Raw genomic sequence first — 54976 nt, 5'->3', positions numbered from 1 at the left:
GGGCCCCCACCAGGTCTCCGGCCGGCTCGGTGGCGGAGGGATGCAGGATCGGCCCGTCGGCGAAGGTGTGCCGGCCGACGATGGCCTGGGCCAGGGCCGCGACGTCGCCGTCGGCCGACAGCACGGTCGTGAAGCCCGCCTCCTGCGCGGCCAGCGCCGTCGCCCCGCCCACCGCATAGACCTTGAGGTCGCGCCGCCCGCACCCTTGCGCGAAGGCGCGCACGGCGTTGGCGCTGGTGAAGGCGAGCGCGGCGATGTCGTCCACGTCCGGCGTCACGCCGGCCAGGCGCCGGACCTCCAGCAGCGGAAGCACGAACGGCTCGTGGCCGAGGGCGCGGACGCGGCCGGCGGTGGCGTCGGCGCCGGGGCGGGCGCGGGTGATCCAGACCTGCCGCTTGCGCCTTCGCCTCATTCGAAGACGATGGCCTCGCCCGCCTCTTCCCGGATGGCGACGCCGAGCGAGGTCCCCAGGTCGCGGGCCGCCTCGATCGGCGAGGCCAGGGCCGAGAGCTCCGCCGAGCCTTCGCGGCGGAAGCGGGCGGAGCCGTCGGGGGTCAGCGCCTCGACGACCAGCTGCAGCTGCCCGCCGGCCAGCCAGGCGTGGGCCCCGATGGGCGTGCGGCAGGAGCCTTCCAGCGCCCGCAGCGCGCCCCGCTCGGCCGCGACCGCCACCGTGGTGGCCGCATCGCGCACGGCCTCCAGCCAGGGAGCGTCCTGGTCCTTCACCCGGGTCTCGATCGCCAGCGCCCCCTGCCCGGGCGCCGGCGGCGAGTCGTAGGGGTCGATGAGGCTGCGGGCGTGAGCCTCCAGGCCCAGCCGCTTCAGGCCCGCCAGCGCCAGCAGGATGGCGTCGGCCTCGCCGTCGGCCAGCTTGCGGATTCGGGTGTCGATGTTGCCGCGCAGCAGCTGGACGTCCAGGTCCGGCCGCCGGTGCAGCGACTGCGCCTGCCGCCGCAGCGAGGCGGTGCCCAGGCGCGCGCCCTGGGGCAGGTCCTCGATGCGGTCGGCCTGGTGGCTCAGGAAGGCGTCGCGCGGGTCCTCACGCTCGGGGATGGCGGCGATGGTCAGGCCCTCGGGGCAGTCGGCCGGGACGTCCTTCATGGAGTGGATGGCGCAGTCGATGCGGCCCTCCAGCAGCGCCTCCTCGATCTCCTTGGTGAACAGCGCCTTGCCGCCGATCTCCAGCAGCCGGCGGTCCTGCACCCGGTCGCCGGTGGTGGTGATGACCACCAGCGGGGCCACGGCGTCGGCCTCGTCGGGGCCGTACCCCAGGGCGGCGGCGATGCGGCGCTGGATGTGTCCGGCCTGGGCCAGGGAAAGCTTGGAGCCGCGCGCCCCAATCCGGACGAGTGGTTGCGTAGCCACGATGGGGCGTCTACCTCGCAGGCTGAAGGAGCCCCGTCAGCTACAGGAGCCGGGGGCAGGCCGCAACGGATGACCGACCTCACCGTCCTGGGACTGGAGACCAGCTGCGACGAGACCGCCGCCGCCGTCGTGCGGCGCGCGGCCGACGGGCGCGTGCAGGTGCTCTCGTCGGTGATCGCCAGCCAGATCGCCGAGCACGCCCCCTACGGCGGCGTGGTGCCGGAGATCGCCGCGCGGGCGCACGTGGAATCCATCGACGCGATCGCCGCCCAGGCGATAGCCGAGGCGGGCGTGACCTACGCCGACCTCACCGGCGTCGCCGCCACCGCCGGCCCCGGGCTGGTGGGCGGGGTGATGGTGGGCCTGTCGTTCGGCAAGGCGGTGGCGCTGGCGCGGGGGATCCCGATGATCGCGGTCAACCACCTGGAGGGCCATGCGGTGTCGGCCAGGCTCGCGGCCGACCTGCCCTACCCCTTCCTGCTGCTGCTGGTCTCCGGCGGCCATTGCCAGCTGCTGGCGGTGGAGGGGATCGGCCAGGCGCGGCGGCTCGGCTCGACCATCGACGATGCGGCCGGCGAGGCCTTCGACAAGATCGCCAAGACCCTGGGCCTGCCCTACCCCGGGGGACCTGCGCTGGAGAAGCTGGCGCAGGGCGGCGATCCTGAGCGCTTCCCCCTGCCCCGCGCCCTGCTGGGCCGCAAGGACTGCGACTTCTCCTTCTCCGGCCTGAAGACCGCGGCGGCGCGGATCGCCGAGACCCTGACCACCGAGGACGAGCGGCGGGACCTCGCCGCCTCGGTCCAGACGGCGATCGCCCGTCAGCTGGCGGAGCGCAGCGACCGGGCCATGGCGGCTTACGCCCAGGCCCACCACGGGTTCGGCCTGCGGTTCGTGGTGGCCGGCGGGGTCGCGGCCAACAAGGCCGTGCGGGCCAGGCTCGAGGAGACGGCGTCTGCGCGCGGCTTCTCCTTCACCGCCCCGCCGCTGGCCTACTGCACCGACAACGCCGCGATGATCGCCCTGGCCGGCGCCGAGCGGCTGGCGCTGGGCGAGGCCCATCCGATGGACGCCCCGGCGCGCCCACGCTGGCCGCTGGACGAGGCCGCCGCGCTCGCGAGCCCGACCCACGTTCCCGGCCGCAAGGGCGCCAAGGCGTGAGGCGGGCGGGGATCATCGGCGGCGGCGCCTGGGGCACGGCGCTCGCCCAGGTCTGCGCCCGGGCCGGCCTGTCCGTGCGCATCTGGGCCCTGGAGGCCGAGGCGGTCGCCGCCATCAACGAGACCCAGGAGAACAGCCTGTGGCTCCCCGGCGTGCCGCTGGAGCCGGAGATCGTCGCCACCACCAGCCTCTCGGATTTGGCGGACGCCGACCTGATCCTGGCCGTGCCGCCGGCCCAGCACATGCGCGGCACGCTGCAGAGGTTCGCGCCGGACGCCAAGCCGGGCCTGCCGGTGGTGCTCTGCTCCAAGGGCTTCGAGCAGGGCTCGCTGAAGATGATGACCGAGGTGCTGGCCGAGACGCTGCCGCAGGCGCGTCCGGCGGTGCTGTCGGGCCCCAGCTTCGCCGCCGAGGTGGCCCGCGGTCTGCCCACCGCCGTCACTCTGGCCTGCCCCGACGAGGCGCTCGGCCGGGCGTTGGCCGAGGCCATCGCGACGCCGACCTTCCGGCCCTACCTGGCCGACGACGTGATCGGCGCCGAGGTCGGCGGAGCGGCCAAGAACGTGCTGGCCCTGGCCTGCGGCATCGTCGAGGGCAAGGCCCTGGGCCGCAGCGCCCACGCGGCCCTCATCACCCGCGGCTTCGCCGAGATGACCCGGCTGGGCGTGGCGCTCGGCGCCAAGGCCGAGACCCTGGCCGGCCTTTGCGGCCTGGGCGATCTGGTGCTGACCTGCTCCAGTCCGATGAGCCGCAACATGTCGACCGGCATCGCGCTCGGACAGGGCAAGCCGCTGGCCGAGATCCTCGCCAGCCGCGCGGCCGTGGTGGAGGGCGTCGCCTCCGCGCCGCCCGTCCGCGAGCTGGCCCGCAAGCTCGGGGTGGACGCGCCGATCTGCCAGGCGGTGGCGGCCATCGTCGCCGGCGAGGTCAGCGTCGACCAGGCCATCGAGGGGCTGCTCTCCCGGCCACTGCGGCCCGAGCGGTCCGACGCCTTCAACTGACAGGAACCCCCATGCCCCTCTTCGTCGCCATCTGCATCGACAAGCCGAATTCGCTCGACCTGCGCATGGCCACCCGCGAGGCCCACTTCGCCTACGTCCGCGGCAAGCCCGGGATGATGAAGCTGGGCGGGCCCTTCCTGGACGAGAAGGGCGAGATGGCCGGCTCGCTGATCATCTTCGAGGCCGAGGACCAGGCCGCCGCCCAGGCCTTCAGCGACGAGGACCCCTACACCAAGGCCGGCCTGTTCGAGCGGGTGGAGGTGCGGCCCTGGAAGGCGACCTTCGGATCGGTGGGGTGAGCGAAAATCCCGCCCGGCCGCCGCCGGGAACGCGCCTGTGCGCCCTGGCCGACCTGCCCGACCCGGGCTCCAAGGGCTTCCGCTTCCGGCACGAGCGCACCCTGTTCGCCGGCTTCCTGATCCGCATCGGCGAGGAGGTGCGCGGCTACGTCGACTCCTGCCCGCACGCCGGCTGGCCGCTGTCGGCCCTGCCCGACCGCTACCTGACGCGCGAGGCCGACGCCATCCTCTGCACCGGCCATGCGGCCCTGTTCCGGCCGCTGGACGGAGTGTGCGTGGCCGGCCCCTGCGCGGGCATGAGCCTCACCCGCTGGCCCATCGCCATCGAAAGCGGCGAGGTTTTCACGGCCTGATAACGGCTCGCCGCTAGGCTCCCCGGCTCATCTGGAGAGGGGACGCCAGAATGGCCGACGCCCTGCGCGCGCTTGCGAACATCAACGGCCGGTTCGCCCCGAGCCTGGCCCAGACCATGCTCGTGCGGCCCAAGGCCGAGGGCGACGGCGCCGCCTTCGCCGAGCACTGCGAGGCCCGCGGCTTCGAGTTCACCACCGCCTGGGCGGACAACAACATCCCCTACGTCGCCCCGCTGCTGCGCGACTTCGCGGCCCAGCGCGGCTCCATCCGCTACCTGGAGATCGGCGCCTACGAGGGGCGGAACCTGGCGCTTATGGACTGGCTGCTGCCGGCCAAGCTGGAGGTCACGGTGATCGACCCCTGGTTCGATCCCGACCTCAATCCGGAAGAGAAGTACCACGCGGTCGAGCCGCGCTTCTTCCGCAACGTCGCCAAGCTGCGCTTCCCGAAGTTCCAGGCGCGCAAGGGCTTCTCCACCTACGAACTGCCGAAGATGCTCGAGGCCGGGGAGCGGTACGACCTGATCTACGTCGACGGCTCGCACACCGCCTGGGCGGTGACCGTCGACCTCGCCTACTGCGCCGCCCTGCTGAGCGTCGGCGGGATGATGGTGCTGGACGACTACTGGCACCAGGAGAGCGAGATCGGCGGCCCCGGCGTGAAGCAGGCCGTCGACCGCTTCCACGGCGTGTTCAAGGACTACTTCGACGTCGCCGCCGTCTACCGGCAGGTGGCGCTGGTCAAGACGGCCGAGATCCCGCGCTGAGCTTAAAGACCTCTCCCCGCAAGGCGGGGAGAGGGTTGGGTGAGGGGCGCGCGGCGAAGCCGCGCCCGGCGCGAAGCGACGGAAACCTGCGCTCGCCGAGAGTCCCCCCTCACCCTACCCTCTCCCCCCGCCGGGCGGGGGGAGAGGTCTTTAGGTTGGCGCGACCTCGGCGCTGAACGCCGCCACGTCCTCGATCAGGCCGCGCGCGGCCTCGGCGACCAGTTCGCCGCCTTTCTCGGGCGTGGCCTGGATCGGGTCGGAGCCCATGCGGCCGTCGGGATACCGGGCGCGGAAGTCCGCGGCCTCGCGGATCGGGCCGGTGGGGGCGATCTGGGGCGCGTACTCAGCGGTCTTGATGTGGTCCGGGTAGGCCCACTGGGTGACGGCGATCTCGGACGGCGTGGCGTGGCTGCCGTGGCCGGTCGGGAACTGGCGGGTGGCCAGGCCCATCACGCCCTTCAGCTCCCACCAGTTCTTCAGCTTCAGCGCAAAGCCGCGCGGGCGGCCGCCGAAGCTCGCCTCGGCGTAGAGCTCGGAGAAGGCCGCCTCGATGGTCGGGACGTTCCCGCCGTGGCCGTTCAGGAAGTAGATCTTCGTGAAGCCGTGCGCCCCCAGCGAGCGGCACCAGTCGCCGATCGCGGCCATGAAGGTCGAGGGCCTAAGGCTGATGGTGCCGGGAAAGCCCAGGTGGTGCTGGGCCATGCCGATGTTGAAGGTCGGCCCCACCAGCAGGTTCGGCTCGGCCTTCTGCGCCTCGTGGGCGATGATCTCGGGGCAGAGCCAGTCGGTGCCGAGGAGGCCCGTCGGCCCGTGCTGCTCGTTGGAGCCGATCGGCACGACGATCGTCTGGCTGGTCTTCAGGTAGGCCTCGATCTCGGGCCAGGTGGAGAGGTGCAGGAGCATGGGTCAGGGATAGCGGCTCACAGAACTTCGCGCGACCTCTTCCTCCCCTGCGAAGCGGGGGAGGGGGACCACCTGCTCTGCGGCGGGTGGGTCCCCCTCTCCCACGAATGGGAGAGGAAAGATCCTTACCCCGTCTCGCCGGGCCTAAGCTCCAGCCGGCTGGTCTGCACGCCGATCAGCTTCCAGCGCTCGCCCTGCTTCTCGAAGGTGAGGGCGCAGCCGGCGTCGGCGCCGGCCGGGCGCAGGCAGGCGCGGGTGTTGTCCTGGACCTCGAGGATCTGGGCGATCTCGGCGGCGGTGGGGGTGGCGGCGGCGGGATCGGGGCGGGCGACGCGGACGGCGTCGGGGCCGATCATCCGGTCGAGGGCCGCATCGCTCGGCCCGCCGATGTCGATGCCCTGCTCGCGGGCGGCCTCGCGGACCTGGACCCTGAGGTCCGCCTTCAGCTTCTCACGGTCGATGCCGGCCTCGAAGGCCTCCGCGTCGCCCTCGTCGGCGGCCACCAGCAGCTGGCGGACGTCCTCCGCGGCCTCGACCTTGGCGTCCTTGCCGCAGGCGCCGAGCGCCAGCGCCACGCCCACAGCCAACGCGATCGTCTTACGCATGCTCACCCCTGCCGAAGCGCTCGACGCGACCACCCTGCATAGGTCATGGCGAATCTGGGCGGGAATTCGGCGTAGGCGCAGCCGAACAGCCCGCTGTCGCTGTCCATCCGCAGGCGGATCATTTCACCCGGCCGGGCCAGCTCGGGCCCCAGCCGGAAGCGCCATCCGATGGGCGTGTTCGCCGCCTTGGGGAAGTGCGTCAGGACGTCCGGCCGCTCGCAATCAGGCGCGACCTCCAGGCGGGTCTCGCCGCCGAGCTGGACCGACAGCCTGGTGAGCCGGCGGCCGGGGGTCCGCTCGAGCGCCCAGCCGGAGAACTCGACGGTCCCGTTGGTCAGGTGGGTGGCGGTCTCGAAGCCGCCCATCGGGGTGCTGGCGACGAAGACGTTCGAGACGTCCTTGCCCGGCGCGCCGACGACGTAGAGGTCCTGGTTCTCGTAGGCGCCCTTGTGGAAGCGCCGCCAGGCCGGCCGGCCGGGCAGCCGCCCGATCGCCTCGCCGACGAAGGCTTCCGAGACGTAGCTCATCCCGTAGATGTCGGCGTCCAGCGAGCCGCTCTCGGAGAAGCGGAAGTAGCGGATGCCGCTGGCGTCCATCGCCTCGCCCTGCGGCAGGAAGCTCTCGTCGTGCACCGAGAAGGCCAGCACCCCGCCGGGGGTCAACAGCCCGTACAGCGCAGCCAGCCAGCGGTGGAAGAGCTCGGCCGGCAGGTGGGAGAAGAGCGAGCCGACGAAGATCAGGTCGTGGCGGTCGGCGTGCTGCAGGTGCGCCGGGTCGGGCGTCGAATAGGTCCCGGCGACGCCGAAGGCCTGCCGCTGCCAGTCCACCGCGTCCTTGTAGATGTCGGCCACGTGGATCTGATCGGGACGCAGCTTCTGCAGCATGATCCGGGTGAGGCGCCCGTACCCCGAGGCGAAGTCGAGGAAGGAGCCCAGCTTCTCGAATCCGCCGAACGCGCCGTCCACGATCTGGCGCACCGTGTCGAAGTGGCGGAGCGTGGCCTCGGTGAACTTGAAGGCGGCGATGGAGGCGTCCTGCTCGTAGTTCGGCAGGATGGCCTTGAAGAACATCTCATCCGCGCGGGGGAGCGGACGGCAGAAGGCGGCCGCGTCCAGGCCGTAGAGCCCGATGTAGTCCTCGATGAAGGCCCGGTAGCGGGGATCGATGTCGTCGAACGACAGGTCCGGCGCACGGGCTTGCTCGACGGCCATGGATGATCCGCTTCAGGCGTGGGGAGACGGCCCTGGAATGGCCGAGCGACTCCTCGCCCGCAAGCCAAAATGCGCCCGCCACGCCCGCCGGTCGGTTGCGCCTGGGCCGCGCGGGGGGATACTGCTCGCAAGACCAAGAACGAGGAGGCCGCCCAGGTGAGCGAAGGCGAGTTGGTGATCCCGGTCCCGCAAGAGTGGGCGTCGCGGGCCAAGATGAACGCCGCCGCCTACGAGGCGGCCGTCCAGCGGGTCGAGGCCGATCCGGAGGGCTACTGGACCGAGCTCGCCCAGCGCCTCGACTGGATCAAGTTCCCCACCAAGATCAAGGATGTGTCCTTCAACCGCGAGGACTTCCACATCCGCTGGTACGAGGACGGGATCCTCAATGTCTCGGTCAACTGCCTTGACCGGCACCTGGCGGAACGCGGCGACCAGACGGCGATCATCTGGGAGAGCGACGACCCGCACATCCACACCTTCATGACCTACCGCGAGCTGCACGCGGAGGTCTGCCGGATGGCCAACGTGCTGAAGGCCAAGGGTGTGAAGAAGGGCGATAGGGTCACCATCTACCTGCCGATGATCCCGCAGGCGGCGGTGGCCATGCTGGCCTGCGCGCGGATCGGGGCGGTGCATTCGGTGGTGTTCGGCGGCTTCTCGCCCGACAGCCTGGCCGGCCGCATCCAGGACTGCGACTCCAAGATCGTCATCACCGCCGACGAGGGCCTGCGCGGCGGCCGCGTGGTGCCGCTGAAGGCCAACGTAGATGAGGCGCTGAAGGAGTGCCCGGGCGTCACCGACGTGATCGTCGTGCGCCGCACCAAGGCCGAGGTGAACATGGTGCCCGGCCGGGACGCCTACTATGGCGACCTGAAGCAGGGGGTCTCGGACCAGTGCGATCCCGAGCCGATGAACGCGGAGGACCCGCTGTTCATCCTCTACACCTCCGGCTCCACCGGCAAACCCAAGGGCGTGCTGCACACCACCGGCGGCTATCTGGTCTGGGCCAGCTGGACCCACGAGGTGGTGTTCGACTACCGGCCCGGCGAGGTCTTCTGGTGCACCGCCGACATCGGCTGGGTCACCGGCCACAGCTATGTGGTCTACGGCCCGCTGGCCAACGCGGCGACCACGGTGATCTTCGAAGGCGTGCCCAACTACCCGACCAACTCCCGCTTCTGGGAGGTGGTGGACACCCACAAGGTGGAGATCTTCTACACCGCCCCCACGGCCATCCGGGCGCTGATGCGCGACGGCGACGAGCCGGTGAAGAAGACTTCGCGCAAGTCGATCCGCCTGCTGGGCACCGTGGGCGAACCGATCAATCCCGAGGCCTGGCTCTGGTACTACAAGGTGGTCGGCGAGGAGCGCTGCCCGATCGTCGACACCTGGTGGCAGACCGAGACGGGCGCCTGCCTGATCTCGCCGCTGCCGGGCTGCACGCCTCTGAAGCCGGGCTCGGCGACCCGGCCGCTGCCGGGGGTGAAGTGCCAGCTGGTCGACGCGGACGGCAAGGTGCTGGACGGGGCGACCAGCGGCAACCTGTGCCTCACCGACTCCTGGCCCGGGCAGATGCGCACCGTCTACGGCGACCACGAGCGGTTCATCTCGACCTACTTCACCACCTATCCCGGCAAGTACTTCACCGGCGACGGGGCCCGGCGCGACGCCGACGGCTACTACTGGATCACCGGCCGGGTGGACGACGTGATCAATGTCTCCGGCCACCGGCTCGGCACGGCTGAGATCGAAAGCGCCCTCGTGGGCCACGAGGCGGTGGCGGAGGCCGCGGTGGTGGGCTTCCCGCACGACATCAAGGGCCAGGGCATCTACGCCTTCGTCACCCTGAAGGCGGACGTCGCGCCCTCTGACATCCTGCAGGCCGACCTGAAGGGCTGGGTCCGCCGCGAGATCGGCCCGTTCGCCGCCCCCGAAGCGGTGCAGTTCGCCGCCGGCCTGCCCAAGACCCGCTCGGGCAAGATCATGCGCCGCATCCTGCGCAAGATCGCCGAGAACGACACGAGCAACCTCGGCGACACCTCGACGCTGGCCGATCCGGCGGTGGTCGACGACCTGGTGCAGAACCGGGTGGGGTGACTCCCACCTTCGTCATCGCCGGGCTCGTCCCGGCGACCCAGCCCGTTGCAGCGGGCCGGCCTCATCAGGATGGGTGGCCGGCATAAAGCCGGCCACGGAATGAAGGGTGGCGCTACTCCGTCCCGCCCGCCGCCTTCGGCAGGTCCTGCACCACCACGCTCTTGATGTTGACGAACTCGCGGATGCCGAAGGCCGACAGCTCGCGGCCGTAGCCGGAGTGCTTCACGCCGCCGAACGGCAGGCGCACGTCGGAGCGGACGTTCTGGTTCACGAACGAGACGCCCGCCTCCAGCTCGTCGGCGGCGATCCGCTCGCCGCGCGAGACGTCGCCGGTCAGCACGCCAGAGCCCAGGCCGAACGGGGAGTCGTTGGCCAGCCGGATGGCCTCGGCCTCGTCGGCGGCCTCGATGATCGCGGCGACTGGGCCGAACACCTCCTCGTCGTAGGCGGCCATGCCCGGGCGCACGCCGGTCAGCACCGTCGCCGGATACCAGGCGCCCGGCCGGTCCGGGACCTGCCCGCCGCACAGCAGGCGCGCGCCGGCCTCGAGGCTGCGGCGGACCTGGTCGTGGATCCCGTCGCGGGCCTCGAGGCTCTGCATCGGCCCGAGCTTGGTCGCCTCGTCCCGCGGATCGCCCATGGCGTACCCGGCCATCTTCCGCGCCAGCGCCTGCTCGAAGGCCTCGCGCACGGACCCAAGCACGATGAACCGCTTGCCGGCGATGCAGCTCTGGCCGCCGTTGACCATGCGGGCTGCGGCGGCGACCTCGGCGGCGGCCTCCGGATCGGCGTCGTCCAGCACCAGGTAGGCGTCGCTGCCGCCGAGCTCGAGGACGCACTTCTTCAGGACCGCTCCGGCCTGGGTCGCGACCTTGCGGCCCGCCTCGACGCTGCCGGTCAGGCTGACGGCGGCGATGGCGGGATCCTCGATCAGCGCCTGCACGCCGGACGATCCGATCAGCACGGTGCGGAAGATGTCGGGCGGGAAGCCCGCGTCGCGGAACACCGCCTCGATGGCCAGCGCGCAGCCGGGCACGTTGCTCGCGTGCTTGAGCACGCCCGTGTTCCCGGCCATCAGCGCCGGCGCGGCGAAGCGGAAGACCTGCCAGAAGGGGAAGTTCCAGGGCATCACCGCCAGCACGGTCCCGAGCGGGCGGAACACGACGGACGCCTTGGGCCCGCCCATCTCCACCGGCTGGGCGGCGAGCATCGCCTGGGCGTGCTCGGCGTAGTGGTCGCAGGCGCCCGCGCACTTGTCGATCTCGGCCCGGCCCTCGGTCAGGGTCTTGCCCATCTCGGCGGTCATCAGGGCGCAGAGCTCCTCGCGCCGCTCGCGCAGGACCTCGCCGGCCCGGCGCAACAGCCGGGCCCGATCGGGGAAGCCTGTCCGCCGCCAGCCGTCGAAGGCGGCGCGCGCCGCGCGGGCGATCCCCAGCGCCTCATCCGGGGTGACGCCGTCGTAGATGCGCCCCGGCGTTCCGGTGGCGGGATCGACCGCCGTGAAGGTGGGCCGCCGAGCGGCGCTTGCATCGTCCATGATCGCCTCCGTCCCTTGCCGAACCGGCCGCGCGCGTCTGCGGTTTCGCACCGGACCGTGCGGCGCGCGAGGGCTATCATGGGGCCATGCGCCTGGCCCTCGCCTGCCTCGCCCTGACGAGCCTCTCCGCCCCGGCCTGGGCCTGGGCGCCCGACGCGGCCGCGGTGAAGCGGCTCGAGAGCGGCCGGCCCTATGTGGACGTGCGGCCCGACCCGTCAGGCTCGGCCGGCGTGATCCGGGCCGCCATCGACATCGCCGCCCCGCGGGAGGTGGTCTGGAGCGTGGTCACCGACTGCGGCCTCGCCCCCAGGATGGTCGCCAGCCTGAGGAGCTGCCGCGTCCTGGAGCGCGACCCGGCCGGCCGCTGGGACGTGCGCGAGCACGTGTCGCGCCCGCGCATCCTGCCGCCGGTTCGCAGCGTCTTCCGTTCGGAGTATCAGCGTCCTGCGCGGATCACCTTCCGCAAGGCCGGAGGCGAACTGCGGATGCTCGAGGGGGAGTGGCGGCTGGAGCCGCTGAACAGGGGTCAGGCGACCCGGGTGCTCTACGAGCAGCGGGCGGCCTTCCCCTATCGCGCCCCGGACGCCCTGATCCGCATGGGCATGCGCCGCGACGTGCCGCAGGCGCTGCTGGCGCTGCGCCGCGAAGCCCTGGCGCGGGCCGGCCGTTGACCCCCGAGCTGCCCCAGGCCCTGCGCGCCGCCATCGAGCGGCGGCTGGAGGGCGTCTCGCGCCGCGACCTCGGCGCGCGGGCGCAGAAGGTCTCGGCCCACTATCGCCAGGGCGGCGCCTCCGCCCGGGTGGTGCAGGGCGAGGCCGACGCCCTGGCCTACGCCCTGACCCGCCTGCCCGCCACCTACGCCGCCGACCTCGCGGTGCTGGCCGAGGCGGCGCGCCTGGCGCCCGGCTTCGCGCCCGGAAGCCTGCTGGACGCCGGCGCCGGCCCGGGCGGCGGCGGCTGGGCCGCGCTGGCGGTCTGGCCGACCATCGCCCACGCGACGCTGGTCGACTCCAGCCGGCCGTTCCTCGCCCTGGCGGCCGAACTGGCGACGGACGGGCCGGCGGCCCTCGCGGGCGCCGAGCGGCTGACGGCGGACCTCGCCCGCGCCCCGGCTCTGCCCACCTCCGACCTCGTGCTGTTGAGCTACGCCCTGGCGGAGCTGCCGGCGGTCGCGCAGGACGGCGTCGTCGACGCCCTCTGGGCTGCGACGGCCGGGCTGCTGGCCATCGTCGAGCCCGGCACGCCGGCCGGGTTCGCGCGCCTGCGCCAGGCCCGCAGCCGGCTGATCGCGGCCGGCGCGCGGATGCTCGCCCCCTGCCCGCACGAGGCCGCCTGCCCGCTGCTGGAGGGCGACTGGTGCCACTTCGTCCAACGCCTGCCCCGCAGCCGCGACCACCGCCTGGCCAAGGCCGCAGACGCCCCCTTCGAGGACGAGAAGTTCGCCTACCTGGTCGTGGCGCGGGAGAGCGTGGAGATCGCCCCGCGCGGCGCCCGCGTCCTCGCCCCGCCCCGCGCCGGCAAGCCGGGGATCGAGCTCAAGCTCTGTACGCCGGAGGGCGCGGTGGAGACCCGCTTCGCCGCCCGGCGCGACAAGCCCGCCTTTGCCATCGCCCGCCGGCTGGACTGGGGCGACGCGCTCGACTGACCCCTCCCTCCCGGCCAGCCCGACCCCAAGCCTCATCTAGATGGGTGGCCGGCATGAAGCCGGCCATGACGGAGATTGGCGGCGGAAGGTGCTTGCCGATCCCCGTTTGGCTGTAGAGGTTGCGCGCAACGAAAGACGAGGGAGCCCCACATGCCCAAGAGCCGCGAAGTCCACCTGATCCAGCGCCCGACCGGCGAGCCCAAGCCCGAGGACTTCGCCCTCATCGAACGCGACGTGCCGGACGCCGCCGACGGCCAGGTGCTGGTGCAGAACCTCCTGATGAGCGTCGACCCGGCCATGCGGCCGAGGCTCACCGCCGGGCAGGCGCTGAACGAGGCGATGGGCGGCGGGGCGCTGGGCCGGGTGGTGCAATCCAAGCACCCGGACTTTTCGGTGGGCGACCTGGTCTCCAACCGGCTGGGCTTTCGCGAGTACTTCGTCTCCGACGAGAAGGGGCTCTCCAAGCTGACGCCTCAGCCGGACCTGCCGCTGACCGTCCACATGCACGCCCTGGGCGGCACCGGCTTCACCGCCTACGGCGGCATCCTGCACATCGGCCAGCTCAAGGAGGGCGAGCAGGTGTTCGTCTCCACCGCGGCCGGGGCGGTGGGCTCGGTGGCGGCCCAGATCGCCAAGATCAAGAACTGCTATGTGGTCGGCTCCACCGGCTCGGACGACAAGGTCGCCTGGCTGAAGGACGAGGTCGGGCTGGACGCGGTGATCAACTACAAGAAGGAGCCGATCCGCAAAGCCGTCGAGGCGGCCACGCCCAAGGGCATCGACGTCTACTTCGACAACGTCGGCGGCGAGCACCTGGAGGCGGCGCTGCGGCGGATGAACACGCTCGGCCGGATCCCGGTCTGCGGCTTCATCTCCGGCTACAACTCCGGCCATTCCACGGTCAGCAACCTCTCCAACATCATCTACAGCCGGGTGATGCTGCGCGGCTTCGTGGCCACCGACTTCCTGCACATGCGGGCAGACTTCGAGCGCGACATGGCGGGATGGCTGCGCGAGGGGAAGATGAAGTACCAGGAGACCGTCCGCGACGGCATCGAGAACGCCGCCGGCGCGCTCATCGGCCTGATGCGCGGCGAAAACACCGGCAAGATGCTGGTCCGCCTGGCGGAGTAGGCGCTGCCGGCAGGGGCGTGGGTGACAGGTAGCGCCGGCCTAACGGCCGCCGCAACCAGTCACCGAGCGGCGCGGTGACTGACTGCCGGAACGGCTACCTGTCACCCTGATCAGGACAGCTCGGGCTGGGGCATGGGGGCCGCGGCGGCGGCCATGGCCTCGGCCTGGGCCTTGCGCACGGCCCGGCCCTTGGCCTCCATGTCGCGCGCCAGCGTGTGCACGTAGGGCGTCACGAAATCGATGAAGGCGCGGATGCGGGGCACGTTGCGCAGCTCGGCGCGGGTGACCAGCCACATGCTGCCCTTCGGCACAGGGTCGGGGATCATGCAGCGGACCATGTCCGGGTCCTGATCGGCCATGATGGTCACCATCGGCCCCAGGCCCAGCCCCGCCTTGATGGCCGACGACAGGCTGGTCATCGTGTTGGCGCGGCAGCTCACCTCGGCGTCGGGCGCCTGCTCGAACATCCACGCCATGCCCGGCATCTGGACCATCAACGGCCCGTCCGGACCGATCAGGGTGTGGTCCTTCAGCTCCTCGGGCCGGGTCGGCCGGCCGCGCGACAGGGCGTACTCGCGGCTGCAGTAGATCCCGAAGACGAACTCGTTGAGCTTGCGCGCGACCAGGGCGTCGGAGTCCGGCAGCCCGGCGCCGGCGCGCAAGGCCACGTCCGCCTCTCCGTCCTCCAGGGAAAGGGTGGCGTCGGTCATCACCAGCTCGATGGTCACCTCCGGGTAGAGGCGGCGGAACTCGGAGAGGGCCGGGATCAAGGCGATGTTGGCGACGGACTCCGAGGCGGTGACGCGGATCGTCCCTGCCAGGCCCCGCTGGTGGGCGGCCGCGCGGCTGGCGAGCGCCTCGGCCGCCTTCTCCACCTTCTCCGCCTCGGCCACCAGGTCCTCGCCGGCCTCGGTCAGGCGCGAGCCGCTCTGGCCCCGCTCGAAGAGCTTCAGCTGAAGGTCCTCCTCCAGCGCCTCGAGGCGCCGGGCGACCGTGGTCTGGTTGATCTTCAGCACCTTGCTGGCCGCCAGCGTGCTGCCGTTCCTGGCCACCGCGAGGAAGACGCGCAGATCGTTCCAGTCGTACATCCCGCCTCCCCGTTCTGCAGCTTTGCAGAACAAGCCTGCAATACCGCTGATTTACGAGCAAGGCCCCGGCACATTAATTCGCCGCCACTTCCGAGCGGCGCGGCCGTTCGCCAAGACGACGAACGGACGGCCTCAGATGAAGCTCTACTGCGACCCGATCTCGACCACCTCCCGGCCGGTGATGCTGTTCATCGCCGAGACCAAGCTGCCGGTGGAACTGGTCCACATCGACCTGATGAATGGCGGCAACCTCGCGCCCGAGTATCTGGCGATCAATCCGAACGGCTGCGTGCCCTTTCTGGTGGACGGCGACTTCGTCCTCGGCGAGTCCTCGGCGATCCTGAAGTACCTGGCCGAGGTCGCAGGCTCGCCGGCCTACCCGGGCGAGCTGAAGGCCCGGGCCCAGGTCAATGCGGCCATGGATTGGTTCTACACCAACTTCCACGAGTACTACTGCCTGATGGCCGTCTACCCGAACTTCGGCATCCCGCACGGGATCGACGAGGTGCTGGCTCAGGGCCTGGTCGCTTACGGCGAAGAGCACGCCCACCGGTGGCTGAAGGTGCTCGACGAGCACATGCTGGGCGCCCGCCCTTTCGTGTGCGGCGATCAGATCACGCTGGCGGACTACGTCGGTTCCGCCTTCGTCACCCTCGGCGAGGCTTCGGCGTTCGACCTCTCCGCCTACCCGAACATCACGGCCTGGGTCGCCCGGATGAAGGCCCGCCCCCACTGGGACGCGGTCTACGCCGGCTTCTACGGCATGGTCAGCGCCATCCGCCTCCAGGCCCGAGTGACCGCGTAAACCTCCCCCCTTTCCTCCCCCAAGAAAAAGACCCGCGCGCCTTCGCAGCGTCGCGGGCGGAGCCTCCCCGATGACCTATTTGTCTCCCCGGCCCCTGGCCACCCACGACTTCTACGGCCCGATCCACAAGGGTCTGCGTTTCGCCATGACCCAGCTCCTCGTGCGTCTCGGCTGCGCCGACACCCGCGACGGCGCGGGCCTGGCCCAGCTGATGGCCGACGTGCGCGCGCTGCTGGACCTCTCGGCCCACCACCTGGAGAACGAGGACCTGCACGTCCACGCCGCCCTGGAGGCGCGCGCCCCGGGGGCGAGCCTTCGGCTGATGCAGGCCCATGACCACCACCGACTCTCCTTCGAGGAGATCGAGGTCCTGACCCGGCAGGTGGACCGCGCCCACCCCGACGACCGGCCGCAGATGCTGCGGCGGCTGTACCTGCGGTTCTCCGAGTTCGTGGCCGACGACCTGGCCCACATGGCCGAGGAGGAGCAGGTGATCCTGCCGGTGCTGCAGAGCCTGTTCACCGACGCCGAACTGCAGCGGATCGAGGACCGGATCATGAGCGGCCTGACGCCGGAGGACATGATCGGCTTCGGCCGCATCCTGATCCCCGCCGCCAACCGCGAGGAGCGGATCGCGCTGCTGTCGGCGGTGCGCGCCAACGCCCCGGCCCCGGCCTTCGAGGCCATCCTCACCCTCTCGGCCAAGCCCACCCTGTCGGACGCCGACTGGTCCCACCTGGCCGCCGGCCTCGGCGTCGCGGCGTGAGGGAGGGTGCGATGAAGTGGCGTCTCCTGGACTGGGCGGTGGCCGCGTTCGTGGCCGTGGCGCTCGCGGCGACCGTGGCGGACACGGTGGGCGAGAGGGGTGAGCACATTGCGGCGGCGCCGGCCGCCGCGACGAGCTAACCCCTCCCTGCGCGACACCGATATTGACATGAGACGCTAGTCTCATTAGAACACCCCCATCGCACTCACGATGGGGGTTACGGACATGGCTATCAGCCCGGCGGACATGGACCGGATGCTGGACGAGCACTTCGGCTACGAGGTGCGCGACGACGTGGAGGGGGTGCTGGCCACCCTCACCGAGGACGTGGAGCACGACATCGTCGGCTCGCCCACCGGCCCGACCCGCGGCCCCGCGGCGGCCCGCGGCTTCTACGAGAACCTGTTCGCGGACCTGGCCGACGGCGAGGTGAAGAGCCTGCGCCGGCTGTACGGCGAGGACTTCATGGTCGACGATTCCGTCTGGCGGGGCCGTGCGCCCGGCCGGCCGTTCGGGCTCGAGGGCCGCGACCGGCCCCTGGAGTTCCGGCTTCTGCACGTCCTGGAGTTCGCCGAGGGCGGCAAGATCAAGCGCGAGAACGTCTGGCTGGACCTGGCCAGCATCATCCGCCAGCTGCCGCAGGACTAGGTATGGACGCCAAGTCCCCGGGGCGGGCGAACCAGCGCCGCCGCACCCGCAAGGACCTCCTGGAGGCCGCGGGCCGCCTGCTCAAGGAGGGCCGCACGCCGAGCCTGGAGGAGGTGGCGGAGGCGGCGCTGGTCTCCCGGGCCACCGCGTACCGGTATTTTCCGAGCATGGAGGCGCTCCTCCGCGAGGCGGCGCTCGACGTGCAGACGCCGGACGCGGCGACGCTGTTCGCCGAGGATCCGAGCACCGATCCCGTCGCCCGCCTCGAGAAGGTCGACGCCATCCTCGACGAGACGCTGCAGGCCAACGAGCCGGCGTTCCGGATGATGCTGGCCCACGCCATGGAACGGGTCGTGCGCGGCGAGGCGGGGCACGGCGCGCCGGTGCGTCAGAACCGGCGTACGCCGCTGATCGAGGCGGCCCTGGAGCCCGCCGGCAGCCAGCTCGACCCCAAGGCCGCCAAGCTGCTGAGAGACGCCCTGGCCATCCTCATCGGCACGGAGTCCATGGTGGTCACCAAGGACGTCCTGCAGCTCTCCGACGCGGAAGCGCTGAAGGTCCGGCGCTGGGCGATCCGGGCGCTGGTCGCCGCCGCCCGGAAGGCGCCCTAGAACTCGATCATCGACTGGAAGCCCCCGAAGATCATCCGCTGGCTGTCGAACGGCGACTCGTCGGGCCCCTTCAGGCGCGGGTCGGCCATGACCTTGGCGTTGATCGCATCGCGCTGCTCGCGGGAGTCGTAGGTGATCCAGGAGAAGACCACGACCTCGTCGTCCCGCGCCTGGACCGCACGCGGGAACGAGGTCAGCTGGCCGTAGGGGACGTCGTCGGCGATGCACTCCACGTACGAGCGGGCGCCGTGCTCTTTCCAGATCTCGCCGGCCGTCCGCGCCATCTCCTTGTAGGCCTCGAGATTGGCCTTCGGCACCGCCAGCACAAACCCGTCCACATAAGGCATCAGAGCCTCCTCTCGCTTCGTACGACCGAAGGACGTTCCGGACGGCGCGAATCCGACAGCCGGCGGACGCGGCGAGTCAAGCCAGGGGCAAGGCGCCCATGCGGCGCTGGAGGGCGGTGAGCTTGGCCGCGGTGCGCAGCCGGCGTTGCTCGGCGATGGAGCTGGCGGTGATCTTGTCGATGACCGCGGCGAGCTTGGCGATCTGCACCGGCTTGGCCAGGAAGGCCTGGAACCCCAGGTCCAGATAGGCGTCCGGGCGGCGGGTCAGCACGTCGGCGGTGACGCAGGCCGCGGGGGTCTCGCGGTTCGGCCCGCGCGCCGCGCGGAACCGGCGCAGAACCTCAAGCCCGCTCATCAGCGGCATATGCAGGTCCAGCAGCACGGCGTCGAAACGCGACCGCGCCAGCAGTTCGAGGGCGACGGGCCCGTCCTCTGCGACAGCGGCCCGATGGCCGAAGGCCGTCAGGGCCTGCTCAAGGACCTGCCGGTTGGCCGGCTCGTCGTCGACGATGAGGATGCGCAGGTCCATCGGGTTCACGGGCGATTACCCGTCTTGTGTCCGCCCGCCGACATTGCCGGAGTATGAAAATCGCTCCCGCCGGGCCGGCGGCGCTACCCATACGGAGGGTCGAGCCGCTGCAGCGTCAGCGGATCGGGCGCACGGTCGAAGAACGCCTCCAGCGCCGCCCGGAACAGCGGCTCGCCGGGCGCGGCCGCCGCGAACAGGGTCACCGATGAGCGGAATTTCAGGTCGTCGGGGGATCCGAAGATCTCCCGCGCCGAGCGCCCCGCATGGGCCATCGCCGCCTCGACGCAGGCCTTGAGCCTTGGCCCCAGCACCGGGTGTGCGAGGTAGGCCCGCGCCTCCTCGATTGACCGGATGGCGTAGAACTGGCTCGTCGCGCTGGAGCCCAGGCCGGCGATCTGGGGGAAGACGAACCAGATCCAGTGGCTCGTCTTGCGCCCGCGCCGCAGCTCGTCGAGGGCGGCCTCGTAGGCGCCCGCCTGGGCCTCGACGAACCGGGCGAGGCGGAACGGGTCCTCGCTCACACCCGCCGCGCGGTCTGGATGCGGACCGGCGCCTTCAGGATCTCGCCCTTCATCGCGCCGGTCCCCTTTTCGGGGTCGACCGGCATGGCCAGGATCTTCTTCACGACGTCCATGCCCTCGACCACCTTGCCGAAGGCGGCGAAGCCCAGGTTGTCGCCGCTCGCCTTGGGATCGGCGTCCAGGTAGCTCTGGTCGCCCACGCAGATGAAGAAGTCCGACTTGGCCGTGCCCGGCGCGAAGCGGCCGAGCGCGATGGTCCCGTCGGTGTGGGAAAGGCCCGTCTTGGTGGTCGGCTCGTGCGCGATGGCGGCGAACTGGGCGACCTCCGGATTGCGGATGCCGCCCTGCAGCAGGCCATAGTCGGCGTCGGTCGCCCCGGGCGGGCGCGAAGCACGGTAGAACTCCGCGCCGTCGTACTTCTTGGCGTCCACATAGCGCAGGAAGTTCGCGACGGTGATCGGCGCCTTGTCCGGGTAGAGCTCCAGGACGATCACCCCTTCGGCGGTGGTCAGCGCCACGCGCACCGGCCCGGCGGCCGGGGTCTGGGCGAAGGCGGGCGATGCGGCCAGGGCGGCGGCGAGGGTGAGGAAACGGCGGCGGGAGGACATGGCCTCAAATCTACAAGCTATCGTGGCCCGATGAAGACGCTGCTGATCGTCTATCACACCCGCACGGGCGGGACCCTGCAGATGGCGACCGCGGCCGCCGAGGCGGCCCGCGCCGAGGCGGGCGTCGAGACGCGCCTGATCCGGGCGGGCGAGGCCACTCCCGACGACGTGCTGGGGGCGGACGGCTACATCTTCGCCTGCCCGGAGAACCTCGCGGCCCTCTCGGGCGAGATGAAGGAGTTCTTCGACCGCTGCTACTACCCCGTGCTCGGCCGCATCGAGGGACGGCCCTACGCGCTGATGGTCTGCGCCGGCAGCGACGGCGAGAACGCGGTCCGCCAGATGGCGCGCATCGCCACCGGCTGGCGGCTGAAGGCGGTGGCCGACCCGATCATCGTCAACACCGCCGCCCAGACGCCCGAGGCCATCCTCGCGCCCAAGACCATCCCCGAGCCCGAACTCGCCCGCTGCGCCGAACTCGGCCAGGCGCTCGCCGCGGGCCTGGCGCTGGGGGTGTTCTGAGAGGGGTGACAGGTAGCGGCTGCGCCGCAACCAGTCACCGGAGCCGTCGGTGACTGGTTGGCGCGCCAGCGCCTACCTGTCACCCCGCTACGGGTTCACCGGCCCCGGCGGCATCTTCTTGTCCTCGGGCGAGCCGGGCGCGGGCGGGGCGGTGGGCGGCGTCTGCGGGATCGAAGGTCCGGGCGGGGTCGTGGGGGCGGGGTTCACCGAGCCGGAGGGCGGCGGCGGCGCGGCGTCCTGGGCCCGCTCGGCCGGCGAAGGCAGGGGCGGCTCGTCCGTGCCCGCCTCATCGTTGGCGCAGGCTGAAAGGGCGAGGGCGAGGCCCGCCGCGGCGAGGGTTCTGAGGATCATGGGGTCGATCTCCTCTCGCCGACACAACCCGCCGGCCGGCCAACGGGTTCTTCGCCACGGCGACGCTGCGGCCGATGATCAGATGACAGCACCGTAACCTTCCCACCCGCGGCGGGAATGCTAAGGGTTGGGCTCTCCGACCTTTTCAGAGTGCATCCATGGTCCGCAGCGCCGTCCTCTGCCTTGTCCTGGCCCTGGGCCTGGCCGCTCCCGCTCACGCCCAGCGGGCGCCGCAGACGCCGCCGCCGGCCGCCGTGCGCACGGCCGAGGTCCCGCCCATCGTCTACAAGGAGCGGACCCTGCCGAACGGGCTGAAGGTCTACTGGTCGCAGGACCGCTCGACCCCGAACGTCACCGTGCAGGTCTGGTACCGGGTTGGATCCAAGGACGATCCGGAGGGCCGCTCGGGCTTCGCCCACCTGTTCGAGCACATGCTGTTCAAGGCCACCCGCAACATGCCGGCCGAGACCATCGACCGGCTGACCGAGGACGTGGGCGGCTTCAACAACGCCTCCACGTGGGACGACTTCACCAACTACTACGAGGTGGTGCCGGCCGAGCACCTGGAGCGGCTGCTGTGGGCCGAGAGCGAGCGGATGGGCTCGCTGGTGGTCGACGAGGCGGTGTTCGCCTCCGAGCGCGACGTGGTGAAGGAGGAGCTGCGCCAGCGGGTGCTGGCCGATCCGTACGGCCGGCTGTTCGCGCTGATGCTGCCGCAGGCGACCTACACCACCCATCCCTACAAGCGGCCGGGGATCGGCTCCATCGAGGAGCTGGACGCCGCCACCATCGACGACCTGCGCGCCTTCCACCAGGCCTACTACCGGCCCGACAACGCCGCCCTGATCGTGGTCGGCAACTTCGACGAGGCGCAGCTGAACGCCTGGGTCGACAAGTATTTCGCGCCCATCCAGCGGCCGGACGCCCCGATCCGGCGCGTCACCGCCCAGGAGCCGCCGCGCGCCAAGGCCGGCGTGTTCGACGGCTACGGCCCCAACGTGCCGCTGCCTGCGGTTGCGATCACCTGGCTGGGCCCCAAGGCGGCCGACCCGGACGCGCCGGCCCTGAAGGTGCTGGACGCCATCCTGTCGGCGGGCAAGTCGTCGCGCCTGTACAACAGCCTCGTCTACGAGAAGCAGATCGCCACCGCGATCTTCTCCAACGCCGACCTGCCGGCCGACCCGGGGATGTTCATGACCGGGGCGATCATGGCCAGCGGCCACGACATCGCCGAGGGCGAGGCGGCCCTGCTGGCCGAGGTCGCCCGGCTGCAGGCGCAGCCGCCGTCAGCCACGGAGCTGGAGGAGGCCAAGAACGAGCTGATCGCCAGCCAGCTGCGCGCGCGCGAGACCATCGACGGCCGCGGCTTCGCGCTCGGCTACGCCCTGATGACCGAGGGCGATGCGGCCCGCGCCAACACCGAGCTCGCCGCCCTGCGGGCAGTGACCGCCGCGGACGTCCAGCGGGTGGCCCGCCAGTACCTGCCGGCCGACAAGCGGATGACCATCCGCTATCGCCCCGAGAGTGAGCGCCCGGCGGGACAGACGGAGGCCAAGGCCGCGCCTCCGAAGGTCGCCTCGGCCAAGTATGACGGCCCGATCGTGACCCTGGCGCCGGAAGGCCAGCGCATCGCCCCGCCGCCGATCGGCACGCCGGTGGAGCCGGTGCTGCCCAAGCCGGTCGAGCGCACCCTCGCCAACGGCCTCAGGGTGATCGTCGCCCAGTCGTCCGAGCTGCCGCTGGTCAGCGCCGACCTGATCGTCAAGACCGGCGCCTGGGCCGACCCGCAGGGCCTGGCCGGCGCGACCAGCATGACCGCCGGCATGCTCACCGAGGGCACCCGCACCCGCAGCGCCCAGGAGATCGCCACCCAGGTCGAGGCGCTGGGCGCCACGCTGGGCTCCGGCGCCGGCGTGGAGTCCACCTCGGTCAGCCTGAACGCCATGCCCGACAAGCTGCCGGCCGCGATGGCCATCATGGCCGATGTCGCCAGGAACCCGGCCTTCGCCGCCGAGGAGCTGGAGCGGCAGCGGCAGCTGGCGCTGGACTCGCTGCAGGTCGCCTACCAGGAGCCGGGCTCCATCGCCGGCTTCGCCTCCGCGCCCGTGGTGTTCGGCGGCACGCCTTTCGGCCATGTCGCCGAGGGCACGCCCGCCTCGATCGCCAAGCTGACGCCGGCCGAACTGGCCAGGATCCACGGCGCCTACTTCCGGCCGGACAACGCCATCCTGGTGCTGACCGGGGCGATCACCCCCGAGCAGGGCTTCGCCCTGGCCGAGCAGGCGTTCGGCGACTGGAAGAAGCCGGCCGGCGCGCCGCCGGCCCAGCCGCAGATCACCCCGAACCCGAAGCCGCGGGCGGTGGCCATCGACCTGCCCGGCACCGGCCAGGCGGCGGTGACGGTGGTCAAGCCGGCCATCCCGCGGTCCAGCCCGGCCTATTACCCGGGCATCGTCACCAACAGCATCCTCGGGACCGGCTACTCCTCGCGGCTGAACCAGGAGATCCGCATCAAGCGCGGCCTCTCCTACGGCGCGGGCTCCAGCCTCTCGGCCCGGCGCACCACCGGCGCCTTCAGCGCCCGGGCGCAGACCAAGAACGAGTCGGCCGCCGAGGTGCTGGACCTGATCCGGGCCGAGATGAAGAAGCTGGCCGACGCGCCTCCGGGGCCCGACGAGCTGAAGGCCCGCAAGTCGGTGCTGATCGGCGGGTTCGGCCGCCAGCTCGAGACCACCTCGGGGCTGGCCGGCATCCTCGGCAACTACGCCCTCTACGGCATCGACCTGTCGGAAGTCTCCGCCTACACCGGCAAGGTCGAGGCGGTGAGCGCCGACCAGGTGCAGGGCTTCGCCCGCCAGATGCTCGATCCGGCCCAGGCCAGCGTCATCGTCGTCGGCGACGGCAAGGCCTTCATCGACCCGCTGAAGAGCCGAGCGCCGAACCTGGAGGTCATCCCGGCCGCCGAGCTCGACCTCGACTCGCCGTCCTTGCGGAAAGCGAAATAAGCTTGGTTTCCATTCACTTGCAGGCAACCATCGCGCTCTAGGATGGGCGCATGGCCGCGAACACCGCATCCAACGCCGACGCCCGGAGCAGCGCCCGCCGACGCACGCTGCTCCGCGGCCGGATCTGCTGGGGCCCGCACCATGCGATCTCCGCCGACTGCGCGATCCGCGACATCAGCGAAACCGGCGCCCAGCTGCGGCTGCCGGTCACCCAGGCGCTGCCGCCGACCTTCGCGCTGATCCACATCCTGGACGGCTGCGCCTACGAGGCGGTGCTGGCCTGGCGCAAGGGCGAGTTCGCCGGCGTGAAGTTCCTCACCAAGCACGACCTGAAGGTTCCCGGGCCGCGCGAACTGCTGGCCCTGCGTCAGGTCTGGCTGGCGCTCGCGCCTTCGTGAGCGGCCCGCCGCCGAACTTTTCCCCATCCCGGCGGTAGTAGCGCGCCCGTTAACCAACGGTTCTTCGGTTATTCAACAGCTTGACGGCGACTGGACTGGGGCGTTCAGTCCCTCCCGGACGGGGAGTACCAGGGGTGATCTCGGCGAAGAGCGTGCTGAAAGCGCTCGCCGTCAGCCTGCTGCTGGCGGCAAGCGCCTATGCCGCGTCGAAAATCGACCTGTTCGGGCTGGAGTCCAATTCCGACCGGCTCGCCGACCAGGTCTATCAGCGCATCACCGCGGCCGAGTACGGCCAGGACCGCAAGGGCCAGCAGGCGGTCAGCGTCGTCTATCTGGACGAAGCCTCGGTCGAGGCGCTGAAGGGCTTCGGCTGGAACCGCTTCCCGCCGACCTTCGACCAGCAGTGGCTGATGCTGGACGATCTTCTCAATGTCGGCGGGGCCCCGCCGGCGGCGATGTTCATGGACTTCGTCTACCTGGGCCAGGGCGGCATGGCCGAGGGCTTCGACGGCTTCGTGCAGGGCATCGCCGGGGCCACCCGCGCCGACGTCTGGGCCGACAAGCCGGGCTGCCGCACCGATCCGCTGATCAAGATCGCCTGCATCGTCGAGGCGGGCGGCGTGCCGTTGATCTTCGCCAAGCCCTCGCCCACCGACCTCGAGCTGTTCACCGAGGCGCAGGCGGCCATGGACCGGGTCGCCGTCCTGGCGCCGGCGCTGGTGGCCGAGGACGCCTACCCGCTGATCACCGCCTACGACTTCGACGCCGCCAAGGCCGCCCGGCTGGGGGTGGCGCGGTTCGACATCTCGCCGGCCATGGCGATGTACGCCGCTTGGTGCCTGCGCCAGGCCGACGGCTGCGGGATCGCCGAGTTCCGCGACCTGAAGCGCCGCGCCAAGGCGGCGCTGGCCGGCGGCGAGGCGGCCTCGCCGACCTTCGCCAAGGTGTTCGACGCGCCGCTGGACGTGGTCTGGGGCTCGCGCCCCGACCCGGCCTTCCTGACCATGACCCAGGCCGTCAGCGGACAGCCGGCGCCCTGCCGCGGCGACGCCGTCGGCTGGCGCGAGCGGCTGGGCGAGCAGATGGCCGGTCTGCGCGGCCCCGGCGACGGGGCCCGCCAGGAGTGCCCCTACACCCTGAGCCTCGGCTACGACCGGCTGGTGGCCGGCCACGGCCTGCAGCCGGAGGATCTGGAGCGGCTGCTGGCCGGGCGGCTGGTGATGGTCGGCGGCCACTTCCGCGCCTCCAGCGACTGGGTGGAGAGCCCGGTCCACGGCCAGGTCCCGGGCGTGCAGTTCCACGCCATGGCGCTGGACAACCTGGTGGAGGACGGCGCCGACTACCGCCGCAACGGCGAGGCCCTGCTGGACTCCGACCTGCTGGAGAGCCTGCTGGTCGCCGCCCTGGCGTTCTGCGGCGTGCTGGGCGTGATGACCCGCAACAACCTGCTCGACAAGGCCGAGGCGGCCGGCATGGAGCCGCGCCTGCGTTCGGCCGTCTACGGGCCCCTCTACATCGCCCTGTTCGCCACCTCGATCGGCGTCGTCGCCTTCGCGACCTGGCTTGGGGTGACGGTGCTTCACCGCTCGCCGATCAACTGGATCGGCATCTGCGGCGTCGCCATGGGCTTCCTGTTCTACGCCACCCGCCAGACGCTTCCGGCGGACCTCACCGGCTCGCTGGAGCGGGTGCGGATCGTCCGGCGACTGCTCGCCTGGTGCCGGCTGTGCCTGAATTCCCTCAAGTTCGAAGAGGACCGGCTGCTGCCCGTAAGGCCGCCGCCGGCCGCTTCCCCGCAAACCCCTGAAACAACGGCTGTTCCGGAGTCTCCCGCCCATGCGCAAAGCTAGCCTCGCCCTCCTGGCCCTGATCGCCCTGCCCGGCGCCGCCTTCGCCGAAAGCAACGGCAATGTCGTCAAGGCCCTGCGCCCGCAGCTGCGCACCTTCGACGCCGAAGGCGCGCCGCTGGGCCAGATCGCCTCCAAGGACCTGAAGCTGCCCGCGCCGATCGTCGGCTACGGCAAGGGCAACAGCGTCGGCGTCAACCACGGCGGCGCCGTCGTCTACCTGCGCGGCCTGGACGTCCAGACCGACGGCAAGGCGGCCTGCGCGCCGGTGCAGTCGTCGGCCCGGGCCAAGGGCTCGGCCTACGCCGCCACCAACATGGGCTTGGGCGGCGGCTGCGAGCGTCCGCAATGAGACCCCTGTCCCGCGCCACGGCGCTCGCCGGCGCCGCCCTGATCGCCCTCGGCTCGGTCCAGCCGGCCTTCGCCGCGCCTCGCGGCGGCTTCTCGGTTTCCGGCAAGGATGGCCCGTTCATCAAGCAGGTCGCGGGCCGCACGCTGGGCGGGGCCGGAGGCGGCGGCGCGGCCATGGGGCTGGCGTCCGACGCCATCAACCAGGGCCAGTACCAGGCCGCCCGCCTGCGCATGCCGCAGACCGAGGCCAAGATCGCCGAGCTGCTCGGCCGGATCGAGGCCAACTGGCCCTACGACAAGAGCGCGCCGGTCCAGGTCCACATCCTGGGGGTCGACAACTACAACGCCTACGCCCTGCCGGACGGCTCGATCATCGTCGGCTTCGGCCTGCTGGACATGGCCCAGTCGGACGACGAGGTCGCCTTCATCCTGGCCCACGAGCTGGCGCACATCCGCCTCAACCACTTCGAGAAGGCCGAGGCGCCGGCCTCCAGCGGCGGCGGCCTCAGCAAGGCGGCGACGGTGCTGGCGGTCGGCGCGGCGGTTGGCGCGGCCTCCGGCGGGTTCGGCAGCCTCGACCCGGCGGCGCTGGACGCCACCCGGCGGGCGACGGCGGCCAACGACCTTCTGAACTTCATGAACAACACCATGGTCTCGCCGGACCACACCCGCGAGAAGGAGGACGAGGCCGACGCCCTAGGCTTCGACCTGGCCAATCTCGCCCCCTACTCGGCCGAGACCGCCTCGGCCCGGGTGTTCGACACCATCCAGGCGGACGAGGACCGGCGCGCCAAGCTGAGCGAGGCGCTCAACGACCAGCTGAAGAAGGAGCTCGGCGCGGCGGTGAAGGACGGCCGGGCCGCCTCCCTGGTGATGACCGGCATGTCGGGCGGCTCGCTGCGCGGCGGCCTGCTGCAGGGCGCCGCCCGCATCGGCCTGGGCGTCGCGGCCCAGCGGTCCGGTGACGGGCCCAAGCACCGCAAGCCGGAAGAGCGCAAGGCCGGCATCGCCGACTATTCGGTCACCGCCTATCCGGAGGGCCTGCCGCTGCGCGACGAGCAGAAGGCCTGGCTGGACGACCTGCGCGCCACCTCCGAGTACCAGGAGGCCAAGATCGCCGTCGCGGCGGTGAAGCAGGCGATGATCAACCGCGCGGCCGGCGACTACACCGGCGCCGAGAACGAGCTCGCCAAGGTCGGGACCACCCAGTTCGCCGCCTCCCCCCTGGTGCTCAACGAGATGGCCCGGGTGCGCGGCGACATGGGCGATCCGGCCCGCTCCAACGAGCTGTTCAACCAGGCCCACCAGAGCCCGGACCAGACGGTGGACGGCTACGTCGACCACGTCCGGATGCTCTACCAGGCCGGCAAGGCCGACGATGCGGTCGGCGTGGTCGACCTCGGCGCGGCCCGCTTCAACGGCGACGAGAAGCCGTTCCTGTCGCTGCTGATCGCCATCTACAAGACCAACAAGATGGAGGCCGAGGCCGAGCAGTACCTGCAGAAGTGCGCCGCGCACCGCGACCCCGGACTGACCAAGGACTGCGAGCTGGCCTACGGCGGACCGGCCGCCGGGGGCGGCGGCCGGGGCGGGATGCCGAGCCTCGGCATCGGCGGCCTGCTCGGGCGCTGACCGCCGCACCGCCTGCGGCCCCGCGCCGCAGGCGGTAACCCTGTCCGTTCACCACGGCTTCGAAGTCGCAGCGTGAGATGGGCGCGCAGAGGGAGAGGCGCCCATGCCCCAGACCGCGCGCGTTCTCGTGGCCGACCACGACCCCGTCCAGCGGGCCATCGTCGCCGGGATGCTCGACCTGGCCGGCTTCGACTGCGAGGAGGCGCTCGACGGGGAAGCGGCGCTCCAGGCCCTCGCCTGCCGGCCCGCCGACGTCGTGGTCCTGGAAATGCTGATGCCGAACAAGGACGGCATCGAGGTGCTGATCCACATCAAGCGCGAGTGGCCGGACACCAAGGTGCTGACCATCTCCGCCGGCGGGCTCATGAGCCCGGCCCAGCTGCTGCACCTGTCGCGGGCGCTGGGCGCGGACGCGACCATGGCCAAGCCGTTGCGGCGCGGCGCGTTCGTCGCCGCCGTCCGCGATCTGGCCGGCCGCTCTCCGCGGGCGGCCGCCGAGCCGGCTGGCGCGGCGTCCGACGCGGCCTGGCCGTAGCCGGCAAGCTCAAGCGTCGCCATTCGCCTGGCCGCAGCCAAAGCCGCGCTTTCGCGTTGGTGCTGAACGGGTGTCGCACAGGAGGAGCGAGGATTTGTCCGAGGATCGGACCGCGACCGGTCGCGGTGAAGCGGGCACCGGGGTGATCGGGCTGGACGACATCCTCGCCGGGGGGCTGTCCCGCGACCGGCTCTACCTCGTGGAGGGCAGCCCCGGAACGGGCAAGACCACCGCGGCTCTCCAGTTCCTGCTGGACGGCGTGGCGAAGAACGAACGCTGCCTCTACATCACGCTGTCGGAGACCGAGGACGAGCTGCGCGACAGCGCCGCCGCGCACGGCTGGTCGCTCGACGGGCTGGACATCTTCGAGCTGGTGCCGCCGGAGAGCCTGCTGGACGAGCAGCAGCAGCAGAGCCTGCTCTATTCCTCCGACCTGGAGCTCGGCGAGACCACGCGGATGATCTTTGACGCGGTCGAGCGGACGCAGCCGTCCCGCGTGGTCATCGACAGCCTCTCCGAAATCCGCCTCCTGGCCCAGAGCTCGCTGCGCTACCGGCGCCAGGTGCTGGCCCTGAAGCACTATTTCGCCAAGCGCCGCGCCACCGTGCTGCTGCTCGACGACCTGACGGCCGAGACCCACGACAAGACCGTGCACAGCGTCGCCCATGGGGTGATCCGGCTCGAGGAGCTGGCGCCGAACTACGGGGCCGAGCGCCGCCGCGTCCGGATCATGAAGTACCGCGGCCGCCGCTTCCGCGGGGGCTTCCACGACTTCACCATCAAGACCGGCGGGCTGGAGGTCTATCCCCGGCTGGTGGCCCTGGAGCATCGCACCGAGTTCGACCGAAGCCGCCTCTCCAGCGGCATCGCGGGCCTGGACGATCTGCTGGGCGGCGGCCTCGAGCGTGGATCCAGCACCCTGGTGCTGGGGCCGGCCGGCACCGGCAAGTCGCTGCTGACCATCCTGTTCGCCGTCGCCGCCATCCGCCGCGGGGAGACCGCGGCCATGTTCGTGTTCGACGAGGAGCTCGGCCTGCTGTTCGCCAGGGCCAGAGGCCTGGGCATCGACCTGGCCTCGCTGCAGGATGAAGGCAAGCTCCTGATCCAGCAGATCGACGCGGCCGAGCTCTCGCCCGGCGAGTTCACCGCCATGGTCCGCCATTGCGTCGAGCGCTCCGACGCCAAGACGATCGTGGTCGACAGCCTGAACGGCTACCAGGCGGCGATGCCCGAGGAGCAGTTCCTCATCCTGCACATGCACGAGCTGCTGCAGTATCTGAACCGGCAGGGCTGCAACACGATCCTGACGGTGGCCCAGCACGGGCTGGTGGGCGAGATGAAGGCCCCGGTGGACGTGACCTACCTCGCCGACACCGTCATCCTGCTCCGCTACTTCGAGGCCAGGGGCGCGGTGCGCCGGGCGGTCTCGGTGATCAAGAAGCGCGCCGGCCCGCACGAGAAGACCATCCGCGAGATGTTCATCGACGACCGCGGCCTGGTGCTCGGCCCGCCGCTGACCGATTTCCACGGGATCCTGCGCGGCGTTCCCGACCTGCTGGACCGGCCCCCCGCGAGCCGGCCCGAAGCCGTCGTATGAGCCCGGACGAACGGGCGGAACGGGCGCTGGTGCTGGCGCCCCTCGGGCGCGATGCGAAGGTCGCCGCCGCGATCCTGGCCGAGGCGCGGACGCCGGCGACCATCTGCGCCGACCTGCCCGCGCTGTGCCGGGCGCTGCACGAGGGCGCCGGCGTGGCGGTGGTGGCCGAGGAGGCCCTGCGCACGGCGGACCTGGCCGAACTCGCCCACTGGATCTTCGGCCAGCCTCCGTGGTCCGACATGCCGTTCGTCCTCCTGACGCCCCGCGGCGGCGGACTGGAGCGCAACCCCTCGGCCGCCCGCCTCACCGCGGCCCTGGGCAACGTCACCTTCCTGGAGCGTCCCTTCCATCCGACCACCCTGGTCAGCGTCGTGCGCACGGCCCTTCGCGGACGGCGGCGCCAGTACGACGCGCGCGAGCGCATGGACCAGATCCGCTCGGCCGAGGCGCTGCTCGAACGGCGGGTCGCCGAGCGGACCGAGGAGCTGGAGGCGGCCAACCGGCAGCTCGCCGCCGAGATCGTCGAGCGCGAGCGCGTCGAATGGGCGCTGCGCCAGGCCCAGCGGCTGGAGGCCGTCGGCCAGCTCACCTCCGGCGTGGCGCACGACTTCAACAACCTGCTGATGGTCGTCCTCGGCAACCTGCGGCAGCTGCAGAACGAAAACCTGGGGCCGGCCATCGATCGGCGCCTGAGGATGATGGGCGAGGCGGCCGAGCGCGGGGCCAAGCTGACCGCCCAGATGCTGGCCTTCTCCCGGCGCCAGAAGCTCGAGCCGCGCCCGGTCGACCTGAACGAGACCGTGGCCGCGATGCGCGACCTGCTGCAGAGCACCATGGGCGGCAGCGTCGCCCTGTCGACCGAGCTCGATCCCGACCTTTGGCCGGCGATGATCGACCCCACGCAGATCGAGCTGGTGATCCTCAACCTGGCGATCAACGCCCGGGACGCCATGGAGGTGGGCGGGGCGCTGACGGTGCGCACCGCCAACGCCGTGCTCGGCGAGCCGCAGCGGGCCGAGGAGCCGCCGCCTGGCGAATACGTCATGGTGTCGGTGAGCGACACGGGGTCGGGCATGACCGAGGAGGTGCTCGCCAAAGCCTTCGAGCCCTTCTTCACCACCAAGGAGGTGGGACGCGGCTCGGGGCTCGGGCTCAGCCAGGTGTTCGGCTTGGCCAAGCAGTCGGGCGGGGGCGTGCGCATCGACACAGAGATGGGCGCGGGCACGTCGGTGAACGTCTACCTGCCGCGCGCCTCGACGGCCGCGGGCGCCGAGGAGGAGGAGGCGGGCGCCGCGCCTCAAGACCTGCCCGGCGACGCCGTGGCGCTGCTGGTCGACGACGATGCGGCGGTGCGCGAGATCACCGCGGCCATGCTCCGCGACATCGGCCTGCAGGTGATCGAGGCCGGCAGCGGCGGCGAGGCCCTGGAGCTGCTGGAGCGGCGGGAGCGGCTCGACCTGGTGCTGATGGATTTCGCCATGCCCGGCATGAACGGCGCCGAACTGGCCCGCGAGGTCCGCGCCCGGCGCCCCGGCCTGCCGGTGCTCTTCGCCACCGGCTATGCGGGCGCCGAGGACCTGGTGGGGGCTGGCGACGAGCTGATCGTGCTGAAGCCGTTCGCCGCCGACCAGCTCGCCAGCAAGGTGGCCGCGGCCCTGGACGCGGCCGGCGCCCGCCGGTCCGGACGGGCCGGCGGCTGCGCCTCCGCGCCCGCGCCGGCCTAGAGCCTGGAGCGCGTTCGGGCTCCGCCCGTCGTGCTCTAGACGGTCACCTGCGTCCCGAGCTCGACCACGCGCCCGGGCGGGATCTTGTAGAAGTCGGTTGGATTGGCGGCGTTCTTCATCAGGAAGATGAAGATCTTGTCCTGCCACATCGGCATGCCCGACTGGGCCGAGGGCACCACCGAGCGCCTTCCCAGGAAGAAGCTGGTGGCCATGATGTCGAACTTCAGCCCCATCTTGCGGCACAGGCTGAGCGCCTTGGGAATGTTGGGGCTCTCCATGAAGCCGTAGGAGACCACGACCTTCTTGAAGTCGTCGTCGATCGGCTCGATCCGCACCCGGTCCTGATCCTTCACGCGCGGGATCTCCGCCGCCTCGACCGAGAGGATGATGTTCTTCTCGTGCAGGATCTTGTTGTGCTTCAGGTTGTGCATCAGCGCGACCGGAGCCATCTCGGGATCCGAGGTCAGGAACACGGCCGTCCCGGGCACCCGGTGCGGGCCGCGGGCGCGCAGGATCTCGGACAGCTCGGCCATCGGCACGGAGTCACGGCGGGTCTTCTCGGCGAGGATCTGGGTGCCGCGCGTCCAGGTCCACATCACCATCACGAGGGCGGCGCCGAGCACCAGAGGCGCCCAGGCGCCTTGCGGGATCTTCAGCAGGTTGGCGCCGACGAAGATGACGTCGATCGACCCGAACGCGACCGCGGCGCCGACCGCCTGCCACATGGGCCGCTTCCAGAAGTAGCGGATGATCACATAGAACAGCGCCGTATCGACCAGCATGGCCCCCGTCACCGCGATCCCGTAGGCCGCGGCCAGGTTGGTCGAGTTGCGGAACATGAAGATCAGGACGAGCACGCCGACCAGCAGGGCGTTGTTCACCTGGGGGACGAAGATCTGGCCCGCCTGGGTCTCGCTGGTCCGCTTGATTTCGATGCGCGGGAACAGGCCCAGCTGCACCGCCTGCTGGGTCACCGAGAAGGCGCCGGTGATCACCGCCTGCGAAGCGATGATCGTCGCCGCCGTCGCCAGCAGCAGCACCGGCCAGAAAGCGAACTCCGGGATCATCTCGAAGAAGGGGCTCACCCGGGTCTCCGGATGGGCGAGCACCATGGCGCCCTGGCCGAAATAGTTGAGCAGCAGGCAGGGCAGCACCAGGAAGCCCCACGCCGCCCGCAGCGGGCCTTTGCCGAAGTGGCCCATGTCCGCGTAGAGCGCCTCGGCCCCGGTCACCGCCAGGAAGACGCCGCCGAGGATGATGAGGCCCAGGAAGCCGTTGTCGGCGATGAACATCAGCCCGTAGTGCGGCGACAGGCCGCGCACGATGGAGAGGTCGTCGGCGATGTGCAGCACGCCCAGGGCGCCCAGCGTCAGGAACCAGACGACCGTGATGGGCCCGAAGAAGCGGCCGACGCTCGCCGTGCCGCGCGACTGCACCAGGAAGAGGGCGAGCAGGATCGCAATGGCGATCGGGGTGATGAACGGGTGCAGCGCCGCGCCAACGCCAGGCGCGCGCTCGAGGCCCTCGACCGCGCTCATCACCGACACCGCCGGGGTCAGCACGCCATCGCCATAGAACAGCGCCGCCCCGATCAGTCCGAGGACGAACACCCACGGGGAGCGGTGGCCGATGGCGCGCTGCGCCAGGGCCATCAGCGCCAAGGTGCCGCCCTCACCCTTGTTGTCGGCTCTCAGAAGGAAGACGACGTACTTGACGGTGACGATCAGCAGCAGCGCCCAGGTGATCAGCGAGACGACGCCGAGCACGGCCGCCTCGCCGGCCGCGCCGCCGGAGGGGGCCGCCTCCAGCGCCACGCGCATGGCGTAGAGCGGGCTGGTGCCGATGTCGCCGAAGACGACTCCCACGGACCCAATCGTGAGAGCCCAGAAGCCTTCCTTGCGATGGCCGTGCGACGCCTCGTCGGGCGACATGGCTGCCTCAGCCATCCACAGTCTCCGGGAACGCCGAACGCGGTTCCTAGGCGGCGCCATGCCGTCGTGCGGGCGGCGCTCTACACCCAATGCATGGGCGGTTCAATCGCGAGCGTCGCCGCGGGCGAGTGACGCGGGAACCCGTCGCTTGACGCTTGCGCCGGGCCTGCCACCTTCCGGGCATCGCTCGCTCGGGGGGCTTCATGGACCGCAAACTCGCCCTGGTGACCGGCGCCTCCGCCGGCATCGGCGCCGCCTTCGCCCGCATCTTCGCCAGCCACGGCTACGACGTGGCACTGACGGCGCGCAGGTCCGACCGGCTGGAGCGGCTGGCCGAGGACATCCGCCTGCGGCACGGAGTGGAGACGCTGGTGCTGCCGGCGGACCTGGCCCGCCCCGAGGCGCCCGGCGAGATCCTCGCCGGCCTGGAGGCCCACGGCCGGGCCGTGGACGCGCTGGTCAACAACGCCGGCTACTCGCCCGGGGGGTTCACCGAGACCGCCTGGGAGGAGCAGCAGGCGGCCCTGCAGGTGATGCTGGTCTCGGTGTGCGAGCTGACCCACCGGGTGCTGCCGCGGATGGTCGAGGAGCGGTTCGGGCGGATCGTCAACGTCGCGTCCCTGGCCGGCCTGCTGCCCGGGGCGGCGGGGAACACCCTCTATGCGGCGACCAAGAGCTTCCTGATCCGCTTCTCCCAGAGCCTGCATCTGGAGAACCAGGCCCACGGGGTGCACGTCAGCGCGCTGTGCCCCGGCTTCACCTATTCCGAGTTCCACGACGTCAGCGGCGCCCGCGAGCGGGTGACCGCCGCCACCCCCGAATGGCTGTGGCAGGGCGCCGACGAGGTCGCCGCCGTCGGCTATGAGGCGGTGGAGGCCGGCCGCGCCCTGGCCGTGCCCGGCGCGCCGAACAAGGCCATCGCCGCCGCCGTCCGGCTGATGCCGGAGGAATGGACCCTCTCCCTCGTCGCCAACCAGGGCGGGCGCTTCCGGAAGCTTTAGGACCTCTCCCCGCTTTGCGGGGAGAGGTCTACTCGGCGTACGGCGCGGCGGCGTCGGCGCGGATGACGCCGTTGGTGGAGTCGGCGATGCCGACCATCACGAACTGGACGGCCATCGCGCAGAGGATGAGGCCCAGCACCCGCACCACGATGGAGGTGCCGATCTTGCCCAGCACCCGGCCCACCAGGTGGCTGGCGGCGAACGCGGCGAGGACCAGCAGCGCGATGGCGGCGATGGTCCCCAGCCCGATGGCCGTGCCGGTGAGGCCGTAGGGCCTGGCCTCGCTGGCGTAGATGATCACCGTCGAGATGGCGCCCGGGCCGATCAGCAGCGGCATGCCGAACGGCACGATCAGGCCGGCGAACCGGCGCCGGGCCCAGCTGCGGGCGTCGCCCTCGCCCTCGGCCACGGCGGCGAATCGGGCGGTGAAGTCCTCGCGCGCCATCTCCAGCCCCAGCAGGAAGAGGATCACGCCGCCGGCGATCCGGAAGGCCGGCAGGGAAATGCCGAAGAAGGCCAGCAGCGACAGGCCGGTGAAGTAGAAGAAGGTCAGGAAGCCCAGCACGAAGAGGGCGATGTAGGCGGCCACCAGCCGCCGCCCGCGCGGGTCCGCGCCGGTCGTCGCGGCGGCGAACAGCGGCACGTTGCCGATCGGATCGATCAAGGCGAACAGGGCGATGAAGAAGTTGACCGCGAAGTCCCACTGGCTCATGCAGGGCTCTTAGCCCAAATCGTCACGCGCGCCGACTGGCGCGCACCCGCCACGGAGACCTCCGCCATGGCCGCCCCTGCGCTCGCCGCCGCCCCCTTGCCTGCCGATCCGCGGCTGATCGTGGCCCTGGACGTGCCTACGGCCGACGAGGCCCGGGCGCTGGTCCAGGCGCTGGGCCAATCGGTCAGCTTCTACAAGGTGGGCCTGGAGCTGTTTGCGAGCGGCGGCGGCATGGCGCTCGCCGGCGAGCTGAAGGCCCAGGGCAAGCAGGTGTTCCTGGACTGGAAGCTGCACGACATCGGCACAACGGTGCAGCGGGCCGCCGCCGCCCTGGCGCAGGCCGGCGGCGACCTCTTGACCGTGCACGGCGAGCCGCAGGTGATGGAAGCGGCGGTGCGCGGCCGGGGCCGCTCGGACCTGAAGATCCTGGCGGTGACCGTGCTGACCAGCCTGGGCGACGCCGACCTGACCGAGATGGGCTACGCCGAGACCGCCCGCGCCCTGGTGGAGCGGCGGATCCACCAGGCGATCCGCGCCGGCTGCGAGGGCGTGGTCGCCAGCCCGCACGAGGCGGCCCTGGCCCGCAAGATCGGCGGCCCGGGCTTCCTGGTGGTGACGCCCGGCGTGCGGCCCGACTGGTCGGCGAAGAACGATCAGGCGCGGGCCGCCACGCCCCGAGAGGCCCTGGCCAACGGCGCCTCGCACATCGTCGTCGGCCGCCCGATCACCGCCGCCAACGACCCCTTCGAGGCCGCCCAGCGGATCGTGGCCGAGATCGCCGGGGTCTGAGACGGCCGCCGGCCGATCCGGGACCCAGCTACGACGCTCGGAGCTGATCCGGGTCCCGGCTCTTCGCTGCGCGTCGGCCGGGATGACGGCGGGATCAGTGGCCCTTGCCGCCTTTGTGGCCCTTGTGATGGCCCTTGAACCCGCCGCGGAAGCGGACCGAGACGCTGGCGTGGGCCGAGGCGCGCGCGGAGGCGAAGGCCGAGGCGTGGGCGCCTGCGCCGGCGCCGGCGCCCACGACGACGAAGCCGCCGCCGCCGTACCAGCCGCCGTCGGGAATCGGCCCGACGCCGCCCGCGTCGTAGAAGAAGCTCGCCGGCAGGGTCAGCTCCCCGCAGGCCTCGAAGCAGCGGGGCGGCGGCGCGCAACGGTCGTCGCATGGGTCGAAGCCGCCCCGCCGGCCGTGCTCATACCGCTCGTAACGCTCCCAGCCGCCCTCGCGGTAATGCTCCTCATGGCTCCAGCCGCCGCCGTAGCTGTGGTGGTCCATCCGGCCGCAGGCGCGCTCGTCGGGGCAGGCCAGGGCCGCGCCTGCGGAGAGGCTGAAGGCGACTGCGAGAAGTGCGGTGAGCCGCATCGCGCGCTCCTTAACGAAAGCTTTACGGCAACCTAGGCGCGGCGGGGCCGGTCTTCCAGCGCATGCACCCCCAAGGCGAGCGGGACTATTCGGAGAGCTCGCCGGGCTTTCGCAGGCTGGCGAGTTCGGCGGCCGGCCCGGCCTCGGCCGCCCAGCTCTCGGCGACGGCGCGGCTGACCGCCTGCATGAACGCCAGGCGCTGGGGCACCGGCTTGTGGGTCCGGCGCATCATCACCGCGACGGCGTAGGTCCGCCCGTCCGGGGCGGTGAGCAGGCCCACGTCGTTGATCCCGATCGAATAGCCGCGCAGGTCCTGGCCGGTGCCGGTCTTGTGGGCGATCGACCAGCCGAGCGGCAGGCCGCCCTTCAGCCGGTTCGGGCCGGTGTTGGCCTCGGCCATCATCGCCAGCAGCACGCCGGTGGCGCCGGGCGACAGCACCTCGCCCCGCTTCAGCGCCACGAGCGCCTTGGCGATGGCCGCCGGGCTCGCGCCGTCGAGCGGCTGGGCCAGGTAGGCGTCCATCGCCTGATCGCGGGCCCAGTCCGGCAGCGCGGCGCGCGCCTGCTGGAAGGCCCGGCCATAGCCGTACTCGGGCCGCCAGGAGAGGCCGGCGATCTGGGCCTGCAGGTCGCGCTCCTCGGCGCCGATGCCGACGCCCTCCAGGTTCAGCCGCCGAAGCGTCTCGTCCACCGTCTCGACGCCGCCGACGGTGCGGATGAGCTTGTCGTTGGCCGCGTTGTCGCTCTGGGCCAGCGCCCGCAGCATCAGCTCGCGCACGGTGGTGCGATAGCCGCCGGCGGAGAGTTGCTTGACGATCGGCTGGAAGAAGACGCTGCGGTCCGCGTCCTCGAACACCACCTCCTGCTCGAGCGAGAGCTCGCCGCGGTCGACGGCGTCGAGCGCCGCGACGGCCACCCAGAGCTTGGAGACGCTCTGCTGCGGATAGGGGGTGTCGCCGTCGACGGACGTGATCCAGCCCTGGTCCACGTCGGCGACCGCCACGCCCACCGGCTCGCCCCAGGCGGCGGCCAGCGCCTCCAGCCGCGCGGTCAGCTGTGGCGGCGGCTCCGGCTGGACGTCGGGCCAGGCGAGGGGAAGGACGGCGGGCGGCGGGGCGGCGGCGGCCGCGACGGTGGGGCTCGCCCGGTCCATGGCGGCCAGGCCGGTGGCGAGCGCCGCGGCGACGGCCGCCAGGCCGGCGAGGCCCGCGATCCAGGCCCCTCGGGAGACGCGTCTGACACTAAACCCCGACATCGGACATAGAACGCGCCAGGACGCCGTCGGCGGCAAGCGTCACCGTAATGTGATGCTGCACTGCAACAAGCGCGACCATGCTGCATCCTATGCTGCGCAGCATGAACCGCAGCACAACGGCCTAGAAGTCGACGGCGATTCCCTTGCGCTCCCAGTCGCCGAAGCGGGTCGGCTCGGGCCCTTTGGGCCCGCCCAACTCGGCGGCGCGGGCGGCGGCCTCTTCCTCGGCCCGGCGGCGCTCGGCGGCCTCCTCCAGGGCGCGGCGGGCGGCCGGCGTCAGCGGCTTGCCGGGCGCGGCGTTGAGAGGCGTCTGCTCGTCCATGGCCCTGACATAGGCAAAGACGCCGCGCCGCGCCAGCATTGTGCGCGCTCGCGAACCCTGGTTACGTGACCGGCGTCACATCGACCGGGGGAGACTTCTATGCCGCGCGTTTCACTGGCCTTTTTCACCGCCGCCACGTTGTGCGGCATGGCCGGGATGGTCTGGGGCGCCATGATGGGCGCGAGCGAGGACTTCAGCCTCTCGCCGGCCCACGCCCACCTGAACCTGGTCGGTTGGGCGACGTTGGCCCTGATGGGGATCTTCTACGCCCTGGCCCGGTCCGGCGGGCGGCTCGCCTGGGCCAACTTCGCACTGTCCGCCGGCGGCGTGGCGGTCATGGTCCCCTCCCTCGCCCTCTACCTGCAGGGCAGCAAGCCGGCCGCTACAGGCCTGCAGATCGGCACCGTCCTGGTGATCCTGGGCATGCTGGTCTTCCTGGTGACGGTGCTGTCCCGCTGGACGAAGCCCGCGGCGGCCTGACGCCCTCACGTCATGGCCGGCTTCACGCCGGCCGCCCCTCCTGATGGCCAGGACCGGCCGCGACGGGCCGGATCGCCGGGACCGTCCGGCGATGACGGAGCGAGATAGCGGGCGCCATCTTCGCCCTTGCGCCGGCGCGCCCGACAGGGCACGCCGCCGCGGGTGAAATCCGATCCCCAGCTGGCGGCCAGATCCGCCGCCCTCGACCTGCTCGAGGCCGCCCTCGCCCGCCGCGCCGGCCTCGACGAAGCGCTCGGCGGCCCCGCCATGAACAAGCTGTCGCCGCGCGACCGCGCCTTCGCCCGGGCCGTGGCCATGGCGGCGCTGCGCCATCTCGGCCCCATCGACAAGGCGCTGGCCGGCAAGCTGACCCGCCCGCCGCCGGACCCCGTCCGCAACATCCTTCGCCTCGGCGCCGCCCAGGCCTTCTGGCTCGAGGTGCCGGCGTTCGCCGCGGTCGCCACCAGCGTCGAGCTCGCCGCCGCCCGCAAGGGCACGCGCGCCTTCAAGGGGCTGGTCAACGCCGTGCTGCGCGGCCTGCTGCGGGACGGCCCGCCGGCCGCGACGCCTGAGGACCTGGCGCCGCCGTGGCTGTTCGCCCGCTGGCGCGCCGCCTATGGCGAGGCGGGCGCCAGGGCCATCGCCGAACTGATCGCCCAGGAGCCGGCCACCGACCTGTCGCTGAAGTCGCCCGCCGACGCCGACCGCCTCGCGCCCGAACTGGAGGCCGAGCCCCTGCCCGGCGGCTCGCTGCGCACCGCCCGGCGCGGCGACCTGGCCGAATGGCCGGGCTTCGACGAGGGCGCCTGGTGGGTGCAGGACGCCTCGGCGGCGATCCCCGCGCGCCTGCTGGACGTGCGCCCGGGCGAGAGCGCCCTCGACCTCTGCGCCGCCCCGGGCGGCAAGACGTTGCAGCTGGCCGCCGCCGGCGCGCAGGTGACGGCGGTGGACCGCTCCGCCCCGCGGCTGAAGCGGCTCTCCGAGAACCTCGCCCGCACGCGCCTTGCGGCGGAGGTCGTCGTCGCCGACGCGGGCGAGTGGACCGATGCGCGCGCCTTCGACGCCGTGCTGCTCGACGCCCCCTGCACCTCCACCGGCACCTTCCGCCGCCACCCGGACGTGCTCTGGGCCGCCCGGCCGGGCGAGATCGCCAGCCTGGCCGCCGTCCAGATGCGGCTGCTGGCCGCGGCCGCCGACCGGGTGAAGCCCGGCGGCCGGCTGGTCTACTGCGTCTGCTCGCTCGAGCCCGAGGAAGGCGAGGCCCAGCTGGCGCGCTTCCTCGCCGCCCGGCCCGACTTCGCCCTCACCCCCGTCGCGGCGGGCGAAGGGGGCGCGCCGGAGGAGGGCGTTCGCCCGGACGGCGCCTTGCGGATCCTGCCCCACCACCTGCCCGGCGGCTGCGACGGATTCTTCGTCGCGCGCCTGACGCGTTCCGCCGCCTTGCCCGTTTCGGGCGGCGCGGGCTAAGTCCTCGCCATGGCCACAAATTCGCCCATCATCGCGCCGTCGATTCTGGCTTCGGACTTCGCGCGCCTGGGCGAAGAGGCGAAGGCGGTCGAGGCGGCCGGCGCCGACTGGCTGCACGTGGACGTCATGGACGGCCACTTCGTGCCCAACATCACCATCGGCCCGGACGTGGTGAAGGCCCTGCGCCCGCACGTGAAGATCCCGTTCGACGTGCACCTGATGATCGCCCCGGTGGATCCCTACCTGGAGGCGTTCCGCAATGCGGGGGCCGACATCCTGAGCGTCCACCCTGAGGCCGGTCCGCACCTGTCGCGGACGCTGCAGCGGATCCGCGAGCTGGGGGCCAAGGCCGGCGTGGTGTTCAACCCCTCGACCCCGCCGCAAGCGATCGAGCACGTCATGGACCAGGTCGACCTGGTGCTGGTGATGAGCGTCAACCCCGGCTTCGGCGGCCAGAGCTTCATGTCCTCGCAGCTGAAGAAGATCGAGACGCTGCGGCGGATGATCGACGAGACCGGCCGGGACATCATCCTGGAGGTGGACGGCGGCGTGACCGCCCAGACCGCGCCCCAGTGCATCGCCGCCGGCGCGACGGCGCTGGTCGCCGGAACCGCCGTGTTCCGCGGCGGGCCGGCCGCCTACGCCGACAACATCCGCGCGCTCAAAGGCGGCTGACGGTGGCCGGCGCCTCCAGCTCCGCGCCCGCCCTGGCCCGCGCGCCCGGCCGCATCACCCTGGAGGCCATCGCCCAGCTGGTCCGCAGCCAGGCCCAACGCGAGTGGGCCGGGACGCCCCTGCACGAATGGCGCATCGGCAAGCCCAAGCCCTCCGGCTTCGCCGCCCGTCCGAAGGACCTGCGCCCGCCCCGGCCCGAGAACGGCCGGCGGATCCTGGCCGGCGAGTTCGCCTTCGCCGGCTCGCGGCTCGAGGTCGGCCCCGGCGGCGATCCCTGGGACCGGCCCAGCCCCAGCCGCCGCTTCGCCATCGCCCTGCACCGTTTCGACTGGCTGCGCGACCTGATGGCCCTGGGCGAGGAGGGCGAGGCCGAGGCCCTGCGGCTGACGCTGGAGTGGCGGCGGCTGTTCGGCCGCTGGAACGCCTTCTCCTGGAGCGCCGAGGTGCTGGAGCGGCGGGTCTACAACCTGGCCTGCGCCGCCCGCGCCCTGACCGACCGCGCCTCCGAGGCCGAGACGCTGGGCCTGGCCCAGGATCTCGCCCGTCAGGCCCGCCACCTGCTGGCCTCCCCCGACGGCCCGGCCCGCGCCGCCGAGCGGGCGATCGCCGTCGCCCTGGCCGGGACCGCGCTCGCCGACGAAGCGGGCCTGCGGCTGATCGACAAGGCGCTCGGCAAGCTCGCCCGCGCCCTGCCGGTCACCGTCCAGCCGGACGGCGGCCACGCCAGCCGCTCGCCGCAGGCGGCGCTGGAGCTGCTGTTCGACCTCACCTGCCTCGACGAGGCGCTGGTGCAGCGCGGCGTCGCCGCCCCCGACGAGATGATGCGGGCCATCGACCGGCTGGCCGGCGCCGTCCGCTTCTTCACCCTGGCCGACGGCTCGCTGCCCTCTCTGCAGGGCGGCGAGGCGCTGCGGCCCGGCTACGTCGCCGCCGCCCGCGCCAGCGACGAGGCGGCCCGGCCGATCCCGCCCGCGCGCAACGGCTATCAGCGGCTGGAGGGCCGCTCGCTACAGGTGCTCGCCGACGGCGCGGCGCCGGCCGAGGGTCCGTGGAGCACAGCCGCATGCGCCCAGCCGCTGGCCGTCGAGGTGCTGGCCAGGGGGCAGCGGCTGATCGTCGGCTCCGGCTGGACGCCCGACGCCCTGGCGCCCGCCCAGGTGCGCCTCGCCGACGGCGCATCCACCGCCACCCTCGGGGACGGCGCCTGCGGCAAGCCGCTCGAGGGCCTCGCCGCCCAGATCCTCGGCCCGCGCCTCGTCGCCGACTACCGCAGCGTGGAGGTCGAGCGGCACGACGGCGAGACCGCCGTCTGGCTGGAGATGGAGCACGACGGCTGGGCCGGCCCCTACGGCCTGCGCCACCAGCGGCGCCTCTACCTGGACATGGGCGCGGACGAGCTGCGCGGCGAGGACCGCTTCAGCCCCGCCGTCGCCGCCGAGGAGGGCTCGGAGGCGTCCCGGCGGTTCATCCCCTTCATGGTCCGCTTCCACCTGCACCCGGAGGTCCGCGCCTCGGTCGCCCTCGACCGCAAGAGCGTGCTGCTGCGCCCGCCCGGCGACGAGACCGGCTGGTGGCTGCGCAACGACGCCATCGAGGTCGTCATCGAGCCCAGCGTCTACTACCAGGACGGCCAGCCGCGCCGCTCCAACCAGGTCGTCCTGCGCGGCCAGGCCCGCCAGTCCGCCGGCGCCCGCATCCGCTGGAAACTCGCCGCCGCCGAAGCCTGGCCGCCGCACAGGACGTGAAGACCTCTCCCTCCGCTTGCGGAGGGAGAGGGTTGGGAGAGGGAGGCCCGGCGCTGCGGCCGCACGAGCGCCGGAGGTTCGTCGACTACCGTCTCCTCACCCCCTCACCCTACCCTCTCCCCGCTGGGCGGGGAGAGGTCTAAGGGCGCATTGACTCCCCCCGGGCCGCGCGTATTTTCCGCGCCATCCGCGTGACTGGCGATGAAGGTGGGCGACCACCGGGGAGCGCGGAGAGACTTCGCCGCTCGCCTGGGCATTTTCCTCGAAACACGAAGGAGATCGCCCCGTGCCCGCCGCCCCCGACTTCCCGCAAGCTCCCGACCGCGTCGTTCCCAAGCGCGCGCTGCTGTCCGTGTCCGACAAGACCGGCCTGATCGAGGCCGCCCGCACCCTGGCGGGCCTGGGCGTCGAGCTGGTCTCCACCGGCGGCACTCGCACCGCGATCGCCAATGCCGGCCTGGCGGTGAAGGACATCTCCGAGCTGACCGGCTTTCCGGAGATGATGGACGGGCGGGTGAAGACGCTGCACCCGATCGTGCACGGCGGCCTTCTGGGCGTGCGCGACGCGCCCGAGCACGCCAAGGCCATGGCCGAGCACGGCATCGGCGGCATCGATATCGTCTACGTCAACCTCTACCCCTTCGAGCAGACGGTCGCCTCGGGCGCCGGCTACGAGACCTGCATCGAGAACATCGACATCGGCGGGCCGGCGATGATCCGCTCGGCGGCCAAGAACCACGGCTATGTGGCGGTCTGCACCGAGCTCGCCGACCTGGAGGAGGTGCTGGCCGAGCTGAAGGAAGGCGGCGCGACCACGCTTTCGCTGCGCAAGACGCTGGCGGCCCGCGCCTACGCCCGCACGGCCGCCTACGATGCGGCCATCTCGAGCTGGTTCGCGGGCGCCCTGGGCGAGACGGCGCCTGGCCGCCGCGCCTTCGCGGGCGAGCTCGTCCAGACCATGCGCTACGGCGAGAACCCGCACCAGGCGGCGGCCTTCTACCGCGAGGCCAACCCGCGCACGGGCCTGGCCACCGCCCGCCAGCTGCAGGGCAAGGAGCTCTCCTACAACAACATCGCCGACACCGACGCGGCCCTGGAGCTGGTCTCCGAGTTCGATCCCGCCGCGGGCGCGGCCGTGGCGATCATCAAGCACGCCAATCCCTGCGGCGTCGCCCTGGGGAGCGACCTCTCCGACGCCTACAGGCGCGCCCTGCAGTGCGACCCGGTCTCGGCGTTCGGCGGCATCGTGGCGGTGAACCGGCGGCTGGACGCGGCGGCGGCCCGGGAGATCGTCAAGATCTTCACCGAGGTGGTGGTCTGCCCCGAGGCCGACGAGGACGCCATCGCCGTCTTCGCCAAGAAGAAGGACCTGCGCCTCCTGATCACCGGCGGCCTGCCGAACCCGCGCGAGGCGGGCGTGCTCTTCAAGCAGGTCTCCGGCGGCTTCCTGGTGCAGGGGCGCGATACGGCCCACATCACCCCCGCCGACCTGAAGATCGTCACCAAGCGCCAGCCCACCGAAGCCGAGGTGCGGGACATGCTGTTCGCCTTCACCGTCGCCAAGCACGTGAAGTCCAACGCCATCGTCTACGCCCGCGACGGCCAGACCGCCGGCATCGGGGCCGGGCAGATGAACCGCAAGGACAGCGCCCGCATCGCCGCGATCCGCGCCGCCGAGGCCGCCGAGCAGGCGGGCCTGCCCGAGAGCCTGGCCAAGGGCTCGGCCTGCGCCTCCGACGCCTTCTTCCCCTTCGCGGACGGGCTGCTGCAGGCGGTCGAGGCCGGCGCCACCGCCGTCATCCAGCCCGGGGGCTCGATCCGCGACCAGGAGGTCATCGACGCGGCCGACCAGGCGGGGATCGCCATGGCCTTCACCGGCGTGCGGGTGTTCAGGCACTGAGGCAAAGACCTCTCCCTCCGTGTACGGAGGGAGAGGGTTGGGTGAGGGAGGCCGCCGCCGCGGGCTGTCGCGGACGCTGGAGGCCCAGGCGCGTCCCCCCTCACCCTACCCTCTCCCCCCGCTGGGCGGGGGGAGAGGTCTACCGTTTCGCCCCCCGCCCCTTCCAGGCCTCGTAGAACGCCGCGCCGAGCTGGACCTGGCCGGCGGCGCTGAAGTGGGCCCCGTCGGGCTGCATGGGAATGTGGTCGGTGCTGAAGGCGCCGAGCCGGGTCTGGGCGGCGCGGACGGGGCCGTTCGAATCCCACTCGTCGGCGATGCGGGCGACGACGAGGCTCGGGCCGGCGATCCACCAGTCGGAGCGCATCCGGGCGAAGAGGGCGGTGAGCGCCCGCTCATGCGCGGCGGCCTTGGCGGGCGGGACGACATCGCTCTCGCCGCCGATCCAGAGGATCACCACCCGGTCGAGGTCGGCCAGCCGGGCCTTGGCGGCCTGCACCTCGGCGGTCGCGACGTCGAACTGCTCGCCGCGGGAGGCGGGCGACCAGTCCCAGGCCCTGGCGTCCTTCACCACCCCCGTCGAGCCCTTGGCGACCTTGACGAGATAGAGCCGCTCGCCGGGGTGGTCGGCGCGCCAGCGGCGGACGAACTCCACCTCCGGGCCCCACGCGGTGGGGGTGTTGGGCCCGCCGGTGTTCACGCCCGGCGCAAAGGTCTGGAAGCGGCCGTCGCGCCAGATCCGCACGTTGGGGTCGGCCCGCGCGGTCGGCGGCAGGTCGGCGGGCCCCAGCTTGTGCCCGACCGCATTGGATTGGCCGGCCAGGATCACCAGCGTCGAGAGGGCGGCGGCCGCGCTCATCGCCGGCGGGCGAGGCCCCGGGCCTTCGGCGCCCCGCTGGCCAGCTCGCGCAGGGCGGCGTGGGCGATGGTCAGCTTGGCGAAGGTCCAGCCGCCGCCCGCCGCCTCGATCTCGGCCAGGGTCCGCTGGGCGGCCTCGGCGACCGGGCCGCGGCTGGCGCACCAGGCTTCGGCCGCGACCTGGGCGGCGCCCGCGCTCTCGCCCGCCGCCGGGCGGCCGGCGAAGGCCATCACCTCGCCTGCCACGGCGGCCTGCGAGGCGAGCAGATCCTCGAGCAGCCGGCGCACGGCGGTCCGCTCGAAGGGATCGCCGGCCGCATGCTCGCCCGCCGCCGCGCGCACCCGGTCGAAGCCGAACAGGGCGCCCACCCCGTGGTAGGCGCGGGCGGCGTTGGCCAGCGGCCAACGGGAGGCGGCGGCCAGGTCCACCAGGTCCGCCGCCGTGGTCAGGGCGCGGGTCAGGGCGATGGTCTGCGCCAGGCCGGCCGGCGCCCCGGCCGCCGTCAGCCGGTCGGCCGCGGCCAGCACGCCGGCCCGCTCGTGCGGCGAGAGCACCTCCGGCATCAGCTGGCGCAGGGCCCGCACCGGGGCGGCGTAGCGCGCGACCAGGTCCTTGATGCTCGCCCCGCGCCGGGCCGCCCGCCGGGCCAGCCAGAAGGTCTGGCCGCGCAGCGCCGCGGCCAGCTCGCGGAACAGGGCCAGCTGGGCGCCGGAGGAGACCGCCCCGTCCAGCGCGGCCGTCTCGGCCCACAGGCCGTCGAGGTCCAGCACCGCCCGGGCCGCCTGGTGGCCGCGGATGAAGGCGTCGACGTCCGCGCCCGCGCCGGCCATCAGCCGCGAGGCGAAGGTGGGCCCGCAGCGGTTGACCACGTCGTTGGCCAGCACGGTGGCGATGATCTCCCGGCGCAGCCGGTGCCGGCGCAGCTGCTGGCGGTAGCGGCGCAGCGGCTTGGGGAAATAGTGCTCGAGCACCTGCTCGAACTCCGGCTCCGAAAGCGCCCCGCAGGCGGCCAGGCTGCGGGACAGCTCCAGCTTCCCGTAGGCGAGCAGCACCGCCAGCTCCGGCCGGGTCAGCCCCTTGCCCGCACGCTGCAGCTCCTGGACCGCGAAGGCGTCGGGCAGGCCCTCGAGGGCGCGGTCGAGCCGGCCCTGCGCCTCCAGTTCGGCCATGAAGCGGGCGTGCGGCCCGAGCTCGCCGGCCGAATCCAGCTCCAGAAGCGAGAGCGCGAGGGTCTGGTCGTAGTTGTGCTGCAGCACATGCTGCGCCAGCTCGTCCGTCATGCTGCGCAGCAAACGGTCCCGCGCCCGGCGCTTCAGGACCCCGGTCCGCTCCAGCACGCCGGTGAGGATCTTGATGTTCACCTCGTGGTCGGAGGAGTCGACGCCGCCGGAGTTGTGGATGGCGTCGGTGTCGATCCGCCCGCCCGCGCGGGCGAACTCCACCCGGGCGGCCTGGGTGAAGCCGAGGTTGGCGCCCTCCCCGACCACCAGGCAGCGCAGGTCGGCGCCGTTCACCCGGATGGCGTCGTTGGCCTTGTCGCCGACGTCGGCATGGCTCTCGAAGGCGGCCTTCACGTAGGTGCCGATGCCGCCGAGGTAGAGCAGCTCGGCAGGGGCCTTGAGGATGGCGCGCATCAGCTCGTCCGGCGCCAGCGCCTCGGCCTCGACGCCCAGCAGCGCGCGCACCTCCTTCGAGAGCGGGATCGACTTCTGGCTGCGGGGGAAGACGCCGCCGCCGGCCGAGATGGCGCCCCGGTCGTAGTCGTCCCAGGAGGAGCGCGGCAGGGCGAACAAGCGCTCGCGCTCGGCGTAGGACGTCGCCGGGTCCGGATCGGGATCGAGGAAGATGTGGCGATGGTCGAAGGCCGCCAGCAGCCGCGTCTGCCGCGACAGCAGCATGCCGTTGCCGAACACGTCGCCAGACATGTCGCCGACGCCGATGACCGTGAAGGGCTCGGACTGGATGTCCTTGCCGAGTTCTCGGAAGTGGCGCTTGACCGCCTCCCAGGCGCCGCGGGCGGTGATGCCCATGGCCTTGTGGTCGTAGCCGGCCGAGCCGCCGGAGGCGAAGGCGTCGCCCAGCCAGAAGCCGCGTTCCTCGGCGATCCCGTTGGCGATGTCGGAGAAGGTCGCCGTGCCCTTGTCGGCGGCGACCACCAGGTAGGGATCGTCCCCGTCGTGGACCACGGCGCCCGGCGGATGGACCACCTCGCCCCGGGGCGTGAGGTTGTCGGTCAGGTCCAGAAGGCCGTTCAGGAAGGTCTTGTAGGCCCGGACCCCCTCGGCCCGCACCGCGTCGGGCGCGCCGCCCTTGGGCAGCTGCTTGGGGAAGAAGCCGCCCTTCGAGCCGACCGGCACGATGACCGCATTCTTCACCTGCTGGGCCTTGGCCAGGCCCAGGACCTCGGTGCGGAAATCATCGCGCCGGTCGCTCCAGCGCAGGCCGCCGCGGGCCACCGGGCCGAACCGCAGGTGGACGCCCTCGACGTGGGTCGCCCAGACGAAGATCTCCCGGTAGGGCTTGGGCGCCGGCAGATCGGCGAGCTCGCCGCTGGCCACCTTGAAGCTGATGTAGGGCTTGGGCCGGCCGGCCTCGTCCAGCTGGTAGAAGTTGGTCCGCTGGATGGCCCCGACCAGCAGCGCCAGCCGGCGCAGCACCCGGTCGTCGTCCAGGCTCGGCACCCGCTGCAGCGCCGCCTCGATCTCGGCCATCACCGCCCGGGCCTGTTCGCGCCGCACCTGCGGCTCGGCGCGGATCGCCGGGTCGAAGCGGGTGCGGAACAGGTCGAGGATCAGCCGGGTGACGCCGGGATGCTCGGACAGCGCTCGGGCCTGCACCGGCTCGGTGGGATCGAGGCCCGATTGCTGCCGGTAGCGGGCCAGCGCCCGCACCAGCGCCGCCTCGCGCCAGGAGATGGAGAGCTCCAGCACCAGGCGGTTGAAGCCGTCGTTCTCGGTCTCGCCGGTCCAGACGGCGACGAAGGCCTCCTCGAAGGCGGCCTTCACCTCGGCGAAGACGAGATGCTCGCCACGTTCGTCGTCCAGCTCGAACTCGTGGACCCAGACGGGCTCGCGCCCGGCCAGGGTCACCGGATGGCCGGCCTCGAACATCGCCTTCAGGCCCATGTGTTCGAGGATCGGCAGCACGTCGGCCAGCGGCGCCGGCGCGCCTGGGCGGTAGAGCTTGAAGCGCAGTTGGGTCGCGGTGTCGGTCGGCTGGCGGAAGGCGCGGACCTTGACCGGCGCCTCGCCCATAGACCCGATCACCGCCAGGTCGGCCAGCGCCTCGACCGCGTCGTAGCGCTCGCGGTAGCCGGCCGGAAAGGCGCCCTCGCAGCGGGCCAGGGTGTCGGCGACCTGCTCGGTGGGCCAGTCGGCGGTGCGCACGGCCGCCTCGAAGCGGTCCTCCCAGGTGCGGGCGATCTCCGCGATCTGGCGTTCCAGCTCGGCCAGGTCCGGCCGGCGCCGCACGTCGGGCGAGAAGCCGAGGATGAAGTGGACGCGGGCCAGCGCCCCTTCCGAGAAGTTCGGGTAGTAGGCCGACACCCGGCCGGAATAGGCCTGCGCCAGCAACTCGCCGGCCCGTTCCCGGACGCTGGAGTTGTAGCGGTCGCGGGGCACGTAGAGCAGCAGCGAGGCGAAGCGCTCGAACGGGTCGCGCCGTTCGAACAGACGCACGCGGGGCCGGTCGGCCAGGTGCAGCACGCCCTCGGCGATGCGCAGCAGCTCGTCCTCCGAACTCTGGAAGAGCTCGTCGCGCGGGTGGTTCTCCAGGATGTTGCGCAGCCGGTTGCCGGAGTGGCTGCCGGGCGCCTTGCCGGCCCGCTTCAGCACCCGGGCGACCTTGGCCCTGACCAGGGGCACCTCGGCGGCGGGCTTGTCGTAGGCCTCGGCGGTGAACAGGCCCACGAAGCGGATCTCGCCGAACGGCTGACCGGCCTCGTCCCAGCGCTTGACGGCCACATAGTCCATGTAGGCGCGGCGATGGACGCGGCTGCGCAGGTTGGCCTTGGCGACGGTCACGGCGGGGTCGGCGAGGCGGCGCTTGAGGCTCGCGGCCAGCACCGCCGGCTCGCTCGAGCGGCGCAGGACCACTCGGTCGGGGTCGCGCAGCACGCCGAGGCTGGCGGCGGGGTCGAACCTCGGCTGCTCGGGCGCGAAGCTCCCGTCCCTGTCCCGGGGATATTCGTAGACCCGGGCGCCCAGGAAGACGAAGTGCTGGGCGTGCAGCCACCGCAGGAAGGCGAGCTCCTCCTCCCGCGCGGCGTTGGCCGGGCCGATGGTCTCGCGCGCGCGGATGGTCTCGTCCATCAGCGCCAGCATCGCGGGGAAGTCGGCGACGGCGGATCGCACGTCGGCCAGGGTCTGGCGCAGGCCGGCCACCAGGCGCGCCTCGCGGTCGGCGCCGACCTGCTCGAGCACCACCTGGATCATCGAGCGGCGGGGCCCCTTGGGCATGTCGACCACCGGGTGGAACATGGCCCGCACGGCGATCCCCTGCTCGGCCACCTCGCCCATCACGCTGTCGACCAGGAAGGGGCTGTCGGGCTGGACGATCTCCAGGCGCTCGAGGCCGGGCGCGCCGGAGATCGGCGCCAGGCGGATCAGCGGCTCGCCGGGCAGGCGGCCGGATCCGAAGCGCCAGAAGTCGGCCAGGGTCTCGGCCAAGACGGCGGGAGAGAGTTCGGGGAGCTCTTCGGGGACCGCGTCTTCGGACGCCTGGGCGATGAAGGCCTCGGCGGCCGCGTCCGCGCCGGCCCTGGCGCGGAAGGCGGCGAGCAGGTCCTGGTGAAATTGGGCCGATACGCGGCCCTTGCGCGCGCTCATGGGCGGCACCGCCGAACTCCACTCAACAGAACGCCGCCGGCGGAGAGTGACCGGCGGCGCCTGTCACCGCCGCGGGGGGGACGGCGGGACGCTGGGTGCTCGTTGCGCCCCTTGCGGGACGCGGGGTCGGGAGGGTGTCCCGTCCAATCCATAGATAGGAAGCCTGCGCTCACGTTGAAGACCCCGCCTTGGATTTCGCCTTGGCCGTATCCTCACTGCGGTCGGCCGGCAGCTTCTCGCCCGGGGCGGCGTGCGGATCGCGGTCGCGCAGCTTCTCGGGCTCGCCGTCCTCCGACAGCAGCACGGCGATCCAGCGGGTGCCGCTGAACTGGGCCAGGATGACCATCGCCATCACCGTCAGCGGGGTCGACAGGAACATGCCGGGCAGTCCCCAGAGGGCGCCCCAGAAGGCCAGCGACAGCAGCACCGCCACCGGGTCCATGTTCAGGCTGCGGCCCTGCATCCGCGGCTGGATGATGTTGCCGACCACGAACTGGATGCCCTGCAGCGCGGCCAGCAGGATGATGGCCCGCCAGTAGTTGTCGAACTCCACCAGCCCGAACACCGGCGGCAGCAGGATGCCGACGATCCCCCCGACGATCGGGATGTAGGAGGCGATGAAGATCAGGAAGGCCCAGAACGCAGCGTGGTCGAGCCCGGCGATGGCCATGGCGATCCAGGAGCCGACGCCGATCATGATCCCGGTGACCGTCTGCACCCACAGGTACTGCTCGACGCCGTCGCGGATGCGCAGGAAGGCCTCGACCGCTTCCTGCCGCTCCTCGCGCTCAGGGAACAGGCCGACGATCTTGCGCTCCCAGCCACGCCGCGAGGCCAGCAGGAAGCCCAGGTAGATCAGCACGAAGACCGCGTCCGAGGCGAAGCCCTGCAGCCGGCCGGCGAGGTCCCGGACGAAGGCGGTCACGTTGAGCTGCTGGAAGAGCTGGCTGACGGTGGGCGGCACCTCGACGCCGACCATCGCCGCCGCCTGCGCCAGGAGCTGGTTGAGCCTGGGCGTATAGTCCACGAGCTGCAGCGCGAAGCTGGCGGCGTTGTTGGCGATGAACAGCACCGCGCTGATGAAGGCCAGCAGCGCAATGACCAGCGCGGCCGGCAGCGAGGCCTTCTTCGGCAGCCACGGCCAGTGCTTGCGGATCAGCCGCACCAGGCCGTCGATCAGCACCGCCAGGAAGAGCGCCAGCGCCAGCGGCGTGAAGATCTCCCGCAGCCAGTAGAGCACGGCCCCGCAGGCGACCACGGCCAGGATCACCAAGGCCGTCTTCGACACCACGGCGGGCGGAACGGACGGCGGCGCGGATCGGGCGGGCGGCATGGTCGCGGGACTGTCGTTTGGCCCGCTCGGCGCGTCAATCCGGCCCGGACGCTGGCGCGCGGCGCGGCTGCGCTTTAGCTTCGGGCCCTGAGCAGTGTGAGGACGTCATATGACCGACAACGGGGTGCTGATCGGCCAGGCGGAGGCGCCGCAGGTCCTCAGGCTAGACCGCGCGAACCGCCACGGCCTGGTGGCCGGAGCCACCGGCACGGGCAAGACCGTCACCCTGCAGATCCTGGCGCAGGGGCTGTCGGATGCGGGCGTGCCGGTGTTCGCCGCGGACGTGAAGGGCGACCTGTCCGGCATCTCCCAGCCCGGGCAGCCGAACGAGAAGTTCCTCAAGCGCGCCGCCGGCATGGGGCTGGAGCTGCGCCCGGAAGCGGCCCCGACCATCTTCTGGGACCTGTTCGGCGAGCAGGGCCACCCGGTGCGCGCTTCGGTCTCCGAGATGGGGCCGCTGCTGCTCTCGCGCATGCTGGAGCTCAACGAGGTGCAGGAGGGCGTGCTCAGCGTCGTCTTCCGCGCCGCCGACGACGAGGGCCTGCTGCTGCTGGACCTGAAGGACCTGCAGGCGGCCCTGACCTGGACGGCGGAGAACGCGGCCACCATCGGCCAGCAGTACGGCAACGTCTCCAAGGCCACGGTCGCCACCATCCAGCGCAAGCTGCTGGTGCTGGAGGACCAGGGCGGCGCCCGGCTGTTCGGCGAGCCGACCCTGATGCTTTCGGACCTGATGCGCACCGACGGCGCGGGCCGCGGCTACGTCAGCGTGCTGGCGGCCGACAAGCTGATCAATTCGCCCAGGCTCTACGCGACCTTCCTGCTGTGGCTGCTCTCGGAGCTGTTCGAGGAGCTGCCGGAGGTGGGCGATCCGGACAAGCCCCGCCTCGCCTTCTTCTTCGACGAGGCGCACCTGTTGTTCCGCGACGCGCCCAAGCCGCTGCTGGAGAAGGTCGAGCAGGTGGTGCGGCTGATCCGCTCCAAGGGCGTCGGCGTCTACTTCGTCACCCAGAACCCGGCCGACATCCCGGAGACGGTGCTGGGCCAGCTCGGCAACCGCATCCAGCACGCCCTGCGGGCTTATACTCCGGTGGAGCAGAAGGGCCTGCGGGCGGCCGCAGCCTCGTTCCGCGAGAACCCGGCCTTCGACACCGCCGGGACGATCCAGGCGCTGGGCGTCGGCGAGGCGCTGGTCTCGGTGCTCGACGAGAAGGGCGCGCCCACGATGGTCGCTCGGACCCTGGTGCGGCCGCCGAGCTCGCGCCTGGGCCCAGTGACGCCGCCCGAACGCGCCGCGACCATGGCGGCCAGCCCGCTGCGCGGGACCTACGACCGGGCCATGGACCGCGAATCCGCCTTCGAGATGCTGAAGGCCCGCGCCGAGGCCGCCCAGGCCAAGGTCGAGGCCCCGCCGCCCCGCTCCGCCCGCGAACGCGAACCGGAGTACGAACGCGAACGCGCGCCCCGCGCCCGGACCCGCACCCGCGAGGGCGCCGGCGAAGCCTTCGCCAAGTCCCTGATGCGCGCCGTCGGCAGCCAGATCGGCCGCGAGATCATGCGCGGGGTGCTGGGCGGGCTCAGGCGGCGGTAGTCGAGCGCAAGCGCCACAACACCACCGTCATCCCGGCCGAAGAGCCGGGACCCAGGGTCTTGCGCGGCGCGCTGGGTCCCGGATCGGCGCCTCGCGCCGTCCGGGATGACGAGATGGACTACCGCGGCGGCATCCGGATGGCGCCGTCGAGGCGGACGTGTTCGCCGTTGAAATAGCCGTTGCGGCACATCTCCAGCGCCAGCGAGGCGTACTCTTCCGGCAGGCCGAGGCGCTTCGGGAAGGGCACCGAGGCGGCCAGGGCGGCCTTCACGTTCTCCGGCGCGGCGTTCATCAGCGGGGTGTTGAAGATGCCCGGCAGGATGGTGTTCACCCGCACGCCGTCGTTCATCAGGTCGCGGGCGATCGGCAGGGTCATGCCGACCACGCCGCCCTTGGAGGCCGAATAGGCCGCCTGGCCCACCTGGCCGTCGACCGCCGCCACCGAGGCGGTATTGACGATCACCCCGCGCTCGCCGCCCTCCAGGGGCTCGAGGCTCAGCATGCCGGCCGCCGACTTGGCGATGCAGCGGAAGGTGCCGATCAGGTTGATCTGGATGATGGTCTCGAAGATCTGCATCGGGTGAGCCTTGATCTCCCCCGTGGTCTTGTCGCGGCTGGCGGTCTTGGCGGCGAAGCCGGTGCCGGCGCAGTTGATCAGGATGCGCTCCTGGCCGTGGGCCTCGCGGGCCTTGGCGAAGGCGGCGTCGACCTCTTCTTCCTTGGTGACGTTGACCTTGCAGAAGACGCCGCCCACCTCTTTGGCGACGGCTTCGCCCTTCTGCTCGTTCATGTCGAAGATGGCGACCTTCACCCCGTGCGCGGCCAGCGCGCGGACAGTGGCTTCACCGAGGCCGGAGGCTCCGCCGGTGACGATCGCGGCGACGGATCCGTTGAGTTCCATGGACGCCCTGCTCCCGATTGCGTTTAGATAAAGAAGAGGAGGCGGCAAGGCTTAGCCCCATGAGCACCGGTTCAAAAGCGTCACCCGACGTCAAGGCGGCCGATTTCGACCCGCGCCGGCCGATCGATCCATCGCGGGCGCTGGTCCCGGCCGTGGTGCAGGTCAACGAACAGCGGGTGCGGCAGGGCTTCTGGCCGAAACTGCGCAAGGTGGCGACCAAGATCCCGTTCGCCTCGGACCTGGTCAGCGTCTGGTACTGCGCGCGCGATCCGGAGACGCCCACGCCCGCCAAGGGGATGATGCTGGCCGCGCTGGCCTATTTCGTCCTGCCGGCCGACGCCATTCCCGACGTCCTGGCGATGATCGGCTACACCGACGATGCGGCGGTGATCGCCACCCTGCTGGCGCTGGTCGGCTCCAACGTGAAGGTCCGCCACCGCCTGGCCGCCAAGGCCTTCCTGGAACGGATGGCGCGGGAGCCCTGATCCCGCTCATCCGGGCGGAGCTTAGATCAGCTCTCGTCCCCCAGCCGCTTGGCCGCCTGGGCCAGGCGGTGCTCGCGCCAGGTGATGAACAGGGTCGAGGCCACCACGATGGCGGCGCCGACCAGGGTCCAGACGCCGGGGACGTCGTGGAACAGCACGAAGCCGATGGCGGC

At 72.0% G+C, this 54976-nt stretch carries 54 protein-coding genes and 1 riboswitch (2 of these 55 only partly in view); of the genes, 32 read left to right on the top strand and 22 right to left on the bottom strand.

Going from position 1 to position 54976, the window contains the following annotated elements; all coding sequences use genetic code 11:
• Together ACFSC0_RS08595 and hemC are read right to left on the bottom strand one after the other, a co-directional pair.
• On the bottom strand, positions 1–412 hold the 5' portion of the coding sequence (locus ACFSC0_RS08595; RefSeq protein WP_377284008.1) for a uroporphyrinogen-III synthase. The gene continues 293 nt to the left of window position 1, outside the view; the window shows 412 of its 705 coding nt (coding positions 1–412); it begins with the start codon at positions 410–412; its stop codon lies off the left edge, out of view.
• Positions 409–1365 carry a hydroxymethylbilane synthase gene (hemC, locus tag ACFSC0_RS08590; protein WP_377284009.1) on the bottom strand — a complete coding sequence of 319 codons (957 nt, stop codon included), beginning with the start codon at positions 1363–1365 and terminating at the stop codon, positions 409–411. Before hemC ends, ACFSC0_RS08595 begins: the two co-directional genes overlap by 4 nt.
• A 69-nt stretch (positions 1366–1434) precedes the next feature.
• Between hemC and tsaD the strand changes: the two genes are divergently transcribed.
• Genes tsaD through ACFSC0_RS08565 form a run of 5 tightly spaced genes read left to right on the top strand, consistent with a single transcriptional unit; the run spans position 1435 to position 4943 of the window.
• Positions 1435–2523: a tRNA (adenosine(37)-N6)-threonylcarbamoyltransferase complex transferase subunit TsaD gene (gene tsaD, locus ACFSC0_RS08585; RefSeq protein ID WP_377284010.1), complete on the top strand. Its 1089-nt coding sequence runs from the start codon at positions 1435–1437 to the stop codon at positions 2521–2523.
• Positions 2520–3524, top strand: coding sequence for an NAD(P)H-dependent glycerol-3-phosphate dehydrogenase (locus ACFSC0_RS08580; RefSeq protein WP_377284011.1), 1005 nt, complete (start codon positions 2520–2522; stop codon positions 3522–3524). The genes tsaD and ACFSC0_RS08580 overlap by 4 nt, the downstream gene beginning before the upstream one ends.
• Before the next feature lie 11 nt (positions 3525–3535).
• On the top strand, positions 3536–3823 hold the full coding sequence (locus ACFSC0_RS08575; RefSeq protein ID WP_377284012.1) for a YciI family protein: 288 nt from the start codon (positions 3536–3538) through the stop codon (positions 3821–3823).
• Positions 3820–4176, top strand: a complete 357-nt coding sequence (locus ACFSC0_RS08570) for a Rieske (2Fe-2S) protein (protein WP_377284013.1) — start codon at positions 3820–3822, stop codon at positions 4174–4176. The genes ACFSC0_RS08575 and ACFSC0_RS08570 overlap by 4 nt, the downstream gene beginning before the upstream one ends.
• A gap of 50 nt (positions 4177–4226) precedes the next feature.
• Positions 4227–4943 carry a class I SAM-dependent methyltransferase gene (locus ACFSC0_RS08565; protein ID WP_377284014.1) on the top strand — a complete coding sequence of 239 codons (717 nt, stop codon included), beginning with the start codon at positions 4227–4229 and terminating at the stop codon, positions 4941–4943.
• Between the two features lie 150 nt (positions 4944–5093).
• Here ACFSC0_RS08565 and ACFSC0_RS08560 read toward each other — a convergent pair whose 3' ends face one another.
• The 3 genes from ACFSC0_RS08560 to ACFSC0_RS08550 form a co-directional block, all read right to left on the bottom strand.
• Positions 5094–5846 carry a creatininase family protein gene (locus ACFSC0_RS08560; RefSeq protein ID WP_377284015.1) on the bottom strand — a complete coding sequence of 251 codons (753 nt, stop codon included), beginning with the start codon at positions 5844–5846 and terminating at the stop codon, positions 5094–5096.
• Positions 5847–5971: 125 nt separating this feature from the next.
• Positions 5972–6451, bottom strand: a complete 480-nt coding sequence (locus tag ACFSC0_RS08555) for a hypothetical protein (protein ID WP_377284016.1) — start codon at positions 6449–6451, stop codon at positions 5972–5974.
• A 2-nt stretch (positions 6452–6453) separates the two neighbouring features.
• Positions 6454–7662, bottom strand: a complete 1209-nt coding sequence (locus ACFSC0_RS08550) for a class I SAM-dependent methyltransferase (RefSeq protein WP_377284017.1) — start codon at positions 7660–7662, stop codon at positions 6454–6456.
• A gap of 156 nt (positions 7663–7818) precedes the next feature.
• Here ACFSC0_RS08550 and acs point away from each other — a divergent pair, with 156 nt between their 5' ends.
• Positions 7819–9759, top strand: coding sequence for an acetate--CoA ligase (acs, locus tag ACFSC0_RS08545; protein WP_377284018.1), 1941 nt, complete (start codon positions 7819–7821; stop codon positions 9757–9759).
• 112 nt (positions 9760–9871) lie between these two features.
• On the opposite strand, the gene ACFSC0_RS08540 is transcribed toward acs, so the two are convergent.
• Positions 9872–11296 (bottom strand): NAD-dependent succinate-semialdehyde dehydrogenase, encoded by a 1425-nt coding sequence (locus ACFSC0_RS08540; RefSeq protein WP_377284019.1) that lies wholly within the window; start codon positions 11294–11296, stop codon positions 9872–9874.
• A gap of 86 nt (positions 11297–11382) precedes the next feature.
• Here ACFSC0_RS08540 and ACFSC0_RS08535 point away from each other — a divergent pair, with 86 nt between their 5' ends.
• From ACFSC0_RS08535 to ACFSC0_RS08525, 3 genes are all read left to right on the top strand, one after another.
• Entirely contained in the window at positions 11383–11967 is a 585-nt protein-coding gene (locus ACFSC0_RS08535; RefSeq protein WP_377284020.1) for an SRPBCC family protein, read from the top strand.
• On the top strand, positions 11964–12941 hold the full coding sequence (locus ACFSC0_RS08530) for a small ribosomal subunit Rsm22 family protein (protein ID WP_377284021.1): 978 nt from the start codon (positions 11964–11966) through the stop codon (positions 12939–12941). Before ACFSC0_RS08535 ends, ACFSC0_RS08530 begins: the two co-directional genes overlap by 4 nt.
• A 150-nt stretch (positions 12942–13091) precedes the next feature.
• Positions 13092–14075, top strand: a complete 984-nt coding sequence (locus ACFSC0_RS08525) for an NADP-dependent oxidoreductase (protein WP_377284022.1) — start codon at positions 13092–13094, stop codon at positions 14073–14075.
• Positions 14076–14185: 110 nt separating this feature from the next.
• Here the strand turns inward: ACFSC0_RS08525 and ACFSC0_RS08520 are convergent, their stop codons facing one another.
• A complete protein-coding gene (locus tag ACFSC0_RS08520) occupies positions 14186–15163 on the bottom strand; it encodes a LysR family transcriptional regulator (protein WP_377284023.1) in 978 nt (325 codons plus the stop codon).
• A 136-nt stretch (positions 15164–15299) separates the two neighbouring features.
• On the opposite strand from ACFSC0_RS08520, the gene ACFSC0_RS08515 reads away from it, so the two are divergent.
• The 5 genes from ACFSC0_RS08515 (at position 15300) to ACFSC0_RS08495 (ending at position 17993) form a co-directional block, all read left to right on the top strand.
• On the top strand, positions 15300–15968 hold the full coding sequence (locus ACFSC0_RS08515) for a glutathione S-transferase family protein (protein WP_377284024.1): 669 nt from the start codon (positions 15300–15302) through the stop codon (positions 15966–15968).
• A gap of 70 nt (positions 15969–16038) precedes the next feature.
• Positions 16039–16734, top strand: coding sequence for a hemerythrin domain-containing protein (locus tag ACFSC0_RS08510; protein WP_377284025.1), 696 nt, complete (start codon positions 16039–16041; stop codon positions 16732–16734).
• 11 nt (positions 16735–16745) lie between these two features.
• Positions 16746–16874 (top strand): hypothetical protein, encoded by a 129-nt coding sequence (locus tag ACFSC0_RS08505; RefSeq protein WP_377284026.1) that lies wholly within the window; start codon positions 16746–16748, stop codon positions 16872–16874.
• Between the two features lie 85 nt (positions 16875–16959).
• Positions 16960–17382 (top strand): ester cyclase, encoded by a 423-nt coding sequence (locus tag ACFSC0_RS08500; RefSeq protein ID WP_377284027.1) that lies wholly within the window; start codon positions 16960–16962, stop codon positions 17380–17382.
• Between the two features lie 2 nt (positions 17383–17384).
• Positions 17385–17993 (top strand): TetR/AcrR family transcriptional regulator, encoded by a 609-nt coding sequence (locus tag ACFSC0_RS08495; protein ID WP_377284028.1) that lies wholly within the window; start codon positions 17385–17387, stop codon positions 17991–17993.
• Here ACFSC0_RS08495 and ACFSC0_RS08490 read toward each other — a convergent pair.
• The 4 genes from ACFSC0_RS08490 to ACFSC0_RS08475 form a co-directional block, all read right to left on the bottom strand.
• The gene (locus ACFSC0_RS08490; protein WP_377284029.1) at positions 17990–18340 is read right to left on the bottom strand and encodes a DUF1428 domain-containing protein; all 351 of its coding nucleotides are present in this window, start codon (positions 18338–18340) and stop codon (positions 17990–17992) included. The genes ACFSC0_RS08495 and ACFSC0_RS08490 overlap by 4 nt on opposite strands.
• Before the next feature lie 76 nt (positions 18341–18416).
• Entirely contained in the window at positions 18417–18869 is a 453-nt protein-coding gene (locus ACFSC0_RS08485; protein ID WP_377284030.1) for a response regulator, read from the bottom strand.
• Between the two features lie 83 nt (positions 18870–18952).
• Positions 18953–19390 carry a DUF1810 domain-containing protein gene (locus ACFSC0_RS08480; protein ID WP_377284031.1) on the bottom strand — a complete coding sequence of 146 codons (438 nt, stop codon included), beginning with the start codon at positions 19388–19390 and terminating at the stop codon, positions 18953–18955.
• The gene (locus tag ACFSC0_RS08475) at positions 19387–19998 is read right to left on the bottom strand and encodes a peptidylprolyl isomerase (protein WP_377284032.1); all 612 of its coding nucleotides are present in this window, start codon (positions 19996–19998) and stop codon (positions 19387–19389) included. The genes ACFSC0_RS08480 and ACFSC0_RS08475 overlap by 4 nt, the downstream gene beginning before the upstream one ends.
• Before the next feature lie 30 nt (positions 19999–20028).
• Between ACFSC0_RS08475 and ACFSC0_RS08470 the strand changes: the two genes are divergently transcribed.
• Complete coding sequence (locus ACFSC0_RS08470; protein WP_377284033.1) at positions 20029–20520, top strand: flavodoxin family protein; 492 nt, start codon at positions 20029–20031, stop codon at positions 20518–20520.
• A gap of 87 nt (positions 20521–20607) precedes the next feature.
• Here the strand turns inward: ACFSC0_RS08470 and ACFSC0_RS08465 are convergent, their stop codons facing one another.
• Positions 20608–20871, bottom strand: coding sequence for a hypothetical protein (locus ACFSC0_RS08465; RefSeq protein WP_377284034.1), 264 nt, complete (start codon positions 20869–20871; stop codon positions 20608–20610).
• A 158-nt stretch (positions 20872–21029) separates the two neighbouring features.
• Here ACFSC0_RS08465 and ACFSC0_RS08460 point away from each other — a divergent pair, with 158 nt between their 5' ends.
• From ACFSC0_RS08460 to ACFSC0_RS08425, 8 genes are all read left to right on the top strand, one after another.
• Positions 21030–23876, top strand: a complete 2847-nt coding sequence (locus tag ACFSC0_RS08460; protein WP_377284035.1) for a M16 family metallopeptidase — start codon at positions 21030–21032, stop codon at positions 23874–23876.
• A 50-nt stretch (positions 23877–23926) separates the two neighbouring features.
• Entirely contained in the window at positions 23927–24274 is a 348-nt protein-coding gene (locus tag ACFSC0_RS08455) for a hypothetical protein (RefSeq protein WP_377284036.1), read from the top strand.
• Positions 24275–24408: 134 nt separating this feature from the next.
• Entirely contained in the window at positions 24409–26124 is a 1716-nt protein-coding gene (locus ACFSC0_RS08450) for a hypothetical protein (RefSeq protein WP_377284037.1), read from the top strand.
• Positions 26111–26473: a hypothetical protein gene (locus ACFSC0_RS08445; protein ID WP_377284038.1), complete on the top strand. Its 363-nt coding sequence runs from the start codon at positions 26111–26113 to the stop codon at positions 26471–26473. Before ACFSC0_RS08450 ends, ACFSC0_RS08445 begins: the two co-directional genes overlap by 14 nt.
• Entirely contained in the window at positions 26470–28104 is a 1635-nt protein-coding gene (locus ACFSC0_RS08440) for a M48 family metalloprotease (protein WP_377284039.1), read from the top strand. Before ACFSC0_RS08445 ends, ACFSC0_RS08440 begins: the two co-directional genes overlap by 4 nt.
• A 103-nt stretch (positions 28105–28207) precedes the next feature.
• Entirely contained in the window at positions 28208–28639 is a 432-nt protein-coding gene (locus ACFSC0_RS08435; protein ID WP_377284040.1) for a response regulator, read from the top strand.
• 94 nt (positions 28640–28733) lie between these two features.
• Positions 28734–30236, top strand: coding sequence for an ATPase domain-containing protein (locus ACFSC0_RS08430; RefSeq protein WP_377284041.1), 1503 nt, complete (start codon positions 28734–28736; stop codon positions 30234–30236).
• Positions 30233–31960: a response regulator gene (locus tag ACFSC0_RS08425; protein ID WP_377284042.1), complete on the top strand. Its 1728-nt coding sequence runs from the start codon at positions 30233–30235 to the stop codon at positions 31958–31960. Before ACFSC0_RS08430 ends, ACFSC0_RS08425 begins: the two co-directional genes overlap by 4 nt.
• A 35-nt stretch (positions 31961–31995) precedes the next feature.
• On the opposite strand, the gene ACFSC0_RS08420 is transcribed toward ACFSC0_RS08425, so the two are convergent.
• Positions 31996–33906 carry a potassium transporter Kup gene (locus ACFSC0_RS08420; RefSeq protein ID WP_377284043.1) on the bottom strand — a complete coding sequence of 637 codons (1911 nt, stop codon included), beginning with the start codon at positions 33904–33906 and terminating at the stop codon, positions 31996–31998.
• A 188-nt stretch (positions 33907–34094) separates the two neighbouring features.
• On the opposite strand from ACFSC0_RS08420, the gene ACFSC0_RS08415 reads away from it, so the two are divergent.
• The gene (locus tag ACFSC0_RS08415) at positions 34095–34892 is read left to right on the top strand and encodes an SDR family NAD(P)-dependent oxidoreductase (RefSeq protein WP_377284044.1); all 798 of its coding nucleotides are present in this window, start codon (positions 34095–34097) and stop codon (positions 34890–34892) included.
• Positions 34893–34920: 28 nt separating this feature from the next.
• Here the strand turns inward: ACFSC0_RS08415 and ACFSC0_RS08410 are convergent, their stop codons facing one another.
• Positions 34921–35604, bottom strand: a complete 684-nt coding sequence (locus tag ACFSC0_RS08410; RefSeq protein ID WP_377284045.1) for a MarC family protein — start codon at positions 35602–35604, stop codon at positions 34921–34923.
• Between the two features lie 96 nt (positions 35605–35700).
• Here ACFSC0_RS08410 and pyrF point away from each other — a divergent pair, with 96 nt between their 5' ends.
• Complete coding sequence (gene pyrF, locus ACFSC0_RS08405) at positions 35701–36393, top strand: orotidine-5'-phosphate decarboxylase (RefSeq protein ID WP_377284093.1); 693 nt, start codon at positions 35701–35703, stop codon at positions 36391–36393.
• A gap of 94 nt (positions 36394–36487) precedes the next feature.
• Here the strand turns inward: pyrF and ACFSC0_RS08400 are convergent, their stop codons facing one another.
• From ACFSC0_RS08400 to ACFSC0_RS08390, 3 genes are all read right to left on the bottom strand, one after another.
• The gene (locus ACFSC0_RS08400; RefSeq protein ID WP_377284046.1) at positions 36488–36967 is read right to left on the bottom strand and encodes a hypothetical protein; all 480 of its coding nucleotides are present in this window, start codon (positions 36965–36967) and stop codon (positions 36488–36490) included.
• A gap of 85 nt (positions 36968–37052) precedes the next feature.
• Positions 37053–38222: a serine hydrolase gene (locus ACFSC0_RS08395; RefSeq protein WP_377284047.1), complete on the bottom strand. Its 1170-nt coding sequence runs from the start codon at positions 38220–38222 to the stop codon at positions 37053–37055.
• A gap of 121 nt (positions 38223–38343) precedes the next feature.
• Positions 38344–38544, bottom strand: coding sequence for a DUF1674 domain-containing protein (locus tag ACFSC0_RS08390; RefSeq protein ID WP_377284094.1), 201 nt, complete (start codon positions 38542–38544; stop codon positions 38344–38346).
• A 99-nt stretch (positions 38545–38643) separates the two neighbouring features.
• On the opposite strand from ACFSC0_RS08390, the gene ACFSC0_RS08385 reads away from it, so the two are divergent.
• The 5 genes from ACFSC0_RS08385 (at position 38644) to purH (ending at position 44811) form a co-directional block, all read left to right on the top strand.
• Positions 38644–39024 carry a hypothetical protein gene (locus ACFSC0_RS08385; protein WP_377284048.1) on the top strand — a complete coding sequence of 127 codons (381 nt, stop codon included), beginning with the start codon at positions 38644–38646 and terminating at the stop codon, positions 39022–39024.
• Between the two features lie 126 nt (positions 39025–39150).
• Positions 39151–40491 (top strand): RsmB/NOP family class I SAM-dependent RNA methyltransferase, encoded by a 1341-nt coding sequence (locus ACFSC0_RS08380; protein ID WP_377355127.1) that lies wholly within the window; start codon positions 39151–39153, stop codon positions 40489–40491.
• A 9-nt stretch (positions 40492–40500) separates the two neighbouring features.
• Positions 40501–41166: a ribulose-phosphate 3-epimerase gene (gene rpe, locus ACFSC0_RS08375; RefSeq protein ID WP_377284050.1), complete on the top strand. Its 666-nt coding sequence runs from the start codon at positions 40501–40503 to the stop codon at positions 41164–41166.
• 2 nt (positions 41167–41168) lie between these two features.
• Complete coding sequence (locus ACFSC0_RS08370; RefSeq protein WP_377284051.1) at positions 41169–42911, top strand: heparinase II/III family protein; 1743 nt, start codon at positions 41169–41171, stop codon at positions 42909–42911.
• Between the two features lie 181 nt (positions 42912–43092).
• Positions 43093–43173, top strand: a riboswitch (ZMP/ZTP riboswitch).
• 24 nt (positions 43174–43197) lie between these two features.
• The gene (gene purH / locus ACFSC0_RS08365) at positions 43198–44811 is read left to right on the top strand and encodes a bifunctional phosphoribosylaminoimidazolecarboxamide formyltransferase/IMP cyclohydrolase (protein ID WP_377284052.1); all 1614 of its coding nucleotides are present in this window, start codon (positions 43198–43200) and stop codon (positions 44809–44811) included.
• Between the two features lie 139 nt (positions 44812–44950).
• On the opposite strand, the gene ACFSC0_RS08360 is transcribed toward purH, so the two are convergent.
• From ACFSC0_RS08360 to ACFSC0_RS08350, 3 genes are all read right to left on the bottom strand, one after another.
• Complete coding sequence (locus ACFSC0_RS08360) at positions 44951–45667, bottom strand: sialate O-acetylesterase (protein ID WP_377284053.1); 717 nt, start codon at positions 45665–45667, stop codon at positions 44951–44953.
• Positions 45664–50493, bottom strand: coding sequence for an NAD-glutamate dehydrogenase (locus ACFSC0_RS08355; RefSeq protein WP_377284054.1), 4830 nt, complete (start codon positions 50491–50493; stop codon positions 45664–45666). The genes ACFSC0_RS08360 and ACFSC0_RS08355 overlap by 4 nt, the downstream gene beginning before the upstream one ends.
• Before the next feature lie 169 nt (positions 50494–50662).
• Positions 50663–51784: an AI-2E family transporter gene (locus ACFSC0_RS08350; protein WP_377355126.1), complete on the bottom strand. Its 1122-nt coding sequence runs from the start codon at positions 51782–51784 to the stop codon at positions 50663–50665.
• 151 nt (positions 51785–51935) lie between these two features.
• Here ACFSC0_RS08350 and ACFSC0_RS08345 point away from each other — a divergent pair, with 151 nt between their 5' ends.
• On the top strand, positions 51936–53417 hold the full coding sequence (locus ACFSC0_RS08345; protein ID WP_377284055.1) for a helicase HerA-like domain-containing protein: 1482 nt from the start codon (positions 51936–51938) through the stop codon (positions 53415–53417).
• A 118-nt stretch (positions 53418–53535) separates the two neighbouring features.
• Here ACFSC0_RS08345 and ACFSC0_RS08340 read toward each other — a convergent pair whose 3' ends face one another.
• Positions 53536–54318, bottom strand: coding sequence for an SDR family NAD(P)-dependent oxidoreductase (locus ACFSC0_RS08340; RefSeq protein ID WP_377284056.1), 783 nt, complete (start codon positions 54316–54318; stop codon positions 53536–53538).
• Between the two features lie 59 nt (positions 54319–54377).
• Here ACFSC0_RS08340 and ACFSC0_RS08335 point away from each other — a divergent pair, with 59 nt between their 5' ends.
• Positions 54378–54803, top strand: coding sequence for a YkvA family protein (locus ACFSC0_RS08335; RefSeq protein ID WP_377284057.1), 426 nt, complete (start codon positions 54378–54380; stop codon positions 54801–54803).
• Between the two features lie 26 nt (positions 54804–54829).
• Here ACFSC0_RS08335 and ACFSC0_RS08330 read toward each other — a convergent pair whose 3' ends face one another.
• Positions 54830–54976 carry the 3' portion of a DMT family transporter gene (locus tag ACFSC0_RS08330; RefSeq protein WP_377284096.1) on the bottom strand. It continues 714 nt past the right edge of the window, so the window shows 147 of its 861 coding nt (coding positions 715–861); the start codon falls outside the window, past its right edge; its stop codon occupies positions 54830–54832.

This window comes from Phenylobacterium terrae, assembly GCF_042681205.1.
Taxonomy (GTDB): domain Bacteria; phylum Pseudomonadota; class Alphaproteobacteria; order Caulobacterales; family Caulobacteraceae; genus Phenylobacterium; species Phenylobacterium terrae.
Note: the sequence above shows the minus strand (reverse complement) of the source record. Positions and strands in the feature narration are given on the sequence as shown.

Excerpts from the sequence above, each read along its gene's own strand:
- ACFSC0_RS08425 (WP_377284042.1), top strand. The coding sequence starts at position 30,233 with ATGAGCCCGGACGAACGGGCGGAACGGGCGCTGGTGCTGGCGCCCCTC.
- ACFSC0_RS08340 (WP_377284056.1), bottom strand. The coding sequence starts at position 54,318 with ATGGAACTCAACGGATCCGTCGCCGCGATCGTCACCGGCGGAGCCTCC.
- ACFSC0_RS08385 (WP_377284048.1), top strand. The coding sequence starts at position 38,644 with ATGCCGCGCGTTTCACTGGCCTTTTTCACCGCCGCCACGTTGTGCGGC.
- ACFSC0_RS08510 (WP_377284025.1), top strand. The coding sequence starts at position 16,039 with ATGACCTATTTGTCTCCCCGGCCCCTGGCCACCCACGACTTCTACGGC.
- ACFSC0_RS08535 (WP_377284020.1), top strand. The coding sequence starts at position 11,383 with ATGCGCCTGGCCCTCGCCTGCCTCGCCCTGACGAGCCTCTCCGCCCCG.
- ACFSC0_RS08575 (WP_377284012.1), top strand. The coding sequence starts at position 3,536 with ATGCCCCTCTTCGTCGCCATCTGCATCGACAAGCCGAATTCGCTCGAC.
- ACFSC0_RS08415 (WP_377284044.1), top strand. The coding sequence starts at position 34,095 with ATGGACCGCAAACTCGCCCTGGTGACCGGCGCCTCCGCCGGCATCGGC.
- ACFSC0_RS08460 (WP_377284035.1), top strand. The coding sequence starts at position 21,030 with ATGGTCCGCAGCGCCGTCCTCTGCCTTGTCCTGGCCCTGGGCCTGGCC.
- ACFSC0_RS08410 (WP_377284045.1), bottom strand. The coding sequence starts at position 35,604 with ATGAGCCAGTGGGACTTCGCGGTCAACTTCTTCATCGCCCTGTTCGCC.
- ACFSC0_RS08490 (WP_377284029.1), bottom strand. The coding sequence starts at position 18,340 with ATGCCTTATGTGGACGGGTTTGTGCTGGCGGTGCCGAAGGCCAATCTC.
- ACFSC0_RS08465 (WP_377284034.1), bottom strand. The coding sequence starts at position 20,871 with ATGATCCTCAGAACCCTCGCCGCGGCGGGCCTCGCCCTCGCCCTTTCA.
- ACFSC0_RS08565 (WP_377284014.1), top strand. The coding sequence starts at position 4,227 with ATGGCCGACGCCCTGCGCGCGCTTGCGAACATCAACGGCCGGTTCGCC.
- ACFSC0_RS08475 (WP_377284032.1), bottom strand. The coding sequence starts at position 19,998 with ATGTCCTCCCGCCGCCGTTTCCTCACCCTCGCCGCCGCCCTGGCCGCA.
- ACFSC0_RS08540 (WP_377284019.1), bottom strand. The coding sequence starts at position 11,296 with ATGGACGATGCAAGCGCCGCTCGGCGGCCCACCTTCACGGCGGTCGAT.
- ACFSC0_RS08445 (WP_377284038.1), top strand. The coding sequence starts at position 26,111 with ATGCGCAAAGCTAGCCTCGCCCTCCTGGCCCTGATCGCCCTGCCCGGC.
- tsaD (WP_377284010.1), top strand. The coding sequence starts at position 1,435 with ATGACCGACCTCACCGTCCTGGGACTGGAGACCAGCTGCGACGAGACC.
- ACFSC0_RS08550 (WP_377284017.1), bottom strand. The coding sequence starts at position 7,662 with ATGGCCGTCGAGCAAGCCCGTGCGCCGGACCTGTCGTTCGACGACATC.
- ACFSC0_RS08390 (WP_377284094.1), bottom strand. The coding sequence starts at position 38,544 with ATGGACGAGCAGACGCCTCTCAACGCCGCGCCCGGCAAGCCGCTGACG.
- ACFSC0_RS08500 (WP_377284027.1), top strand. The coding sequence starts at position 16,960 with ATGGCTATCAGCCCGGCGGACATGGACCGGATGCTGGACGAGCACTTC.
- ACFSC0_RS08520 (WP_377284023.1), bottom strand. The coding sequence starts at position 15,163 with ATGTACGACTGGAACGATCTGCGCGTCTTCCTCGCGGTGGCCAGGAAC.
- ACFSC0_RS08560 (WP_377284015.1), bottom strand. The coding sequence starts at position 5,846 with ATGCTCCTGCACCTCTCCACCTGGCCCGAGATCGAGGCCTACCTGAAG.
- ACFSC0_RS08485 (WP_377284030.1), bottom strand. The coding sequence starts at position 18,869 with ATGGACCTGCGCATCCTCATCGTCGACGACGAGCCGGCCAACCGGCAG.
- ACFSC0_RS08420 (WP_377284043.1), bottom strand. The coding sequence starts at position 33,906 with ATGGCTGAGGCAGCCATGTCGCCCGACGAGGCGTCGCACGGCCATCGC.
- ACFSC0_RS08470 (WP_377284033.1), top strand. The coding sequence starts at position 20,029 with ATGAAGACGCTGCTGATCGTCTATCACACCCGCACGGGCGGGACCCTG.
- ACFSC0_RS08555 (WP_377284016.1), bottom strand. The coding sequence starts at position 6,451 with ATGCGTAAGACGATCGCGTTGGCTGTGGGCGTGGCGCTGGCGCTCGGC.
- ACFSC0_RS08335 (WP_377284057.1), top strand. The coding sequence starts at position 54,378 with ATGAGCACCGGTTCAAAAGCGTCACCCGACGTCAAGGCGGCCGATTTC.
- ACFSC0_RS08455 (WP_377284036.1), top strand. The coding sequence starts at position 23,927 with ATGGCCGCGAACACCGCATCCAACGCCGACGCCCGGAGCAGCGCCCGC.
- ACFSC0_RS08505 (WP_377284026.1), top strand. The coding sequence starts at position 16,746 with ATGAAGTGGCGTCTCCTGGACTGGGCGGTGGCCGCGTTCGTGGCCGTG.
- ACFSC0_RS08515 (WP_377284024.1), top strand. The coding sequence starts at position 15,300 with ATGAAGCTCTACTGCGACCCGATCTCGACCACCTCCCGGCCGGTGATG.
- rpe (WP_377284050.1), top strand. The coding sequence starts at position 40,501 with ATGGCCACAAATTCGCCCATCATCGCGCCGTCGATTCTGGCTTCGGAC.
- ACFSC0_RS08525 (WP_377284022.1), top strand. The coding sequence starts at position 13,092 with ATGCCCAAGAGCCGCGAAGTCCACCTGATCCAGCGCCCGACCGGCGAG.
- ACFSC0_RS08400 (WP_377284046.1), bottom strand. The coding sequence starts at position 36,967 with ATGCGGCTCACCGCACTTCTCGCAGTCGCCTTCAGCCTCTCCGCAGGC.
- ACFSC0_RS08435 (WP_377284040.1), top strand. The coding sequence starts at position 28,208 with ATGCCCCAGACCGCGCGCGTTCTCGTGGCCGACCACGACCCCGTCCAG.
- ACFSC0_RS08355 (WP_377284054.1), bottom strand. The coding sequence starts at position 50,493 with ATGAGCGCGCGCAAGGGCCGCGTATCGGCCCAATTTCACCAGGACCTG.
- ACFSC0_RS08495 (WP_377284028.1), top strand. The coding sequence starts at position 17,385 with ATGGACGCCAAGTCCCCGGGGCGGGCGAACCAGCGCCGCCGCACCCGC.
- ACFSC0_RS08345 (WP_377284055.1), top strand. The coding sequence starts at position 51,936 with ATGACCGACAACGGGGTGCTGATCGGCCAGGCGGAGGCGCCGCAGGTC.
- ACFSC0_RS08395 (WP_377284047.1), bottom strand. The coding sequence starts at position 38,222 with ATGTCGGGGTTTAGTGTCAGACGCGTCTCCCGAGGGGCCTGGATCGCG.
- ACFSC0_RS08360 (WP_377284053.1), bottom strand. The coding sequence starts at position 45,667 with ATGAGCGCGGCCGCCGCCCTCTCGACGCTGGTGATCCTGGCCGGCCAA.
- ACFSC0_RS08440 (WP_377284039.1), top strand. The coding sequence starts at position 26,470 with ATGAGACCCCTGTCCCGCGCCACGGCGCTCGCCGGCGCCGCCCTGATC.